This is a genomic window from Luteibacter sp. 22Crub2.1 (assembly GCF_900167995.1).
GTDB classification, from domain to species: Bacteria; Pseudomonadota; Gammaproteobacteria; order Xanthomonadales; family Rhodanobacteraceae; genus Luteibacter; species Luteibacter mycovicinus.
Map to the genome: position 1 here is coordinate 1 of NZ_FUYT01000001.1, position 57,671 is coordinate 57,671.

General features: G+C 63.5%; 46 protein-coding genes and 1 pseudogene. 21 read left to right on the top strand and 26 right to left on the bottom strand.

From position 1 onward, the window contains the following. Positions 1–730: IS3 family transposase (locus B5X73_RS00005; RefSeq protein ID WP_079519748.1), on the top strand; the 730-nt coding region annotated here is incomplete at its 5' end. Positions 731–1,144: 414 nt separating this feature from the next. Here the strand turns inward: B5X73_RS00005 and B5X73_RS00010 are convergent. The 3 genes from B5X73_RS00010 to B5X73_RS00020 form a co-directional block, all read right to left on the bottom strand. Next, complete coding sequence (locus tag B5X73_RS00010; protein ID WP_139382597.1) at positions 1,145–2,434, bottom strand: hypothetical protein; 1,290 nt, start codon at positions 2,432–2,434, stop codon at positions 1,145–1,147. A 293-nt stretch (positions 2,435–2,727) separates the two neighbouring features. Beyond that, positions 2,728–3,213 (bottom strand): toll/interleukin-1 receptor domain-containing protein, encoded by a 486-nt coding sequence (locus B5X73_RS00015; protein WP_254857179.1) that lies wholly within the window; start codon positions 3,211–3,213, stop codon positions 2,728–2,730. Between the two features lie 649 nt (positions 3,214–3,862). Beyond that, positions 3,863–5,206, bottom strand: a complete 1,344-nt coding sequence (locus B5X73_RS00020) for a hypothetical protein (protein ID WP_079519754.1) — start codon at positions 5,204–5,206, stop codon at positions 3,863–3,865. Positions 5,207–5,875: 669 nt separating this feature from the next. On the opposite strand from B5X73_RS00020, the gene B5X73_RS00025 reads away from it, so the two are divergent. From B5X73_RS00025 to B5X73_RS00040, 3 genes and pseudogenes are all read left to right on the top strand, one after another. Continuing rightward, positions 5,876–6,982, top strand: a complete 1,107-nt coding sequence (locus tag B5X73_RS00025) for a DUF3800 domain-containing protein (protein ID WP_079519756.1) — start codon at positions 5,876–5,878, stop codon at positions 6,980–6,982. A gap of 296 nt (positions 6,983–7,278) precedes the next feature. Next, positions 7,279–7,562: pseudogene (locus B5X73_RS00030) on the top strand (transposase); the annotation flags it as partial. 86 nt (positions 7,563–7,648) lie between these two features. Next, complete coding sequence (locus tag B5X73_RS00040) at positions 7,649–8,764, top strand: nuclear transport factor 2 family protein (RefSeq protein ID WP_176167663.1); 1,116 nt, start codon at positions 7,649–7,651, stop codon at positions 8,762–8,764. 22 nt (positions 8,765–8,786) lie between these two features. Here the strand turns inward: B5X73_RS00040 and B5X73_RS00045 are convergent, their stop codons facing one another. Next, positions 8,787–9,131: a MerR family transcriptional regulator gene (locus tag B5X73_RS00045; RefSeq protein WP_217699706.1), complete on the bottom strand. Its 345-nt coding sequence runs from the start codon at positions 9,129–9,131 to the stop codon at positions 8,787–8,789. 108 nt (positions 9,132–9,239) lie between these two features. Here B5X73_RS00045 and B5X73_RS00050 point away from each other — a divergent pair, with 108 nt between their 5' ends. Next, on the top strand, positions 9,240–10,172 hold the full coding sequence (locus B5X73_RS00050) for an alpha/beta fold hydrolase (RefSeq protein WP_079519764.1): 933 nt from the start codon (positions 9,240–9,242) through the stop codon (positions 10,170–10,172). A 55-nt stretch (positions 10,173–10,227) separates the two neighbouring features. On the opposite strand, the gene B5X73_RS00055 is transcribed toward B5X73_RS00050, so the two are convergent. Then, positions 10,228–11,805, bottom strand: a complete 1,578-nt coding sequence (locus B5X73_RS00055; protein WP_079519766.1) for a Gfo/Idh/MocA family protein — start codon at positions 11,803–11,805, stop codon at positions 10,228–10,230. A gap of 30 nt (positions 11,806–11,835) precedes the next feature. After that, positions 11,836–12,918, bottom strand: a complete 1,083-nt coding sequence (locus B5X73_RS00060; RefSeq protein WP_254857180.1) for a LacI family DNA-binding transcriptional regulator — start codon at positions 12,916–12,918, stop codon at positions 11,836–11,838. 313 nt (positions 12,919–13,231) lie between these two features. Here B5X73_RS00060 and B5X73_RS00065 point away from each other — a divergent pair, with 313 nt between their 5' ends. From B5X73_RS00065 to B5X73_RS00105, 9 genes are all read left to right on the top strand, one after another. Continuing rightward, a complete protein-coding gene (locus B5X73_RS00065) occupies positions 13,232–14,422 on the top strand; it encodes a Gfo/Idh/MocA family protein (RefSeq protein ID WP_254857181.1) in 1,191 nt (396 codons plus the stop codon). After that, positions 14,419–15,645: a nucleoside permease gene (locus B5X73_RS00070; RefSeq protein ID WP_043693994.1), complete on the top strand. Its 1,227-nt coding sequence runs from the start codon at positions 14,419–14,421 to the stop codon at positions 15,643–15,645. The genes B5X73_RS00065 and B5X73_RS00070 overlap by 4 nt, the downstream gene beginning before the upstream one ends. Continuing rightward, positions 15,642–16,517, top strand: coding sequence for a sugar phosphate isomerase/epimerase family protein (locus tag B5X73_RS00075; RefSeq protein ID WP_043693997.1), 876 nt, complete (start codon positions 15,642–15,644; stop codon positions 16,515–16,517). Before B5X73_RS00070 ends, B5X73_RS00075 begins: the two co-directional genes overlap by 4 nt. Positions 16,518–16,527: 10 nt before the next feature. Continuing rightward, on the top strand, positions 16,528–18,219 hold the full coding sequence (locus tag B5X73_RS00080) for a GMC oxidoreductase (protein ID WP_036113240.1): 1,692 nt from the start codon (positions 16,528–16,530) through the stop codon (positions 18,217–18,219). A gap of 9 nt (positions 18,220–18,228) precedes the next feature. Next, positions 18,229–18,819 carry a gluconate 2-dehydrogenase subunit 3 family protein gene (locus tag B5X73_RS00085; RefSeq protein WP_079519768.1) on the top strand — a complete coding sequence of 197 codons (591 nt, stop codon included), beginning with the start codon at positions 18,229–18,231 and terminating at the stop codon, positions 18,817–18,819. A 1-nt stretch (position 18,820) separates the two neighbouring features. Further along, positions 18,821–19,876 (top strand): sugar phosphate isomerase/epimerase family protein, encoded by a 1,056-nt coding sequence (locus tag B5X73_RS00090; protein ID WP_079519770.1) that lies wholly within the window; start codon positions 18,821–18,823, stop codon positions 19,874–19,876. A gap of 2 nt (positions 19,877–19,878) precedes the next feature. Further along, positions 19,879–20,784, top strand: a complete 906-nt coding sequence (locus B5X73_RS00095; RefSeq protein WP_079519772.1) for a hydroxypyruvate isomerase family protein — start codon at positions 19,879–19,881, stop codon at positions 20,782–20,784. Positions 20,785–20,804: 20 nt separating this feature from the next. Beyond that, positions 20,805–21,581: a 3-keto-disaccharide hydrolase gene (locus B5X73_RS00100; protein ID WP_079519774.1), complete on the top strand. Its 777-nt coding sequence runs from the start codon at positions 20,805–20,807 to the stop codon at positions 21,579–21,581. Positions 21,582–21,790: 209 nt separating this feature from the next. Then, positions 21,791–22,813: a hypothetical protein gene (locus B5X73_RS00105; protein WP_079519776.1), complete on the top strand. Its 1,023-nt coding sequence runs from the start codon at positions 21,791–21,793 to the stop codon at positions 22,811–22,813. A gap of 149 nt (positions 22,814–22,962) precedes the next feature. On the opposite strand, the gene B5X73_RS21460 is transcribed toward B5X73_RS00105, so the two are convergent. Both B5X73_RS21460 and B5X73_RS00110 read right to left on the bottom strand, forming a co-directional pair. Next, positions 22,963–23,097, bottom strand: a complete 135-nt coding sequence (locus tag B5X73_RS21460) for a hypothetical protein (RefSeq protein WP_255363945.1) — start codon at positions 23,095–23,097, stop codon at positions 22,963–22,965. 77 nt (positions 23,098–23,174) lie between these two features. Next, complete coding sequence (locus tag B5X73_RS00110) at positions 23,175–23,624, bottom strand: YybH family protein (RefSeq protein WP_079519778.1); 450 nt, start codon at positions 23,622–23,624, stop codon at positions 23,175–23,177. A gap of 165 nt (positions 23,625–23,789) precedes the next feature. On the opposite strand from B5X73_RS00110, the gene B5X73_RS00115 reads away from it, so the two are divergent. The 4 genes from B5X73_RS00115 to B5X73_RS21210 all read left to right on the top strand — a co-directional run bounded on the left by B5X73_RS00115 (position 23,790) and on the right by B5X73_RS21210 (position 26,681). Further along, positions 23,790–24,026 (top strand): hypothetical protein, encoded by a 237-nt coding sequence (locus tag B5X73_RS00115; RefSeq protein ID WP_079519780.1) that lies wholly within the window; start codon positions 23,790–23,792, stop codon positions 24,024–24,026. A gap of 99 nt (positions 24,027–24,125) precedes the next feature. Next, entirely contained in the window at positions 24,126–25,547 is a 1,422-nt protein-coding gene (locus tag B5X73_RS00120; protein WP_079519782.1) for a cytochrome ubiquinol oxidase subunit I, read from the top strand. A 7-nt stretch (positions 25,548–25,554) separates the two neighbouring features. Then, positions 25,555–26,562 (top strand): cytochrome d ubiquinol oxidase subunit II, encoded by a 1,008-nt coding sequence (gene cydB / locus B5X73_RS00125; protein WP_079519784.1) that lies wholly within the window; start codon positions 25,555–25,557, stop codon positions 26,560–26,562. Then, the gene (locus B5X73_RS21210) at positions 26,562–26,681 is read left to right on the top strand and encodes a DUF2474 family protein (RefSeq protein WP_139382598.1); all 120 of its coding nucleotides are present in this window, start codon (positions 26,562–26,564) and stop codon (positions 26,679–26,681) included. The genes cydB and B5X73_RS21210 overlap by 1 nt, the downstream gene beginning before the upstream one ends. A gap of 49 nt (positions 26,682–26,730) precedes the next feature. Here the strand turns inward: B5X73_RS21210 and B5X73_RS00130 are convergent, their stop codons facing one another. The 4 genes from B5X73_RS00130 to B5X73_RS00145 form a co-directional block, all read right to left on the bottom strand. Then, positions 26,731–28,341, bottom strand: coding sequence for a tryptophan halogenase family protein (locus B5X73_RS00130; RefSeq protein ID WP_079519786.1), 1,611 nt, complete (start codon positions 28,339–28,341; stop codon positions 26,731–26,733). Between the two features lie 24 nt (positions 28,342–28,365). Further along, positions 28,366–30,804 (bottom strand): TonB-dependent receptor, encoded by a 2,439-nt coding sequence (locus B5X73_RS00135; RefSeq protein ID WP_079519788.1) that lies wholly within the window; start codon positions 30,802–30,804, stop codon positions 28,366–28,368. Between the two features lie 192 nt (positions 30,805–30,996). Continuing rightward, a complete protein-coding gene (locus tag B5X73_RS00140; RefSeq protein ID WP_079519790.1) occupies positions 30,997–33,477 on the bottom strand; it encodes a glycoside hydrolase family 3 protein in 2,481 nt (826 codons plus the stop codon). A 210-nt stretch (positions 33,478–33,687) separates the two neighbouring features. Then, positions 33,688–34,701: a LacI family DNA-binding transcriptional regulator gene (locus B5X73_RS00145; protein ID WP_036113210.1), complete on the bottom strand. Its 1,014-nt coding sequence runs from the start codon at positions 34,699–34,701 to the stop codon at positions 33,688–33,690. A gap of 221 nt (positions 34,702–34,922) precedes the next feature. Between B5X73_RS00145 and B5X73_RS00150 the strand changes: the two genes are divergently transcribed. Further along, complete coding sequence (locus B5X73_RS00150; RefSeq protein WP_079519792.1) at positions 34,923–36,395, top strand: MFS transporter; 1,473 nt, start codon at positions 34,923–34,925, stop codon at positions 36,393–36,395. 59 nt (positions 36,396–36,454) lie between these two features. On the opposite strand, the gene B5X73_RS00155 is transcribed toward B5X73_RS00150, so the two are convergent. From B5X73_RS00155 to B5X73_RS20840, 3 genes are all read right to left on the bottom strand, one after another. Then, on the bottom strand, positions 36,455–41,656 hold the full coding sequence (locus B5X73_RS00155) for an autotransporter-associated beta strand repeat-containing protein (protein WP_176167664.1): 5,202 nt from the start codon (positions 41,654–41,656) through the stop codon (positions 36,455–36,457). Between the two features lie 124 nt (positions 41,657–41,780). Then, on the bottom strand, positions 41,781–43,397 hold the full coding sequence (locus B5X73_RS00160; protein ID WP_079519795.1) for an asparagine synthase-related protein: 1,617 nt from the start codon (positions 43,395–43,397) through the stop codon (positions 41,781–41,783). A gap of 84 nt (positions 43,398–43,481) precedes the next feature. Continuing rightward, positions 43,482–43,646 (bottom strand): hypothetical protein, encoded by a 165-nt coding sequence (locus tag B5X73_RS20840; RefSeq protein WP_176167665.1) that lies wholly within the window; start codon positions 43,644–43,646, stop codon positions 43,482–43,484. 296 nt (positions 43,647–43,942) lie between these two features. Between B5X73_RS20840 and B5X73_RS00165 the strand changes: the two genes are divergently transcribed. After that, positions 43,943–45,421 (top strand): SulP family inorganic anion transporter, encoded by a 1,479-nt coding sequence (locus B5X73_RS00165; RefSeq protein ID WP_079519796.1) that lies wholly within the window; start codon positions 43,943–43,945, stop codon positions 45,419–45,421. Here B5X73_RS00165 and B5X73_RS00170 read toward each other — a convergent pair. Genes B5X73_RS00170 through B5X73_RS00205 form a run of 8 tightly spaced genes read right to left on the bottom strand, consistent with a single transcriptional unit; the run spans position 45,418 to position 54,265 of the window. Then, positions 45,418–46,452, bottom strand: a complete 1,035-nt coding sequence (locus B5X73_RS00170) for an AAA family ATPase (RefSeq protein ID WP_079519798.1) — start codon at positions 46,450–46,452, stop codon at positions 45,418–45,420. The two genes, B5X73_RS00165 and B5X73_RS00170, sit on opposite strands and share 4 nt — an antisense overlap. After that, the gene (gene pnuC / locus B5X73_RS00175) at positions 46,449–47,018 is read right to left on the bottom strand and encodes a nicotinamide riboside transporter PnuC (RefSeq protein ID WP_079519800.1); all 570 of its coding nucleotides are present in this window, start codon (positions 47,016–47,018) and stop codon (positions 46,449–46,451) included. The genes B5X73_RS00170 and pnuC overlap by 4 nt, the downstream gene beginning before the upstream one ends. Further along, complete coding sequence (locus B5X73_RS00180) at positions 47,015–48,364, bottom strand: AMP-binding protein (RefSeq protein WP_079519802.1); 1,350 nt, start codon at positions 48,362–48,364, stop codon at positions 47,015–47,017. The genes pnuC and B5X73_RS00180 overlap by 4 nt, the downstream gene beginning before the upstream one ends. Continuing rightward, the gene (locus B5X73_RS00185; protein WP_217699707.1) at positions 48,361–48,942 is read right to left on the bottom strand and encodes a hypothetical protein; all 582 of its coding nucleotides are present in this window, start codon (positions 48,940–48,942) and stop codon (positions 48,361–48,363) included. The genes B5X73_RS00180 and B5X73_RS00185 overlap by 4 nt, the downstream gene beginning before the upstream one ends. 2 nt (positions 48,943–48,944) lie before the next feature. After that, positions 48,945–49,901: a radical SAM protein gene (locus tag B5X73_RS00190; protein WP_079519806.1), complete on the bottom strand. Its 957-nt coding sequence runs from the start codon at positions 49,899–49,901 to the stop codon at positions 48,945–48,947. Next, positions 49,898–51,697, bottom strand: a complete 1,800-nt coding sequence (locus tag B5X73_RS00195) for a VWA domain-containing protein (RefSeq protein WP_079519808.1) — start codon at positions 51,695–51,697, stop codon at positions 49,898–49,900. Before B5X73_RS00195 ends, B5X73_RS00190 begins: the two co-directional genes overlap by 4 nt. Continuing rightward, positions 51,694–52,683 (bottom strand): hypothetical protein, encoded by a 990-nt coding sequence (locus B5X73_RS00200; protein ID WP_079519810.1) that lies wholly within the window; start codon positions 52,681–52,683, stop codon positions 51,694–51,696. Before B5X73_RS00200 ends, B5X73_RS00195 begins: the two co-directional genes overlap by 4 nt. Before the next feature lies 1 nt (position 52,684). Next, positions 52,685–54,265 (bottom strand): MoxR family ATPase, encoded by a 1,581-nt coding sequence (locus B5X73_RS00205; RefSeq protein WP_036113170.1) that lies wholly within the window; start codon positions 54,263–54,265, stop codon positions 52,685–52,687. A 113-nt stretch (positions 54,266–54,378) separates the two neighbouring features. On the opposite strand from B5X73_RS00205, the gene B5X73_RS00210 reads away from it, so the two are divergent. Continuing rightward, the gene (locus B5X73_RS00210; protein ID WP_079519812.1) at positions 54,379–55,065 is read left to right on the top strand and encodes a membrane protein YczE; all 687 of its coding nucleotides are present in this window, start codon (positions 54,379–54,381) and stop codon (positions 55,063–55,065) included. A 9-nt stretch (positions 55,066–55,074) separates the two neighbouring features. Here B5X73_RS00210 and B5X73_RS00215 read toward each other — a convergent pair whose 3' ends face one another. From B5X73_RS00215 to B5X73_RS00225, 3 genes are all read right to left on the bottom strand, one after another. After that, entirely contained in the window at positions 55,075–55,341 is a 267-nt protein-coding gene (locus B5X73_RS00215) for a Txe/YoeB family addiction module toxin (protein WP_079519814.1), read from the bottom strand. Continuing rightward, positions 55,341–55,613, bottom strand: a complete 273-nt coding sequence (locus B5X73_RS00220; RefSeq protein WP_036113164.1) for a type II toxin-antitoxin system Phd/YefM family antitoxin — start codon at positions 55,611–55,613, stop codon at positions 55,341–55,343. Before B5X73_RS00220 ends, B5X73_RS00215 begins: the two co-directional genes overlap by 1 nt. 200 nt (positions 55,614–55,813) lie before the next feature. Beyond that, a complete protein-coding gene (locus B5X73_RS00225) occupies positions 55,814–57,376 on the bottom strand; it encodes an SDR family NAD(P)-dependent oxidoreductase (RefSeq protein WP_079519816.1) in 1,563 nt (520 codons plus the stop codon). Between the last annotated feature and the right edge of the window lie 295 nt (positions 57,377–57,671).

A 57,671-nucleotide genomic window follows, 5' to 3' on the forward strand; every position in this document is an offset into this window, starting at 1 on the left:
GGTCTATTACCGTTCGGTCAAGGCGCCTCCGAAGATCCAGGAGGCGATCGCCGCACCCGTGAAAGCCCTTATCGAAGCGGAGCCGTCGTTCGGCTATCGGACCGTCGCAGGCCTGCTTGGCATGAACAAGAACACGGTCCAGCGCATCTTTCAGCTCAAGGGCTGGCAGGTGCGCAAACGGCCGATTGGCCAGCGTCCACGTATCCAGGCACTGCCCTCGGTCGCCACCCGGCCGGACGAGCGCTGGTCGACGGATCTGTGCCGGGTCTGGGGTGGCAAGGACGGCTGGCTCAGCTTGGCGTTGGTCATCGATTGCCATACCCGCGAACTTCTTGGCTGGCATTTGTCGCGCAGTGGGAAGGCCAGCACGGCCGCCGGTGCGCTGGAGCAAGCCCTGATCAGCCGCTTCGGCACCTTGGGCAAGGTCAACGCGCCCTTCCTTCTTCGGTCGGACAACGGCTTGGTTTTTACCAGCCGAAAATACACCAACCTGGTCCGCAGCTATGGCTTGCAGCAAGAGTTCATCACGCCGCATTGCCCGCAGCAGAACGGCATGGTCGAGCGGGTCATCCGCACCTTGAAGGAGCAGTGCGTGCACCGACATCGCTTCGAAAGCCTGACCCATGCGATGCGCACGATTGGCGACTGGATCCACTTCTACAACCATCAGCGACCCCATCAGGCGCTGAAGATGAAAACACCCGCTGAGGCATATGCGTTAGCGGCGTGACCTGTGCAGGAAGTGGTGGGTCATTACATCCGACTATTTTTTGAAGCTGCGACAGACTCCGGAAAGCATCCAGGCTAAAGCGCTTCGAGCATTGCGCGCCGGTAATCGTGAACGCGTGCGAGGAAAACTTCTTGAGTCGAGTTGATGCTTTGGAGATGCGCGGCGGTGTCGGCACGAATCCAGACGAATGTATCGCTGCCCTACCCCCCGATAACACTCCCTAATCGCGAGGCCCCGAGGTTCAATACTGGTCAGAACCAGACGCTCAAGGTGTGGCCGGGCGGAGAGATACGATCCGCGAACAGGTCCTATTGATCGAATGTTGCTCTTTCAAGATGCCGGCGGGCCAAGACCAATTCAGTAGTGCTTGCCAGCAGTACACACCGGCACTCTGCTGTTGCGCATAGCTATTTTTTAACGAGGACTCGGATTGCCTTTGGCAAGAAACGATTTCGACGATTTCTTTCCGTTTACTCGGACGCGCTCGAGATTCTCGAATTTGACATTAAGGATCAGCCTTAGTTGCGCCCCAAGTTCGGTCTGCCCGAGCAGTAATAGGCCACGCAATAGCCTGTCTGGCCGCTGGCAAACTTTGCGAGACAGGTGCGACCATTCGCGCTCGTTTTCGAGCGCCGCGGCGCGGTCCTCATCAGCTTCCGCTGACAGAGGCCTCGCATGCCATGCAAAGTGCTCGGGATACTCAAAGTCTGAAATCAGTAGGAGCGCGCTAATCGCTGCGCATTCTTCTGGGGAAAAACCAGGGTTCGACCGAAACGCGTCTTCGGACGCCGACATAACTTTCTCGAAAGTCTCGCGCGTGATTTCGGTCAGCGGCTCCACAATACCAATTTTCACGGCTAGTGCGCGCGTCTCTTCAATCTTACTTACAGCGCGTTGAAAACCTCGGGATGTCAACCCATATCTTTCAATGAGATCCTTCTTTATCTTGTCGAAATCCTCTGAATTCCAGTGAGACCGATCTGGGAGGGATTCCGCTATCTCAGTCAGTTGTTCGCGATTGAGTTCCGCCGTAAAAGAACCCGTCGCGTACTCTTGCGTGAGAACGGACAGAAGAATATGAAGCGACTCGAGTTCACCGCACAGCTTCGCGTAGCGCTCCGCAAAGGTCTGCAGGTTGATGTGCGTGATGTCGTTCAGATGGAGCGAGTTGTCCAAACCGGTGGCGTAGCGGAAGACTTGGCCAGTCGGATCAACCTTGTTGAAATCGTCGATATATCTCTCGAGACCGCTGACCACCTTAGCTAGTCGCTGATCTGCCTTGTCGCTAACCTCGTTGAGCGTTTCCCAGATTGGGAGCAGCCCGTGTCGGTCATCCTGCTTGGGAGGCTCTTGTAGACCCTTATTCGAACTAGGGCTACGTCGCTTGAAGATGTTCCACGCTTGAGGTATCGCCAATTTGAGGGATAGCTCGACATGGTGTCTCGCGCAAAGGCAGACAGGGTAGACGAGGTAGTCAACATTGGGCATCCCCCAGCTTTCGCTCGCACCTCTTGGCCGCGATACTCCAGCCGCCGCGAGAAGCACCTCTGCACCTGCTTGGAACCCCCCGTGGTAGCCCTCCCACGGATTTGCCCCCGTATTTGTGCCAACGCAGGCATTCATAAACCAGTCTTTTCCAGGTCCGAACGTCGAGTTGTGGCCCTTCGGAACCTTCACAGGAAAAATTCCATCATTCTGTTCCATATGATCCCCGCATGACACCGTTACCAGCTCGTGATATGCCAACGGCGCACGGCTGCACCTCACGTGCGATGCCATTGTATGTGAATGCAATTAAGCGGCGCCTTTCGATTGCTGAGATGATTTTTTCTCGCGAGGCTGCCCCCTTTGCTTTCAATACTAGTGATAAGACCCGCGCGCGAATCGCCTCCTTGCCGGCGGGTGAATCGAAGTCTTCTGCATGTTTTGTGCGGCCTAACGTTTGAGTTAAGCGGCGGTGCAGCCGCCCCCTAAACAGTTGTTAGAGCGCGCCCTCTTTACGCTGCGACGAGCTCGGCAATTTTTGCAGCCACTTCCGACATGGAGTCCTCTGCGGTATCTAGGCCCGTTCTTGAGGCTAGCATTGGACTTACTTCGCGAAGCGCTTCATATGTTGTGTTGTGCACAATAGGCACAAGCCGATTCCCAGCAAGTAATGTTGAAAGTTCCTTGTCAGCGACGCTCTCTTTCGGAAGGCGTGCCAGAAGCGCTGGCGTTACAAGCACTAGGCCGACCTTAGAGTTGGCTAGCCCCCTATCAATTGCGCGCATCATGGGAACGCCGAGACCAAGATCTTTTTCACTGAACCAGACTTTGACACCAGCGCCTTCGAGTAGGTCGTGCAGTTCCTTTGCTGCTCCCTGTCGGTCATCCCACGCGTGACAAAGAAACACATCGCGCAGGTCCGGATATCGAATGGCCTGAGCCTCCACTGATTCACGGATTGGCGTTAGTGATTGCACCTCTTGAGGTGTGTAGAACACCGTAGATCCTGGGCTGGACCAGCGAGGTTTTGAACTCTTGCGGCCGCCGCCCCCGCGTGAACTACTGTGGTTGGAGCTACTCGCTGACGGATAGTACGAGTCGCTATAGCCACCGCCGTAACGTGAGCTGCTGCGATAACGGCAAGCCGGACACGCGGCTGCGGCAGCCGCCGAACTATGTCCACGTACTGGTGCTGTGCATCTCGTCATATATCAATCCTTCGATGTTAGCCTGAATGTTTATGTGCAGGAATTAGCGGTTGATGCGCTCTAACTATTGAATTACACGGAACCGCTGGCCCTGCTACATATACACGATCGCGCCGGGACATTCTGACGCACCCCCTTGTTCTGACGGGAGCTTATCCTTGTGATATCTGGCTGGCAACCATCTGTATAACCGGAGAGAGAGAGCCGGGTCCGTGAACATCAGCCTTGGGTCAGGGACGGACAAGCACCCAATCCCCGACAACGTGAGCTAATCGCCCTGCTCCATCCCTGAAAACCGATGCAGCGTTGACAAGGCCGCGTTTATGAGCAGCTTTTTGTCCCTCACCCTCCTCCTGTTGATCGCGACACCTGTACCACCACTAGTGCACCACGACGAAAGACCGGAGCGATAGGCGGCCATGGCCGTGGCGATGTCTGCTCAGGGCACGATTGGATCGACATCAATGATGTAGGGCGAGATGAACTCGATGATGCGCTCCCCGCTCTCGATGTATGCCTGACCGAGGACCGTCAACGTGGCAGGGGCCACTCCCAGTGCGTCGGCCACGCCGTCCATCCCGAGAGTCTCGCCCCTCGTCACTTCTGCGAGGGCGGCCGTGAGCCCTGCATCGAATTGCAACCCACCGTAGGGCAGACGCCGGAAGCAGCCATGGATGATCATGGCCTTTTTCGCCGGCAAGGCGGCGAACGCTGCGGTTGATACGGTATGGAACTCCGCACGGCCGAGCGCCCGATCGAGGGCAATACGGCAGATGTCCGCCTGACCCACAAGCCGATTGCTCGTCTGGTGAAGGCTTTCGAGAAAATCCGCATCACTCAGCCCGAGATCAAGCCATGCCCAGTACATCAGCAGCAGCGCCACCTTGTTGACGACACGCGGCAGGCGTTCCTGCTCCTCGACGGTCAACTCCAGTGCGTCCCCATGGGCAATCGCATTGCGTAGCTCCTTGATGAGCTCGAAGTCGTCCGCAGTTAGATTGATGGTGCGGACGATCCTCGGGTCGGAGACAGACACCGCATACCCGTAGCATCCCGCAAATGATTTCTCCCGCCGGGCGAGGTCCTTCTCTACTGCGCCTACAACGCGGGCGTACGCGGCTGAGCCAAGCGGTTCGGCCATCGCCTTGAGTTGCCTTTCAACGGCGCCCATGACCTTGGCGCTCGGTGCGACGGAGTCGACCCGCTTTCCCGTGGCCTTGGCCTTGGCCTTGACAACAGCCTGCAGAATGCTGGCATATCCAAAGAGGGCGAACTCCCAGAAGCCGTCGTGACGCGGCATGCCGGACAATCTTATCCATGCAACCTTCCGCAAGTCCGAGCGGCAGAAATGGTCCAGGAGTTTTTTCCAGCGGTCTTCAGCCATGTGTTGGCTGAGTAGGAAACGGTGCCACTCCCGGCTGTCGTCTTCCTTGGGTTCGTAATAGCCAAAGCAGGCGTAGTTAGGCCTGCCATCCGGCCCGGTTACAACAACGGTGAGGATGTCGACAGGCAAGACGAGGAGGGTGGTGAGAAAGATGGAGAGCTCTCGGCAGCGCTCCCGGACATCGACCATCGTCATTGGCGCAGGGCCTGTCATCGATACCCACACCTGATCACTGATGATGGTGTCATCGCCGGCTTGGTTGAGGTAGCTCTCGATACTCGACTGGATGGTCAGCAGCCCATTGTTGGTGTCGACCCCGACATTGAATTCATGGGGCCTTCCAAGCCAGGTCAGTCTCTCCCCAGCATTCCCTGCAGCCGTTGGCCGACCAGGAACCATTCTGTGAGCCTGGTGAACCGGACCCTGACGCTGGCGAACCGGTCCTCGACGTCCCCTCCACCACAAAATCGACGAAGGCGCGCCCGGTCTGGTGCTGGCACCCAAGCAGCGTGAACGACTTTCCGTTTTTAGTCCGTGCAACGAGCCGCTCGTAGGAGACACCGTCGGCGAGCTTGGACAAGTGCATGGGCGGAAACGTCAGCCAGGCCCCTTGCCGCCACCGACCTCAATACTCGCTGTGCCGATGCCGCCCAAAGCATCGTCGACGACCTCCACTTCGAAGTCGTGCGGTGTGGAAAAGGCGGTCGCGATGGTCATCCAATCTCCAGGGAGGGGCATGTGGTAGAGAGCGCAGCGGATGGCAGTGGGCAACAACGTCGCGCATTCGCCCTTGCGTCCAGCGCAACCCGTCGGGACGGGACGCCTATTCGCCTCCCGGAGTCGTGGAGGTACTAAAGTCGTGCGCCCGCGTTTCTTCCGAGCAGTCAGTGCCCGTGCCCCTGCCTGCCCGGCTTGGTCTGGCAGACTATCCAGCGTGCGTTCTTCGAGCACTTGCTTGAGAACACACCATAGCGTCGCGCAGAATGCAGGCCGCAGCAACATCGTCGCTCGCGCACTCGCAACAGGTAGTCAGGAAGCACCCCTAATCGTCGGAAATGGAAGAATCCAATGGCAGATGAAGCAGTTCAGGAAGAAGGCATCGAGGAAGAGGCACCCGCTGGCGAAACCAAGGAGCAAAAAAGGAAACGGATGAAGCAAACTGTTCTGAACCGGCTGGCCGGGGCGCGGGTCGATACGGTCCGTGACCGAGTGGTCTGGATCATGAACAGGGAGATCACGACGAGGGACAGCGATATCACCCTCATGCTCCGGTACTGGGAGCTCTTCGAGCCTGAGCTCTACGCGCGCGGAAACATCACGCCTGACAGCCTGTATCAGCTGACCCGCCTAACGGTCATCAGCCGCCATCGGGCGACCATCCAGAACGATTACAAGTTGTTCTTGGCCTCGGAGGAGGTGCAGGCCAAGCGTGGAAGACTCGACGGGGAGCACCGCGAAAGGCGTGTGGCAGAGAACCCCCACATGTCGTCCATCGTGGTCTACGCCGACGAGAGCGGAAAAACGGCAGACAACCTTCTCGTGGGGACGTTCTGGATTCTCGAAGACATCCAGACCCTTCGGCTCAAACAGGACATTGACGCTTGGCGGGTGGCCACGGGCTTCAAGCACGAGCTCCACTTTACAAACGCAAGCCAGGGCAACCTTCATCGCTACCTCGAAATCCTCGACCTGCTCGTCGCGAGGGGCAACAGCATCAGCTTCAAGGTAATCACCGTGCCGAGACGAGGCAACGCCAATGCCCCGGCAGTGCTCGACGACCTTCTTTTTCATGTTATCAACCGGGGAATCCAGCACGAGCACCAGAGCGGGCGGGCCCCACTGCCCCGCTCCCTCCAGGTCTGGAAGGACGCCGAAGAGGAAGCGCGCGACCGGGTGTCCGTGGCCAATCTCCGCGAACGGCTCGAGGCTGCGAGTGCCGCTGGCTTCGACCGTCAGCTCCACGTCCAGTCGGTGACGGCCGTCGATTCCTCAAAAAATGACTTCATCCAGATAGCCGACCTCTTCCTCGGAAGCGTCAACCGCTTCCTTCACAACAACCGCGCCGCCGGAGATCACGCCAAGGACCAGCTCGCACGGGCGTTCCTCGCCGCGTTCTGTGGTGACGGCGGCATCCACCGAATCGAAAACGACATGGTGACCTTCGAGCGCCTGTAGGGGCCAGGCGCTGGGGCGTGCCCATTCCACGCCATCCCGGCATGCCTTTCGGCCGGCAGGTGGTTGTGTCAGGGACCCCGATTAACCTGCGCAGGAGAAGGCAGCCCCCGTATCCTCGGCAACATGGGCTTAATCACTTATGGGCACCGGCGTGCGCTGACAACAGTCGCCCACGCTTTGCGTCGTGCATCAGGCGGTGCTCGGATCGAGCCCCCCCGTGGGATGTCGACCCCCCGTAAACTTACGCCAGACATAAACTGAGCTCTCCGGGCAAAATATCCCCAAGGAGACCTACGATGCGCAAGAGCAAATTCGTCGAGAGCCAGATCGTTGCGACGCTGAAGCAGGTCGAAGGCGGCAGGCAGGTCAAGGACATCTGCCGGGAGCTGGGCATTTCCGAGGCGACCTATTCCGCCTGGAAATCGAAGTACGGCGGCATGGAAGCGTCGGACGTTCATCGCCTGCACGACTTGGAAGCAGAGCACAACGAGCTCAAACGCATGTACGCGGATTTGGCGATGGAGAACCACGGGCTTAAGGATCTCATCGCGAAAAAGCTGTAGACCCGGCGCATAAGCGCCCGTGCGCTTCGTAGTCACCGCGCCGTCACTGGGACGGCTACGGTAGGCGTCCGAATAGATGCCATTCCCTGGTTGCTGAGGGCTCATGCCGCCTCTGTCAGGACGATGCTCGCATCGCTACGGGATCGGATCGCCCCGGCCTGCTCAGTTAAAAGTGCCCCGGAACTCGTCGGCGGCATCCGAGCGGGTGTTGAATTTGACCATCATCCCGCTCGGCGCGCGCGGGAAGAAGCGCGATCCGCGATCATTGTTGAAGATCTCGGTTTCGGCATCGAAACCATCAGCGGCCAGCTGGTCGCGTATCGTCGATGCCGCGGGGGAACGCGGCGAAACCGACGAAGTGCGTCTGCCATTAGTGCGATCAAAAACGAAGTCGCTCATCTTCAGCAAGGCTCGACCCTACTCCACGTTGTCACCGGCACACGCCGCACTTAATCTCCCGCCACGACCTCAACATCACGTGCGGAAAGCGATGAACCGTGGCTCCAGGAAGTCCCTTGCTCTCTGCATCGCGCTCACCAGCGCCGCTCACGCCCAGTCGCTTCCGCCGGATCCCCAGATTGTCAGGACATTGCGTCACAACGACGAGCTGCTTCTCGAAGCCGTCCACCGTGGCGATCGGGAGACATGGCGCCGGTTGACGACGTCCGACTTCATGTACGTCGAAGAGGGTCACGTCTTGCGTCGCGCCGAGTTCCTGAGTGAGCTCGCCGAAGATGGCTACGAGGCGCTGATCATCGTGGATTACGAAGCCCAGCAGATCGGCGATACGGTGCAGGTCTTCCATCGCGACGATGTTCCACAAAGGCCGGGCAAGCAGTCGACGAAGGACTCGCATCTGTTGATGACCGAGACCTGGCAACGCGTCGACGGAGAATGGCGTCTGCGCCTCGTGCATACCGATCGGATACGCCGGAATCCTCCGGCAATCGCGCTTAACCCGCAGGACATCGATCCATGGGTCGGGACGTATCGGAACGGCGACGCGACATACCGGATCAAACGGCATGGCCTGAAAATCTCAGGGCAACGCTCCGGCAAGCAACCCGAGATCCTCGAGGCCGAAGCCCGCGACGTGCTGTTCCAGCCGGACAACCTCTACGTCCGAAAGGTCTTGCAACGTGATGCAGGAGGTAAGGTCACCGGCTTCGTGGACCGTGACGAGAATTCCGATCGGCTCTGGACGCGCGTCGACCGGTAATCTTCGTGAGGCCTCCGGCGCGCTAGACACCTTCGGACAGCATCCCGCGCAGTTCGGCCCGTCGCCGCTCCAGTTCCGCGATCTGGCGCTCGACGGAAGCGAGCCGCCGGCGTTGCACGTCACTGGTTTCCGGACAGGCCGCGGCACCTTCGATCATGCGCATGCAGTCCGGAAATCCGCGAATCTCAGCCAGACTGAATCCCGCAGCGATCAGGCGCTGGATCTGCCGGACCTGGGTCACGGCAGCCCGGGAAAACAGCCGGTAGCCATTCAGCGCACGAGCGGAGGTCAGGAGCCCGTTGTCATCGTAATGTCGGATCGAACGCAAGCTTGCGCCGCTTTCCTTCGCGAGCGCGCCGATGGTCATTTCTGCCTGTGACTTAGACATGGAAGGCGACACCGTTTTTCGCTTGACAGTCACATCAGTGTGAGGGTTCAGACTGGGCTTGTCCAACCGACCCAGGAGTCATCATTTATGTGTCTGTCGAGGTTCTATCGCGCGTTCGGTGCGCTGCTGATCGTCTTTGCGATGCTGGCGGGATCGCCGGCGGCGCATGCGGAAAACAAGGCGTACACCGTCACCGCCTCCGATGGCGTCGTCCTCGCCGTGCAGGAAACCGGCGATCCCGCCGGTCCTCCGGTCATCCTGATCCATGGCCTCCTCGGAAGCCGGCTCAACTGGGAAAAGCAGCTGCGGGATCCTCGCATGCGCCATTACCGGCTGATCACGTATGACCTGCGTGGGCATGGCCTGTCCGGCAAGCCCACGGATCCCGACGCCTACCGCGATGGACGGCGCTGGGCCGATGATTTGGCTGCGGTCATCGAAACGACAGGAGCACATAAGCCCGTGCTCGTAGGATGGTCGTTAGGCGGTGCGGTCATCTCGAATTATCTGGCGACCCATGGCGACGGCGACGTCGCCGGCGCGGTCTATGTCGACGGCGTGATCGAGTTGAAGCCCGACCAGATCACGGCCCACCCGGAGGTTTATCGCGACATGACCTCCACCGACCTGAAGACCCACCTGGACGGGGAACGCGCATTCCTCAGGTTGTGCTTCCATGACGAACCGGACGCGACCACGTTCTCGCGCCTGTTGGCGAATGCGGCGCTCGCTTCCTGGGAGATGCAGCGCGCCGTGCCATCGATGACGGTCGATGCGGCCGAAGGACTGAGCAAGGCAAGGATCCCGCTGCTGCTGATTTACGGCGAACACGATGCCCTGGTCATGCCGGGGCCGAGCATCGCGAGGGCGAAAGCCATCAACCCGCGGATCCAGAGCAAGCTCTACGCCGCATCCGGCCACGCCCCGTTCCTGGAGGAACCTGAGCGCTTCAATCGCGACCTGTCAGCCTTTGTTCGTGCGGTCACATTGCCTCGCGCACAGACCCAGGGGGACAACTGATGCCGGGCCGCGGCTCTTGCATCACCAGCCCGGCAGATCAGAAAAACGAACCCCTTTACAACGACCACCCTGCCCGGTAGTCCCGCCGCAGGAACTGATTCGCCTCCGCCATGTTAGTGACGCGCATATTCTGCGCATCGTATTCGATGCGCCCACCCGCTCGCAGCGACACGACGCCCAGCAACATCACCTCCGTCAGCCGCGCGGCGTATTCAAAGGGCGACGTCGTCTGCCCCTTGCCCTTGCAGGCGTCCACCCAGTTCATTTCATGCGAGGTTTCGATGCGAGCGAACTTCCGCGGCGGCGTACCCACCGACTCCTGCAGCGAGTGCGGTAGCAGGCGCGGGTTGTCGCCATAGGTTTCGTGCACCAGCTTGCCCTTGTCACCCACGTACAGCACGCCACCATCGTGCATCTGCCCTGCCCCCAGCGCCTCGAGCCCAGGCGGCAGCAGCGCGCCGTCGTACCACGTGAGCCGGACGGGCGGCTTGTCGCCGCGAGCCGGGAAGTCGTAGTACGTCATCGTCGCGGTGGGGTACGACTCGTGGTTGAAAGGAGTCGAGACCGTTTCCACCGAGGTCGGGAAGCCGAGGTCGAGCGACCAGAACGGCGAATCGATCAGGTGCGCGCCCATGTCGCCGATCGCACCCACGCCCCAGTCCGTCCAGCCGCGCCAGTTGAACGGGTGATAGAGCGGGTGGTACTCGATGACGGGGCCCGGGCCGAGGAACAGGTCCCACTCCAGACCCTTCGGCATGGGATAGTTGCCGGCCATGGCATTGGCGAGGCGGCTGTTCACCGCATCCATGTCCCAGCTTGCGTCGTCGGGCTTCGGTACCGCGCGCGGACGTGGCACGCCCTGAGGCCAGTAGCCGAGCGGCCGGTTCGTCCATGCGTGCACCTCGCGCACCTCGCCGATCGCGCCGGCGTCGATGTATTCGTGGATCAGGCGGGTGTCGTCGGTGGAATGGCCCTGATTGCCCATCTGCGTGACGATCTTCGGGTTTTCCCGTGCTTTGCGTGCCATTTCACGGGCTTCGAAGATGGACCAGGTGAGCGGCTTCTGTACGTAGACGTGTTTGCCCAGGCTCATGGCCGCGCTGGCGATCACCGCGTGCAGGTGATCGGGTGTGGCGATGACCACCGCGTCGATATCCTTCTGCTGCTCGAGCATCTTGCGGTAATCGGTGTAGCGCTTGATGGAATCGAACTTGCCGGACAGCAGCTTCGTCTGCGCGATCCGGTCCTCCAGTTCCTTGCGCCTGGCAGCGGTCGGCGCCCTGGCAAGCCGGGCCTGGAGTTCGCCCACCCCGGCGAACATCTTGCGGAAGGATGCATCCGTATAGCCCCAGTCGACGTCGCACAGGGCGACGATGTTTTCGCCGGCCAGGGCGCGCATGTTGGCGGCGCCCATGCCACCGACGCCGATGCCTGCGATATTCAGCCGGTCGCTGGGTGCGGTATGACGAGGACCGCCGAGGACATGGCGGGGCAGGATCAGCAGCCCGGTGGCCGCCATGGCGGTGCCGGCGATGAAGCTGCGGCGTGAACTGTTGACGCTGCCCGGATGGCCCCCGCTAGTCTCGGCGGTGCGGGTGGGCTGCGCTTTCTCGATCTTCGGTTCGTCAGTCATGGAGAATGATCGCCTCTTGCAGTGCAACGATTACCGGTCCCGACGAGGACCCGTGGAGCCACGGACAACCAGATCGGCTGACAGCACGCGCTTGCGCGGAGGCACCTGGGGATCGTTGAGGATTTCGATAAGCATGGTCATGGCTTCGCGGCCCAACGCGTTCTTCGGCTGGGACACGGTGGTCAGCGGGGGTGACGTGTAGCGGGAGAAACGTATGTCGTCGAAACCGACGACCGAGACGTCCTCCGGAATGCGCAGGCCTGCGGCGGTCAGCGCGCGCATCGCGCCGATGGCCATTTCGTCATTCGAGCAGAACACGGCGCTGAAGGACCGACCCTGCGACAGGAACATCTCGACGGCGCGCTCCCCCGCTTCGATGGAGAAATCACCGATGGCGGTCAGCGCCGGATCCGCAACGATCTTCGCCCGCTTAAGAGCGAGGTGGTAGCCCTCTTCGCGGTCGACGCAGATGGGGCTGGAGCCGGGGCCGGCGATGAACGCGATATCGCGATGGCCCAGTGTCACGAGGTACTCGACGGCCGCGGCGGCCGCGCCGACGTTGTCGACATAGACGCTGGAAATAGCGCTGTCCTTGACGTACTCGCACGCGTTGACGAGCGGCAGACGGCCGTCCATCGGAATGGCCGGAACGCGATGGAACATGGTGATGATGCCGTCCGCCTGGCGCGCCGCGACCATGTCGGCATACGTCTGTTCCCGCACCAGGCTGCTCTGCGTCTCACCGAGGAGGACGGAATAGCCCTTCTCGTACGCCACCTGCTCGATACCTCGGATCACTTCCGAGAAGAACGGGTTGGCGATGTCCGGGAGCAACGCGATGATCAGGCGTGTCCGGGCCGTGCGCAGATTGCGCGCAAGAGCGTTCGGTGTATAGCCGAGCCGCCTGACCACCTCGTGGATGCGCAGCCTCGTCTCTTCGCTGACCAACTCGGGACGCTGCAGCGCTCGAGAGACAGTTGCAACGGAAACCTCCGCGATGGCCGCGATCTCCTTCACCGTACGCACGCGTGCAGGACGCGGCGCAACATCGGCGAGCGCCTCCTTGTCCGGAGCGGCCCGTTTCCCTTTCCGCTTTGTTTCGTCGGCACTCACGCGCTGATCATCCTTTTGCACAGCCTTTTCGAACTGGCCAGCAAGCGCTGGCCGCAATGAAAATATGCTGCGCCGCAATGTAATGGATTACATAAAATCGTTGCAGGTCGCTTCGTACGTCTGATACATATCTTGGCATGTTCAGGGCGCGGTGCCATCACCCGACGCGGTGAATATGGGAAATCCATGCAGGTCGCACTTATTTCGCACCGCATGGCATCGAATGTAATCGAATACATTTCGGCGGCATAAGTCCGTCGGGGGGAAACATGGCAAGCCAGTCGCTATCGACAAGCGCCAGGACGACCGATCGATGAGTCTCGGCATGGGGCTCGTCGGCCCAGGCTTCATCGCAGCCCATCACCTGGACGCCGTGCGTCGGCTGGGAGATGTCGACATCGTCGGCATTGCCGGCTCCCGTCTCGAATCCACGACGAAACGGGCGCGTGAGTTGAATGCCGGCAAGGCGTATGCGGATTACCGCGAACTGCTTGCCGACCCTGCCGTTCAGGTCGTGCACAACACCACGCCGAACCATCTGCACCGCGAGGTTTCTCTGGCGGCGTTGCGCGCCGGCAAGCACGTCATTTCCGACAAGCCACTCGCCGCGACCATGCAGGAGGCACGGGAGCTTTACGAAGCCGCGCGCGAGGCGAACCTCGCCCACGTCGTCACCTTCAACTATCGCGGCTATCCCCTCGTGCAGCAGGCGCGCGCCATGGTCTCCGATAAGAAGATCGGCAAGCCAGTCTTCGTGCATGGGTGCTACCTGCAGGACTGGCTCACCGACGAGCGCGCATATAGCTGGCGGCTGGACCCAAGGCTCGGCGGGGCCAGTTCCGCGCTCGGCGATATCGGCTCGCACTGGTGCGACCTGGCCGAACACGTGACCGGCGCGCGGATCATCGCCGTGCTGGCCGACCTGCACACGGTCGTGCCGGTACGCGAGGCGCCGGATGCTTCGGCGAAAGCCTTCTCCGGCTCGGCGACGCGATCCGGCAAGCGACGCAAGATCACCAGCGAAGACCTCGCCACCGTGCTGCTGCGCTTCGATAACGGCGCACGCGGCTGCGTCACCGTGGGCCAGGTGCTGCCCGGTCATAAGAACGATCTGCGCCTCGAGGTGAACGGGCGCGAAGGCTCGCTGGCGTGGCGGCAGGAACAGCCCAACGAACTCTGGCTGGGTCATCACGACAAGGCCAACCAGGTGCTCACGCGCGATCCTGCCTTGATGGAGCCCGGCGCCCGTGCGTACGCCCACTTGCCGGCGGGCCATCCGGAAGCCTGGGCGGATGCGTTCCGCAATGTGATCGCGGATGCCTACGCATGGATCCGCGCCGGCGCCACGGCCAAGGGGAAACCCCTTGCGCTGCCGACGTTCGCCGACGGCTACCGCAACAGCCTCGTCGTGGACGCCATGCTCAGAAGCCATGCCGCCGGCGGCGCGTGGCAGCCCGTTGAAGATCCACTCGCCCCCACACGACCCACGAGGAAACGCGGATGAAATGGCGCCTTAGAGTGATGATGCTTTTCGAGTTCGGAATCTGGGGTGCGTGGTACGTCACCGTCGGCACCTGGCTCGGTAAGACGTTGCATTTCACCGGCACGGAAATCGGTGCTGTCGCCGGGACCACCGCCGTCGGCGCGATCATTTCACCGCTGTTCGTCGGTCTGCTCGCCGATCGCCTGTTCGATACGCGGCGGGTTCTGACACTGCTGCATCTGCTCGGTGCCGTCCTGTTGGTGGTTGCCGCGCAGCAGACGACGTTCGCGATGGTCTACGCGCCGCTGCTTGCCTACAGCCTGTGCTACATGCCGACGCTGGCCCTCACGGCGTCGCTGGCCATGCGCCACATCGCGAGTCCGCAGGAAGAATTCGGCGCCATTCGCGTGTTCGGCAGTATCGGCTGGATCGTGGTCGGCCTGGTGGTCGGCGCATGGGGTGTGGAAGCCACGGCATCTCCCCTGCTCCTGGCTGCCGGCCTCTCGGTGGTGATGGCCGGTTACTGCTTCACCCTCCCGCCGACACCGCCGCTGGCTCGCCATACCCGTTTCGAACTGCGCCATGCCCTGCCGCTGGAATCGCTGCACCTGCTGCGCGAGCGTTCCATGTTCGTGTTCGCCCTCGCCTCGTTCCTGATCTGTATCCCCCTGCAGTTCTATTACGCCTTCACCAACCTGTTCCTCAACGAGGTCGGTGTGGTGAATGCCGCCGGCAAGATGACCGGCGGGCAGATGTCCGAGCTGTTCTTCATGTTGCTCATTCCCTGGTTCTTCCGCCGCCTCGGGGTGAAGTGGATGCTCGCCGTCGGCATGCTCGCCTGGGTGGTGCGCTACGGCATGTTCGCCTTCGGCGGCAGCGGCGAGCTGATGTGGATGCTCTGGCTGGGCATCGTCCTGCACGGCGTCTGCTTCGATTTCTTCTTCGTCGTCGGCCAGATCTACATCGACCGCGAGGCACCGCCAGCGCTGCGCGCGGCCACGCAGGGCCTGATTACCTTCCTCACGTACGGCCTGGGCATGTTCGTGGGCTCGTGGCTGTCGGGCATCGTGGTCCAGACCTATACCCGCGCCGATGGCAGCCATGACTGGCATGGCATCTGGATCATCGCCGGCGCCTTCGCCGCCGCCGTCTTCGCCCTGTTCGTCCTGCTGTTCAAGGATCGCAAGGCGGTCGCCGCCAGTGGCGTCGTCGGCGCCCACTCACCCGGAACTCGTACGACATGATGAATCGCAGGCAATTCCTCGCGCGCTCCGCGGTGTTCGGCACCGCGCTGGGCCTCGGCCTCGCTGCGCCAGGCAAACTCCTCGCCGCCGCATCGACGGGCAAGGGCCTCGGCATCCAGCTGTACATGGTGCTCGACGCCTATCAGGCCGATCCCGCCGGCACGCTGAGGACGCTCAAGGCGATCGGGTATACGGAGATCGAAGCCATCGTGACCAGCACGGCCGAGACGCTTCGCGACCAGTTGAAGCTCGCCGGTCTGGGCTGCCCGAGCCTGCACTTCGACAGCCTCGGCTTCGAGCCGGGCATAAAGGCCGCGCATACGCTCGGCGCGCAGTACATCGTCAGCAGCTCGCTGCCATCGATCCTGCAAAAAGAAAGCGGGAAGCCGGGCGAGCCGGCCTACACCCTGGATGACGCAAGGCGCATCGCCGCACGTGCGAATACGCTGGGCAAGAGAGCCCACGAAGCCGGCCTGCGCTACGCGTACCACAACCACCACGCGGAGTTCACCGACGTGGGCGACGGGAAGACGTTTTACGACATCCTGCTCGCGGAGACCGACCCCACGTTCGTGCACTTCGAGCTGGACTGCGGCTGGGCGCATGCGGGTGGCAAGGATCCGGCCGCGTATTTCAAGGCCAACCCGGGCCGCATCGCGCTGATGCACGCCAAGGATTTCCTTCCCGGCCATGCGGGTGATTATCCGGGCGCCGAGCTTGGACGCGGCACGCTGGATTACAAACCCATCATGGCGGCGGCCGATGCCAACGGACTGAAGCACTGCTTCGTCGAGCAGGAAGGCCCATACACCCGCATGAACTCGCTTGACGCCGCACGCGTCGATTTCAACTACCTGCATCCGCTGCGCTGAAGGCTTGAGCATGGAAAAGAACACATATGACGCGATCGTTGTCGGAACCGGCGTCAGCGGGGGCTGGGCGGCGAAGGAACTCACCGAGAAAGGGCTGAAGACGCTCGTGCTCGACCGCGGCCCGATGGTGAAACACCTGGATTACCCCACCGCCATGAAGGCGCCGTGGGAATTGCCATATGGTGACGAGCCGACGCAGGAGGACCTCGCCCGCTGGCCCAAGCACACGCGACCGTCGTTTTACGGCATCACCCAATCGACCAAGCACTGGTTTGCCGACGACATCGACAACCCGTACGAAGAAACCAAGCCGTTCGACTGGTTCCGCGGCTACCACGTCGGCGGACGCTCGCTGATGTGGGGCCGGCAGAGCTACCGCCTCAGCCCGATGGACTTCGAGGCCAACGGCAAGGAAGGCGTGGGCGTGGACTGGCCCATCCGATACGACGATATCGCCCCGTGGTACGACCACGTCGAGCATTTCATCGGCGTCAGTGGCAACAACGATCATCTGGCGCAGTTGCCGGACGGCAATTACCTGCCGCCCATGGACCTCAACTGCGTCGAGAAGGATTTTCAGGCCAAGCTGGACAGCAAGTTCAGGCGCAAGCTGATCATCGGCCGTACGGCGAACCTCTCCGCCCCGCTCAAGCATGACCAGAGCCCGCAGCGTGGCACCTGCCAGTACCGCAACATGTGCATGCGCGGTTGTCCCTTCGGCGGTTACTTCAGCAGCAACTCGTCCACCCTGCCCTCCGCCGAGCGCACGGGCAACATGACGATGGTGACCGACGCCATCGTGTACGAGCTGATCTACGACAACGACAAGGGCAAGGCCACCGGCGTGCGCGTGCTCGATGCCAACACCGGGCACCAGACCGAATACTTCGCCAAAGTGATCTTCATGTGCGCCTCCACGTTCGGCACCGCACACATCCTGATGAACTCCACCTCCACCCGCTTCCCGAACGGCTTCGGCAACGACAGCGGCGAGCTCGGCCACAACATCATGGATCACCTCTTCGGGACCGGTGCGCGCGCCATGGTGGAGGGTCATGAAGACCGCTACTACGCCGGCCGCCGGCCCACGGGCTTCTACATCCCGCGCTATCGCAACATCGGCAGCGACCGGCAGAAGTACCTGCGCGGGTTCGGCTTCCAGGGAGGCGCGGGCCGCCAGGACTGGACCCGCCTCGTCGACCAGGCCGCGCTGGGTGAAGACCTGAAGCGCGCCGCCCAGGAGCCCGGCCCGTGGTACGTCTCGATGATGGGCTTCGGCGAGATGCTGCCCTCGCACAAGAACTTCGTGACGCTGGATCGCAGCCACAAGGACAAGTACGGCATGCCGGTCCTCAACTTCGACGCGGCCCACCAGGAAAACGAGATCGCGATGGGCAAGGCGATCATCGACGACGCGGTGGAGATGCTCACCGGTGCGGGTTACCGCGACGTGAGCCACTTCACGATGAAGGCGAACGTCGGCGCCGGCATCCATGAAATGGGTACCGCACGCATGGGCCGCGATCCGAAGACCTCGGTGCTCAACGGATGGAACCAGATGCACGCCTGCAAGAACGTCTACGTGACCGATGGCTCGGCCATGACCTCATCCGGCTGCCAGAACCCGTCCCTCACTTACATGGCGCTGACCGCACGCGCGGCCAACCACGCCGTGGAAGAACTCAAGCGCGGCAATCTCTGAGGACCGCCCATGAATCGTCGCGAATGGTTGAAAAGCATGTCCGCGCTGGCCATCGGCGCCATCGCAGGACCGTCCCTCCTGGCGGTGTTCGACGCGCACGCCGCGTCGCAAGCACCGGCCGCCAGGCCCGAATTCTTCGACCCGGCGCAGTACAGCCTCGTTGGCGCGGTGTCGGACATCATCATCCCGCGCACCGATACGCCGGGCGCGGTCGACGCCGGCGTCCCTTTATTCATGGACCAGCTGTTCAAGGCGGTCTATGCAAAAGATGACCAGGCGCGCTACCTCGACGCCGCGGCCGCCTTCGACAAGGCCGGTGGCAAGCCCTTTCTCCAGCTGAGCGACGCGCAGCGCAAAGCGCTGGTAAACAAGCTTCACGCCGAGGCGCTCGCCGCACCGAAGGGGGGCAAGCTGCCCCCTGCCAGCGACTTCGTGCTCATGACCAAGAAGCTCACCATGCTGGGCTTCTTTCTCTCCCAGCCCGGTTGCACGCAAGTGCTTCAGTACGACCCGGTACCCGCCCGCTGGCAGCCCGATATCCCGCTATCGCAGGCCGGCAACGGACATGCCTGGGCGGTCGAAGCCTCACTGAAGATCTGATATGAAGACACTCAAGGGTCCCGGCATCTTCCTCGCCCAGTTCGCATCGGACGAGGCGCCCTTCAACTCGCTGCCCGAGATCGCGCGCTGGGCCTCGTCGCTTGGTTTTGTCGGCGTGCAGATCCCTTCCAACGACCGACGCCTGTTCGATCTCGAGCAGGCCGCCGCTAGCACGGCGTACTGCGACGACATCATCGGTATGCTGGCCGGGCACGGCCTTCAGGTCACGGAACTTTCCACTCACCTGCAAGGGCAGCTGGTGGCGTCGCACCCTGCCTACGATCGCCTGTTCGACGGCTTCGCTCCCGCGGAGCTGCGTGGCAAGCCGCAGGAACGTCAGGCATGGGCCGTGCAGCAACTCAAGCTCGCGGCAACCGCAAGCAGGAACCTCGGCCTCACGGCGCACGCCACGTTCTCCGGTGCCCTTGCCTGGCAGCTGTTCTATCCGTGGCCCCAGCGCCCTGCCGGGCTTGTCGACGAAGCCTTTGCGGAGCTGGCCCGGCGCTGGAAGCCGATCCTGGATGCCTTCGACGAGGCGGGCGTCGATGTCTGTTACGAACTGCACCCGGGTGAAGACCTGCACGACGGCGCCACCTTCGAGCGCTTCCTCCACGCCGTGGACCACCATCCGCGGGCGAACATCCTGTTCGACCCGAGCCACATGGTGTTGCAGCAGATGGACTACCTGCGGTTCATCGACCACTACCACGAGCGTATCCGCGCGTTTCACGTGAAGGACGCCGAGTTCCGGCCCGACGGACGCTCAGGCGTCTACGGTGGCTACCAGAACTGGATCGACCGGCCGGGACGTTTCCGTTCCCTGGGCGATGGCCAGATCGATTTCGGTGCGATCTTCAGCAAGCTCGCGCAATACGACTACCCTGGCTGGGCGGTGCTCGAATGGGAATGCTGCATCAAGGACGCGCAGCAGGGCGCGCAGGAAGGTGCTCCCTTCATTCGCGACCACATCATCAAGGTCACCGAACGCGCCTTCGACGATTTCGCTTCGTCGGGTAGCGAGCGTACGTTCAATCGCCAGATACTGGGGCTCGAATGAGCATGCGTGGCGACACCACCGATATCGGGCGCCGTAACGCGCTGGGCCGTATCGCCACGGCCGCGGCGATGGCGGGCGCAGCGCCCCTGCTCGCCTCCGCCGCGACAACCGGCCCCAGGGTGGGAGCCCCGGCTATCGGCCGTGGCCGGCTCAGGCAATCGCTGAGCCGCTGGACCTCCAGGGCTCCGCTTCCCGAGCTGTGCACGCGGCTGAAGGCCCTCGGCTTCGCAGGCGTCGATCTGCTCTACGCGGATGAGTGGTCGGTGGTGACGGATCACGGCCTGGCCGTATCGATGGGTTATCCCGCCAGGCGGGATAACTTCATCGAGATGGGCTTCAACGATCCGGCGAACCATGCCGTTCTGATCCGGGAGATCGAGACCACGATCCCGCTTGCCAAACGCGCGGGCGTCACCAACATCATCACCATGTTCGGCAACCGCAAGGACGGCATCGACGACCAGCGGGCCATCGACAACTGCATCGCCGGACTGGGAAAGATCGCGCCGTACGCCGCGGAAAACGGCATCACGCTGTGCCTCGAGCTGCTGAACAGCAAGGTGGACCATCATGGCTATCAGGGCGACCGCACCGCGTTCGGCGTAGCCGTGACCAAGGGCCTCGGTTCGCCCAGCGTGAAGCTGCTTTACGACATCTACCACATGCAGATCATGGAGGGTGACGTGATTCGCACCATCCGCGACAACATCCAGTGGATCGGTCACTTCCATACGGGCGGCGTACCTGGTCGCCACGATATCGACGGCACGCAGGAGCTCAACTACCACGCCGTCGCCCGGGCCATCGCCGATCTGAACTACCAGGGATTCATCGCTCACGAATTTTCGCCATCGCGCCCGAATCCCTTCGATTCGTTCGCCGAGGCTTACAGGATCTGCACCGTATGACATCTTCCCGAGGAATGCCGATGAAGCGCATCGGCGCCGCCACGTTCACCCTCTTTACCGTCGCGAGCCTGGGCTCGTCCTGCGCCCTGGCACAAGACGATCCGAAAGCCACGGAACGATGGGAGCCGGTACCGAAGGTGGTGACTCCAGGTGCGAAGGAGAACGCGCCGCCGTCCGATGCGGTCGTGCTGTTCGACGGCCACGACCTCAGTGGCTGGGAGGCATCGAAAGACCAGTCGCCGGCGGCCTGGAAGGTGCACGACGGCATCGTCACCGTCGACAAGACCACGGGCAATATCCAGACCCGGCAGCGCTTTCACAGCTATCAGCTGCACCTGGAATGGCAGATTCCCAGGGACATCACCGGCGAGGGCCAGGGCCGCGGCAACAGCGGCGTGTTCCTTGCCTCCACCGGCCCTGGCGACGAGGGTTACGAAGTCCAGATCATGGATTCGTTCGAAAACGCGACCTATGTCAACGGACAGGCCGCAAGCATCTACAAGCAGGCGGCCCCGTTGGTCAACGCCGCGCGCCATCCTGGCGACTGGCAGACCTACGACATCGTGTGGACCGCGCCGGTGTTCGCCGCGGACGGCTCGGTGAAGTCACCAGCCTACCTCACGCTGTTCCACAACGGCGTACTGGTGCAAAACCACACCGAACTGACCGGCGAGACCTTCTACATTGGCAAGCCGAAATACAAGCCGTACACGACGGCGGCGATCAAGCTGCAGGCCCATGGCGACCATTCGCAGCCGATCAGCTTCCGTAATATCTGGGTGCGTCCGCTGGACTAAAGGCGCCCCCAGCCCCGGACGTCACATCCCTGTAGCCGGTGAGCCACCGGGCACCGGTAAGGTCGAATCAGTCGGAATAGTTGACGACACGTCCCGCGCACGCTTCGATCACGTCGCACCAGACACTGTCCGCGCTTCTTCCTCGGTATGCGTGAGCGTACCGGTTTCATCGGGCGTTTCTTGCCGGTCAGCGGCTACAGGGCTTTTCTATGAACACCATTCACACCGAATCGGGTTACTCCTCACCAGGCAGCGATGCCTACGCTCCATTGCTCCGGCGCATTTCCTGGGGATCCATCTTCGCCGGCGTCATCATCGCTGTCGTCATCCAGCTCGTGCTGAGCCTCATCGGTGCTGGCGTTGGCCTGAGTGTTGCCGATCCGGTGCATCACGATTCGCCGGATGCGTCCGCCTATGGCTTTGGCGCGGCAGCATGGTGGGGCATCAGCAGCGTGCTTGCTCTCATGGCCGGCGGCTGGGTGGCAGGGCATCTGGCGGCCGCACCTGGCCGGACGGATGCGATGCTGCACGGGCTGGTGACCTGGGGGCTGGCCAGCCTGATCGGCGCTTACCTGGTGGCGTCGACGTTCGCATCCGTCGTAAAGGGCGGCGCCACGGCGGTCGGTGCGACCGCGGCGGCAGCGGGAAGCGGCCTTGCGGCAGCGGCGGGTCCGGCGGCGGACGAAGCGAAGAAACAGCTGGCGGCAAACGGCATCACAATGGATTCGCTGAAGGCTCAGGCTCAGGAGCTGATGGCCCAGACCGGCAAGCCGGCGTTGCAGCCGGAGGCCGTCAAACAGCAGACCGAGGGTGCGGTCAATCAGCTGAATAACGCAAGCCAGAATGGCACGGGCGAAGATGTGCAGGCGGTAGCGCAGCGCATCATTACGTCCGGAAGCGACACGGTTCAGCAGGCCGACCGTCAGGCCCTGGTGAATGTGGTCATGGCACGGACCGGTGCCAGCGAGCAGGACGCCGAGCAGCGAGTCGACGCGTGGGTTACGCAGTATCAGCAGACCAGGGCCAAGATCGCGCAGGCGACCGCTGAAGCCGAAGCCAAAGCCCGCGAAGCTGCAGATGCCGCCGCGAAGGCCGCCGCCAAAGCCGCTCTGGGTAGCGCCGTCGCCTTGATCCTGGGTGCCATGGCTGCGGCGCTCGGTGGCGCCCTCGCCGGCCGACGCTATGTTGTCGTTCACAACGCGGCTGGGACGACTGGCGTATATGGCCGCTAAATGCAACATTGCCTGAGCGTCGTTTGTTATCGGGATACTCCCTGGCTTCGGTCGGGGAGGATTCTCGACATCCCGGATGGATCCAGCGCACATCGATTGCGCGTGTAACCGCGAAAGAACGGCTCGTAGAGGCCGCGACCCGCCGTGTATCAGCCGTGAGTCTCGTCGTCGTGCGTTTGCTGAGGAGATTCTTTTTCTTTCGGCTTCTTTTCGACACGTTCCGCCGCGGATTCATCGAACTCTTTCGGCGTGGGCGACCTGCTGCTCTTGTCACTTTCTGACATGACTATTTCCTCGGATGGTGAGGCACCACAGTGCTCTCAATGCCGTCATGCTCGCAGTAAGGTGGCGTGAAGGGAGCTCAGGAACTATGGTCGCTGTTGATCAGCCAGCGACCGTCCACCTTGTGCATCAGCAGGGTCGAGAGCCCTGACGCCTCGGCGCCCGTGTCGGGCTTGAGATGGTAGCGGACGACCGCAAAGGCATACTGGGACCCGAGTTCCTTGACGTCGATCACGTCCAGCTTCAGCTTGCCCAGACCGGCGCCAGGCTTCTTATAGGTCGATGCGTACATGGCCTCGATCGCGTCGTAACCAACGACAGTGCCACTCGCGCTGACGAAGCGGGTGCCCGGTGAGCGCTCGTAGCACCCCATAAAGGTCTTCAGATCGCCCGCCGACCAGGCGGCTGCGCTGGTGTCGAGCGTCTGTTCGATGGCTTTGGCGGTCGGGACCGCCGCTGTCTCGGCCGATACGCTGGCGACCATCGCCACGGCGCTGGCGGCGCAGAAAAGAACGGACATGGTTTTCATGGCACCCCCTTTTGATTCCGCATGATAGGCATGCTGAGACAATTTGTCCCGAATGTATGGAGATTGTTCGTAGGTAGCATGCGTTGGAGGACGGCATCATCGGCGTTTTGAGGGCGATTTCCTCATGACAGACAGTGGCAAGTCACAGCTCGGAACGAAGAAAGCATGGATTGGGTCCCTATCGCCTTTATCATCTTCAAGGTCGTCGTTTTCGGCACAGGCATGTTCCTGGCCATCAAGTGGCATTACGAGCAAGGGAAAAAGGACCGCCCGATCGAGCGGCGTGCGGTACTACGCGTGGCCGGCAAAGTGGCGTTAGCCGTCGGGGTCTTCGTGATACTGCTCGTGGGACTGCTCTACGCCACCTTCGCCGTGAGCCGGAGACTCGGTCTGGCGATGTGAGCCAGTACCGGGCGGGTAATGACCGCAGCGACATTTTGACCAATACCGCCGTCGCGAAACAGGCATACGCTTACCCTATCTTTCGCTGGAGCTTGACGCGTGTCGATACCTACCGACCAGGCACTCCTTCTCGCGCGATGGCAATTCGCCTTCACCGTCTCCTTCCACATCATCTTCCCCGCCATCAGCATCGGCCTCGCCAGTTACCTGGCGGTGCTCGAAGGTCTGTGGTTGAGGACGAAGAATACGGTTTACCGTGACCTGTTTTTTTTCTGGTCGAAAGTATTCGCCGTCGGCTTTGCGATGGGTGTCGTCTCCGGCGTGGTGATGAGTTACGAATTCGGTACGAACTGGTCCGGGTTCTCCTCCATAGCCGGCTCAGTGACGGGTCCCCTGCTGACTTACGAGGTGCTTACCGCATTCTTCCTGGAGGCGGGGTTCCTGGGGATCATGCTGTTCGGCTGGCATAAGGTAGGGCCACGAGCTCACTTCTTCGCCACGCTGATGGTGGCCACAGGCACGTTGATCTCGACGTTCTGGATCCTGGCCTCCAACAGCTGGATGCACACCCCACAGGGATACGCCTGGCAGGACGGCCGGATCGTTCCGGTCGACTGGCTCAAGATCGTGTTCAATCCGTCGTTCCCTTACCGCCTGATGCACATGGCGCTCGCGGCGTTCATCGTGGCCGCGACGCTGGTCGCCGCCTGCTCGGCCTGGCACCTGCTTCGTGGACGGAAGGATGCCGCCATCCGCAAGGCCTTCTCCATGGCATTGTGGCTCCTGCTGGTCGTGGTTCCCATCCAGATCGTCGTCGGCGATGCGCACGGCATCAACACGCGCGAGTATCAGCCCGCCAAAATCGCCGCCATCGAGGGTCTCTGGGAGACGGAGATGGGCGGCACGTCATTGAATCTTGTGGGCTGGCCGGACATGGACAAGGAAGAGACGCGTTTCGCGGTGAAAGTCCCGCACCTGGGCAGTGTGATCCTGACTCATTCGTGGGACGGTGAGATTCGGGGGCTGAAGAGCTTTCCCAAAGAGGACCGGCCCAACTCCACCATCGTGTTCTGGTCATTCCGCGTGATGGTCGGCATGGGCATGCTTCTCCTGCTCATGGCACTTGCGGGCCTCGTTTTACGCCGCGGTGGACGGCTTTACGAACAGCGGGCGTTTCAGCGCTTTGTCCTGCTCATGGCGCCGTCCGGGCTGATCGCCTTGCTGGCCGGGTGGATCACGACCGAATCCGGACGGCAGCCCTGGGTCGTCTACGGCGTATTGCGCACCCGCGACGCGGTTTCGGCGATCTCCGCTCAGCAGGTCGGCACCTCACTGATGATCCTGATCCTGGTGTACTTCGCGGTGTTCGGCACGGGTATCTATTACATGCTGAAGCTCATGCGCAATGGTCCGGACCTGCCACGCGACGCCGCGGAAGAAGATGCTTCCGACACTGGCAAGGGGCAGCCGCGTTTCGACCACCGGCCGCTTTCGCGACCGACCGACCCTATCGACGAGTGAGGTTGCCATGTCCTTCGATCTACCGATGGTCTGGGCGGCCATTATCGCCTTCGGTGTTTTCCTGTACGTGCTGCTCGATGGCTTCGACCTCGGCATCGGGCTGCTGTTTCCCTTCTTCGATCGCGAGCACGACCGCCAGGTGATGTTGAACACCGTCGCCCCGGTATGGGACGGCAACGAAACCTGGATGGTCCTTGGCGGTGCCAGCCTGTATGCGGCCTTCCCTGTCGCCTATTCCGTACTGCTACCGGCGACTTACCTGCCGATCATCGGCATGGTCTGTGGATTGATTTTTCGAGGCGTCGCCTTCGAGATACGCGCCAAAGCGAGGCGTTCGCAGCGGCTCTGGGATCTTGCCTTCATGCTTGGCTCGGCCACGGCGATTTTCTGCCAGGGTCTCGTGCTCGGTACGTTGCTTCAGGGCATCCCCGTCATGAACAGACAGTTTGCCGGTGGACCGTTCGACTGGCTCTCACCGTTCGGACTTCTCGCCGGGCTGGGTCTGCTCGTCACCTACGCGACTCTCGCATGCGGCTGGTTGATCATGAAGACCGACGGCGACCTCCAGCGGCGCATCTACGTCGCGATGAAGCCGCTGGTATGGGCCCTGCTCGCGATCATCGCCGTGGTCAGCGCATGGACCGTCCTCGGTCAGGATGCCGTGGCCCGGCGCTGGTTCGCGATGCCCGATCTCTTCTTCTTCCTGCCCGTTCCGGTTCTGGTCCTGGCTTGCGTCTTCGGCATCCAGCGCGCCATCCGGCAGAAGCGTGACCGACAACCGTTCGTGCTCACGGCGGCGATTCTCTTTCTCGGCTACACCGGGCTGATCATCAGCATCTTCCCGAACATCATCCCGCCTTCGCTGAACATCTGGGCGGCATCGTCGCCCCCCTCGAGTCAGAAATTCACGCTGGTCGGCGCGGCCATCATCGTGCCGATCATCATCGTCTACTCGGCCATGTCGTACTGGGTTTTCCGCGGCAAGGTGCGCCACGACGACCCCGGTTATCACTGATGGGCACGCGCAGGCAAGGGTGGCTGGGGCGTGCGGGCTGGTTCGTCGCGCTTTACGTGGGAGGTGTCCTGGCGGTGGCCCTGATCGCCCTGGCGTTCCGGCTGCTGGTGCCACATTGACGCCGAGACGCTGGCTTGAGATCGGTCGCTCTACTTATCCCTGACCTCGTCATACACGGCTACGCTCCGCGATGCGGTCACGGTGACCGGCATGTGTGGCCGGGCTGCGCGGCCTGTGCTCGGCGCAAAGCTGCTCGACCAGCCCCCGATGATCCGGCAAATCATCCAGCGCCCTCACCGCCGCCTGCTGAATCATCCCAAATTCCCGCCGCGCCACCTCCACATCCGGATAGGCGCTGCGCATCGGCTCCAGATCGGTTCTGAACTCCATCCCGTACAAGATGTACTGCCAGCTGGAGGTCATGAACATCTCCAGGTCGCTGACGAAATCCAGCCGATGCGGCGGCCTCGTCTTCCACTTCTCCAGCTTCTCCCGCAGCGTCTGCGGGATGCTCGAAGGGTCGGCATTCTCAAGCCAGAAGGCCGAGTCGCGCCTCTGGCTCAGGCAGTAATGCATCTTGATGAAGTCGATGATCCGGTCATATCGCGCCACCATCATCTCGTTGTAGTGCCGTGCCGCGCTCTCCATGTCGTCGGTGTCGCCGGGCAACAAATGCGTGAGCAAATACGTCGCCAGCTCGATCAGCGCAATGCCGGTCGACTCCAGCGGCTCAACGAAGCCCCCGGCCAGGCCCACCGCGACGCAGTTCTTCCGCCAGTGCTCAGGCCGATACCCCGTCTCGAACTTGATCTGCATGGCCCTTCCGCCCTTCCCTGCTTCACCCAGGTACTTCCGGAAGACCGCTTCGGCTCGCTCGTCATCGGTATGCCGCGACGAATACACATACCCCACGCCACGCCGCTTCTGTAACCCGATATCCCAGATCCACCCCGCTTCCTGGGCGGTCGAGATGGTGTAGGAAGGAATCGGCGTATCGGGCGCGTCGTAAGGCACCTGCATCGCCACCGCCCGGTCCGCGAACAACACATCCGCCCGACTACGGAACGGCGACTGCATCGCCCCGCCGATCAGCATCCCACGCAGCCCGGTGCAGTCCACATACAGGTCTGCGGTCAGCTCGCCTTCTTCCTTCGTCACCACGCGCGCGATGGCACCGTGCTCGTCGAGCTCCGCACGCTCCACCGTCGCCGTATGCCGAACCACACCAAGCGTCTCCTGACCATGCTCGGCCAGCACCCGCGCAAAGCACGCCGCATCGAAGTGGAAGGCGTGGTTCATCGGCCCTTGATAGTCCGCATCCTTCACGCGCTTAGGGGCACGCGAGTGATCGACCAGCGCGGTCTGCATCGACACCGCATCGGCGAACGGCATCCCCGCCGGCGCGGCGCCGAGCAGCCAGTACGGCAACAACTCGGGACCGCCCGGCCGCTGACTGGGCGCATTGAACGGATGAAAGAAATGATCCGCACCCGGCGCACCCGGCGGCCGTACCCAGTGCCGGTAGTGGATGCCTTGCTTGTACGTCGCGGTGGCGCCGACCAGAAAACGTCGCTCGTCGAGGCCGATGGCGGCCAGCGTTCCGCGTATGGACGGGAACGTGGCCTCCCCTACCCCGAGCAGGCCGATGTCCGGCGATTCCACGAGGTGCACCTGCACACTTCGCGGATCGACCGCGTTGACCGCCCTGGCCAGGTAGCACGCGGTCAGCCAACCCGCGGTGCCACCTCCAACGACCAGCACCTTCTTCAGACGCGCCATGCTGTCTCCCTGCCTTTCAGCCCGTCAGAGCCAGACGCCAAGCTGCAAGCCGTACGTGCGCGGCGCGAGGTACTGCGACACGTACTGCAACGAGCCGTCGGCCATGGTGAAGCGGCCTGCGCTGGTCCTGATACGCCCATCGGACACGTTCTGCACGTATGCGTTGACCCACCATTTGTCACCCGGCTCGCTGTAACGCAGGGACACATCGCCGCGCGTATACGCCTTTTGCTTGTCGCCCGCGCCCAGGTTGAAGTAGCTCAACCACTGTGCGCTCTGGTACTGCGCGCTCAGGCGTGGCGTGAGGCGCCCGCCATTGCCGAGCTGAAAGTCGTGCTCGTAGATGGCGGTGAGCGACACCTTCGGCGCGTGAGGCAGATCGTTACCGGTAACGTCCGCGCAGTTCGCGAGGTTCGACTCGGGCGGGCACGCCGGCAGACCCTGATAGTCGTTGGAACCGGCGTAGATCAGCTTGCCGAGCTCTTTCTTGGTAATGGACGAGAAGATCAGATTGAAGCGATCGCCCTTCTGCTGGTACGCCAGCTCCGACTCGAAGCCGATGACCTTGGTGCTGCCGCCCACGTTGGAGAAGCCCAGGCCGTGGTTGCCGTCCGGATAGACGATGGGCGCGGACAGCTGGAAGTTCTTGAAGTCTTCGTAATAGACCGCCGAATTCCAGGTCATGTGGCCGTCGAGGAAGACGAACTTGGCACCGACTTCGTAGTTGGTCAGCGTCTCGGGTTTGTACAGCGTGCCCGCGTCCTGCGTGCCGCCGGATTTATAGCCGGTGGACACGCTGGCGTAAGCCAGGCCGTTCTCGCTCACGTCGGTATCCAGGCGAACCAGCCACGTCGGCTTGCCCTTGCTGTACTTGGCCGTGTTCCGCTGCGAGACGCTGAAACCGTTCGACGGATCCGGATACACGTCCGGCGAGATCGGCACCTGCGGCACGGTCGGATCGTATGCCCAGCCCCAGTTGACGCCGCCCTTGTTCTCCTTGTCGTCATGTGACCAGCGCGCGCCGCCGGTGAGGCGCCAGTGGTCGCTGAGATGCCAGGTAGCCTGACCGAACAGCGCATACGACTCCACGGTTTCCTTCGGCTGGATGAAGGACCCCTGCCAGCTCACCGTGCCGTAGCGCGTGCCATTCATGATGGGGATGTCGAAGCGGATGTCGTTGTCTTCGTAGCCGTAGTACGCACCGAGAATCCAGTCCACGGTCTGTGGACCGGTGGACTTCAGGTTGATTTCCTGACTCCAGTTCTTGTAGCCCGAGCTGTTGGTGCGGTCGTCCTGGTAGACGCCGTTGGTGGTGAAGCTGGTGGGCACGCTGACACCGACGTCCTGATCGAAGTCGCTCTTGCCGGAGTAATGGTTGTAGCCGGCGATGTAGCTGAGCTGCATGCCGTCGCTGATGTTCCAGTCCATGCGGCTGCGCACCGTGTTGGACGTGCGATGCAGGTATGGTGCGGTATCGATCAGCGCCGACCAGAAGTCCTGACCCTGACGTGGTGTCTGCATCAGGCTCATGCTGGGGGTACCGCGGTCGACGAAGTACTCGTACGACAGGTTCCACTTGAACGTATCGCTGGGTTGCCACAGCGCGCTGACGCGTGCCGCGGACTGATCCTGTGCGTTGTACTTGTCGCCGCCCTGGACGTACTGGCCCGGATCGATCGGCTTGAACCCGGCCAGCGTGCCGCCCGAGGCGGACGAAGCCAGATACGCCTGTTGCTGGTCCGCGACGCTTGGCAGCTGACCCGACGGCTTCTGATAATCGACGTAGCCGTCGTGCTGCTCGTGCACCACGGCGACACGCATCGCGAAGGTGTCGCTGATCGGCAGATTGAAGGCGGCACGCGAGCCGAACTGGTGGAAATTGCCCCCGCCCACCTGTGCATTGCCGTAGAAGCCCGCACCGATCTCCGGTTTGGCCGTCTGGAAGCTGATGGCACCGGCGGTGGAATTGCGACCCCAAAGGGTGCCCTGGGGACCGCGCAGCACTTCCACGCCATCCATATCCAGCAGCAGGCCCGAGGCGGCTTCGGCACGCGGCGCGTATACGCCGTCGACGAAGGTGGCGACTTCGGGGTCGGCATACTCGGTCTTGGCGCTGTCGTTGCCGATGCCGCGCAAGGTGAGTGTCACGACACCATGGTCACCCTGCGAGGTGCCTTGCAGGCCGGGCACGAGCTTGGTCAGGTCCTGGACCGTCATGACCCGCTCGCGATCAAGCGTGTCGACGGCGATCGCGGTCACGGCCACCGGCGTTTTCTGCAACGGCGTATCGCGCTTGGTTGCGGATACCGAGACGGCATCCAGGTTCTGGATCTTCTTGTCCGCGGCCTCGGGATTTCTGGGCGGTGGGTTCTGTGCCGTGGCGTCCTGATCCGCCGCTAGCAGCGTACCCGGCGCGAACGCGAGTGACATGGCGACATACATCAACTTGTGACGCAGGTTCATCTGACTCTCCCTCGATGATTCGAATCTGTGTGGTCCGTCTCGGACGACGGCCATGACACGATTTCCCCACTCCCCTTGCGCGCCGCCATTTAGGATGACAGCGCTGTCATTGCTGGATAGTAGAACTCTCTCGCAATGAATGCTTGCTGCGTGGCAGCAAGCCGACAAGGCACTTAAGAACGTCTTGCAGGGTCACGGCGCGGCGCCATGACCCGGACACGTCAACGTACGGTCCGCTACGGTGCCCAGCGACACCTCGGCGATAGCGATCCGCCCCGCGCTGTGGCTGGACCATTCAAAGGGACGGTCCACCTTGCTCATGTTGGCGCCGGCATCGCGGAAGCATTTCAACGGAATGCCGACTCGAAGCCATTCCCCCTTGGGCAGCGCGGCCAGCTGACTCCCGACGGGCACCGAGCCCTCGCATCCGGTACCGCAGCCGATGGCGACGCGCGACGTATCGTCCGCTGAGACGGCATCGATCTTGAGCATCGTCACCAGCAGCACGTCACCATTGGTTTCACGATCCACATCGAGTGGCGTCGGCGCCACCAAAGCGACGCTCGCGTCACCTGACCCCTTACCGGACCAGCTGAGGCTTCGCGCGTCTTCCTGTGCCTTGAAGTCGAGCGCAGCGACATGCAGGCTGTCGTCCGCCGTGGCGGCGGGTGTGGCTTTGACATTGGAGGTAACGCCATCCGCACCGGTCAGACGCACCACGAAATCCTGGGCCGGCTTGCCTCGAGTGAAGTAGACGCCGGCTTGTGCCGAGCTGAGGACGAGCCCCGGGTTCTCGGGCAGCTTTCCGGTGGTGCCACCAGCGGCATACGTCAGTCCGAAGCCGTAAGGGAACTGCGGACGGTCACCCTTTGCGATCGCGCCGGGAATCTGCAGCGCATTACGCGGCCAGGCATAGGCAAGCTTGCCGTGAAAGTCATGGGCGACAGATCCTTCGCGGGTGCGCAGCAGCACATCGGCGATACCCTCGCCTTCGCTGCCCGGTAGCCACGCGACCACGAACGCGTCGGCGGCATTGATTTCGCGGTTCATCCAGAGCGGGCGGCCGGTGAGGAACACGGCGACCACCGGCACACTTTGCCCGCGCAGTTTCCGAAGCAGATCCAGGTCGCGATCGTTGCCGGGACGGTACGCGAGGTTCGGCAGATCGCCCTGAAACTCGGCATAGGGGTCCTCGCCGAATACCATGATGGCGACGTCCGGCTTCTGCGTGTAGTTACCGTCGACGGACAGTTCGGCGCTGCCGCCGGCCGCTTCCACCTGTGCGCGAAGGCCGGCCCATACGGATGTGGCGCCCGGGAAATTGGCATTCGTCAGACCCGTTCCCTGCCAGGTGAGTGTCCAGCCACCGTTTTGCCGGGAGATGTTGTCGGCGCCTTCGCCAGCGACCAGGACCCGCTTGCGCGGGTCGATCGGCAGCACGCCATCGTTCTTCAGCAACACCAGCGACTCGCGCACGGCACGGCGTGCCACGGCGCGGTGCGCCGGGCTTCCGACTACCTCGGCCGACTTTGCCGCCAACGCGTTGGTGGACGGCAGCCCAGCCTCGAACATGCCGAGGCGCATCTTCACCCGCAGGATGCGAGTCACCGCGTCGTCGATGCGGCTCATTGGAATCACACCGGCCCTGGCCTCAGCCAGCGTATTTTTGTAGATACCTTTCCACGAGTCGGGCGCCTCGAGCATATCCAGCCCGGCGTTATACGCGGCGGCGCAATCCTCGTTGGTGCAGCCGGGTACCTGGCCGTGCGCGTTCCAGTCGCCGAGAACGATCCCATCGAAGCCCATGCGCTCCTTCAGCACGCCGGTGATCAGTGCCTTGTTGCCGGCCATCTTGATGCCGTTCCAGCTCGAGAACGAAACCATCACCACCTGAACGCCCGCCTTGATCGCAGGCGGATAGCCTGCGCCGTGAATGTCACGCAGCGTCGCCTCGCTGATCCGTGCGTCGCCCTGATCTCTGCCATCGTGCGTGCCGCCGTCGCCGAGGAAGTGCTTGGCGGTGGCGATGACATGCCCGGCATCCAGGAACGACGGCGTACCTGGCTTGCCTTCCAGCCCTTCAACGACCGCCGCGGCGTATGCCGCGACTATCTCGGGGTTCTGCGAATAGCCTTCGTACGAGCGCCCCCAGCGCACATCCTGCGGCACGGTGAGTGTGGGCGCGAACGTCCAGCCGATGCCGCTGGCACGCAGCTCCTGCGCCGTGACCTCACCGATGTCGTGAATCAGTTGCGGATCGCGGGTGGCGCCGAGGCCGGAATTCTGTGGAAACAGCGTGCTGCCGACGAGATTGTTGTGCCCGTGCACGGCGTCGATGCCGAACAGCACCGGGATGGCCTTGCCTCCCCGCGACGTGTCCATCGACGCACGGTAGAACGAATCGGCCAGCGCCTGCCATTGCGTGGCCACGGGAAACGGCTGCCCCGGTGGCTTGGAATTACCGCCTGCCAGGACCGAGCCCAGTCGATACTCGCGTACATCGTCCGGCGTGACGTACTTGATGTCGGCCTGGATCATCTGGCCGACCTTTTCTTCCACCGTCATCGTCCGCAGCAGCGCACGGATGCGGGCTTCAAGCGCGGGATCGGGCGCGAGCGGCGAAGCACCCTTCGGCCACTGTTCGGGATGGACGGCGGCGGCGTCGCCCGCCATGGCGGGAATGGCAGACAGCAAGGCCCCGGCAAGGGAAAGCGCTACGGGCAAGCGTCGCGATAACAGACCCAACGGTTGCAGCAATGGCACAAGCAGGCTCCATCCACGCGCACCGGCGGTACGCTTCCGAGGCGCATCGTGGCAGGAATGACAGCGCTGTCAATTTGCGATGCAGCATGGGCCCGGCGCGGGCGGGCGCCACGGGTCCGCTCAGGGAGCGAGGGCGGTCGAGCCTCGGATCTGCAGGGAAAACGGCATCTGGACCAGCTTGCCCGTACCACGGCCTCGCAATTCGGCCAGCAACTGCTCGGCCGCGATCCTGCCCATCTCGCGGCTCGGTTGCAGCACGGTGGTAAGGGCCGGCCACAGCTGACGCGACAGAGGCGTATCGTCGAAGCCGCAGACCGAGACGTCGTCAGGCACCTTGAGGCCGAACTCGCCCGCCGCCCACATCACACCGGTCGCCATATCGTCGTTGGCCGCGAACACCGCGGTCGGTCGGTCGGCGAGCGAGAACAGGTGGCGCGCCGCCTCCACGCCCGAGGCGAAGGTAAAGGCGCCCTGCACCACCAGCGCCGGATCTTCGGGTAATCCGGCCGCCGCCATGGCATCACGGTAGCCTGCCAGGCGCCATCGACTGGCGCCGTGATTCGCGATGCCGATCACATGGGCGATCCGCGTGTGCCCGAGTTCGAGCAGATGGCCGACCATCGCACGCGCGGCGCTCTGCTCGTCCATCATCACGCCGAGGGTCTTGCTTCGCTTCACCGGCGACACCGCGGAAAAAGGAACGTCCGCCTCGCGCAGGCGTTTCAACAGCGGCGCGTATTCGGTAATGGGCGGCGTCAGCACCACCCCATCGGGGTGATGGTCGGAGATGAGTGTATCGAGGCGGCGGATGAAGTCGCTGTCGCGCATGCGCAGCGGTCGCACCATCATGCTGTAGCGATGCGCATCGCAGGCCTCGAGCACGCCGTCCTGGATCTCGGCCAGATACGTCGATGCCGGATTGTCGTTGTTGTCGTACAGCATCGCGACCAGGAACGAGCGGTTACCTGCCAGACTGCGCGCCGACGGATGGGGGCGATAATCCATTTCCTCCATGGCGGCACGCACGCGCTCACGCGTGGCGTCAGTCACGTTGGCCTCGTCGTTGAGCACACGCGACACCGTCTTGGGCGATACGCCGGCTTTGCGCGCCACATCTTCGAGGCGTACCCGCATGGATTCTCCGCTGTCGTCACACTGTTCAACGACTATGCCGTCAGATCCCTCCGGTTTACAAGCGCAACATCCCGTGGCGATGCTGCGCCCGCAACATGCGGCCTGGCCCGGTCCATGACATAACGGTGACTGGAGAGAGGGACCCATGACCCGGAACGACAATGCAGACCCGCTACGTGCGCGCTGAGCATATCCCTGACGGATGTGCCGGCTACGTACGGATGACGAAACGCTCCGCGCTTTCGTTCTGGCAGATCTGGAACATGTGCTTCGGCTTCCTCGGTCTCCAGTTCGGCCTCGCATTGCAGAATGCGAATGTCAGCCGGATATTCCAGACGCTGGGCGCGGACGTCAACGACATCCCCGCGCTGTGGATCGCCGCGCCGCTGACGGGTCTGATCGTCCAACCCATCGTAGGTCACTACTCCGATCGCACCTGGAACCGGCTGGGCCGGCGTCGGCCATACTTCCTGGCGGGCGCGGTATTCGCTTCTCTGGGCCTGCTCTGGATGCCGAACGCCCCGGCCTTGTGGATCGCCGCCGGGCTGCTATGGATCCTGGATGCGTCGATCAACGTCTCGATGGAGCCGTTCCGTGCCCTGGTCGGGGACCAGCTGCCGACGAGGCAGGGTCCCGCGGGCTTTGCCATGCAGAGCTTCTTCATCGGTGCGGGGGCGGTGGTCGCTTCGCTGTTGCCCTGGGTGCTCGCGCGCTTCGGCGTCGCCAACGTGGCGCCGCAGGGAGGCATTCCCGACACGGTGAAGTACGCCTTTTACGTCGGCGGCGCCGTGCTGCTCGGCGCTGTGCTCTGGACGATGCTGACCACCCGCGAGTACTCACCTGCGCAGCTGCGCTCGTTCGCCGATGCCGTGCCTGAGCGGCCGCCGGTCGACGTGTCGCGCGCCGGCAGACCCGGTGCGCTCTTGCTGCTGGCAGGTGGCGTTGTCCTGGTCGCGATCAGGCACTTCTCGCTGGAGAAGGAGGTCTACCTCCTGGCGGGCGGACTGATCGTTTTCGGACTTCTGCTCAGCTGGCTCAGCCGGACGGGTAGCCGGGGCATGCTGCGTGAAATCACCGGCGATCTCTACGGCATGCCGGAGTCCATGCGGCGGCTGGCGGGTGTGCAGTTGTTTTCGTGGTTCGCGCTGTTCGCGATGTGGATCTACGCCACGGCGGGCGTGACCCAGACGATGTACGGCACGGGCGACACCAGCTCGGCCGCGTACAACGAAGGCGCGAACTGGGTGGGTGTTCTGTTCGCCGCCTATAACGGTTTCGGCGCCCTTGCGGCGGTCATCATCCCGCTGATGGTGCGCCGGTGGGGGCTACGCATGAGTCACGTGGTGAACCTCTGCCTTGGCGGTGCGGGACTCCTGTCGTTCCTCTATATCCGCGATCCCCGTTGGCTGCTCGCTTCCATGGTCGGTGTCGGCTTCGCATGGGCATCGATTCTGTCGCTGCCTTATGCGCTGCTGTCCGACCATTTGCCTACCGCGAAGATGGGCGTGTACATGGGCATCTTCAATTTCTTCATCGTGATCCCGCAGGTGCTGGCGGCAAGCATCCTGGGGATGTTGCTGCGGCTGTGCTTTCACAACCAGCCGATCTGGGCACTGGGCATCGGCGGGATCAGTCTGGTGATGGCGGCGTTGTGCACGCTCCATGTTCCGGAGCCGGAAGGGCGGGTTCAGTGAAGAGCCGCCTGTAGGAACGATCCCGCCTTCCGGTCCGTATGCTTCGCAACGCGTGGCGGTCAGAACGCCTTGATCAATCGCGCCGATACCATCTGCGCCTGATCTCGCTGCCCTCGCTGATAATCATAGCCAAAGTCCAGCGACGTAAGCTCCGACAACGCCGCCTTCAGGCCGACATTGAACACGCCGCTGTAGCGCGACAGGCCGATGCCCACCAAAGGCTGATATTGCTGAAGGCCGACGAAGCTTGCCTCGAACACGTCCCCTCGCGAGGCGACGGTTCGCTGAAACTGCGCACTCATCCGGAAATCCAGTGAGCGTCCGCCACCAAAATCCCAGCGTCGACTGGCGCGCAAGCCGACACCGGCCTGCCACCGGTCCACCGTCTGTGCATTCGCCTGCAGACCGAATCCACCGGCACCCTGCTCCGCGAACCCGTCGCGTCGGATGTTCGCGTACTCGACATTGACGAACGGCAAGACCCGCGTGCCCGCCCAGTCCAGGTTCAGACCGCTTTCGCCGTAGGCGACGTTGTAATCGCCGCCGTACCGTGTCCCGACGCCCTGGGCGCTCGTCCCAAGCAGCAGCTGACGATTCACGTCCTGCTGGAAGTGGCCAAACCCGATACGCCCCTGCGTGTACCAGTTGCCGTTGAACGCTCCCGCGTAAAACATGCCTTCGGTGTTCCGGCTGCGATTGCGGTCGGAACTCCGGTCGAGCTGTTGACGCGCCTGGCTCTGCCCGAACGCGAAGCCCGCGACCCCCGAGCTTCCGATCTGCTGATCGCCACCGAACATCCAGCCGTTCAACTGGTACCCAACGCCGTCGAAGCCTGACCGCCCCATGTCGCCGCTGGTGCTGAGGTTGTGCGTCCACATCCCATAACCTGCCTTCTTGTCGAGCAGGTCGTCGAAATGATCGGACATGGCACGGCCCGACGCATCGATCGCCTCGAACGTCATGGCGGCGCTGGCCGCATGCAGCTCGCCTGACAGACTCTCCAGCGAGAACTGTGCCGCCTGCACCGTGGGCGCTTGTTGGAACTGCCCTGCCGCCTCGACGAAGTTCGAGGGAACCGCCGGGACGGTCCCACTGGCGATGCGCGTGTCCAGCTGCGTAAATGCGCTCTGCACGCGCTGGGCGCTGGCCAGCGAGGCGCGGGTCAGCACCGCTCCCCTGCTCTGCATGGCGGCCGTGATGTTGAGGCCCGTCGTGTCGAGCCACACGCTGTTCGGGCCGTAGTTGATCGTGCTGGAGGTGAAAACGACACCGGAATCCTTGACCAGCGCACCGAACGTCCCGGTGACACCGCCCGTTGCGGTAAGTACATCCGTGTGCGTATTGCTGACATACCCGTTGTCGGCACCGGTGACCTCGAGCGTACCGTCGAGCGCGGCCGAACCGGTAACGGCGAGTTTGCTGCCGAGACTCACGGCAAGCCTGCCGCCGGACGCCTGGCCGAAATTGCCGCCGACCGATGTATCGCCGCCATGCAAGGCGACCCTGCCCGCGTTGATGAGGTTGCCATGGACCCCGGGAACGCCGTCGAGCGTGCCTCCCGCATTGACGGTCACGTTACCCGCGATCGCCTGCGAGGCACGCAGCGAACCCGCGTTGATCGATGTGTTCGTCACGCCCTGCAACTGATTGTTATCGAGCGTCCAGGTACCGGCGCCGTTCTTGATCAGGCTTCCGCCAAATGTCGTGCCGCCTGTCACCGCTGTCGAATACAGCTGGCTGCTGCCGGCGCCGCCATCGAGCGTCAGGGTGGATGCCGTATTGCTGCCGATCTTCAGTGCGCCGTGAATGTAGCCGCCGGCGATCAGCGTGATGTCGTTGACGCGAGCCGGGTCCATCTGCACGTCGCCCAGGATGAAACCCGCATTGGACAGGGTGAGTGTGCCCACGGAACCGTAGTTGCCGACGCCACCGTAGACCGGCACGTAAATGGCACAGGCCGGCGTCCCCGAACAATCGCCCGATGTCGGTGCGGTCGTCTCGATCGTCGAGCCTGCGCCATTGTTCACGACACCGCCGAACTCGAGCCTGATGCCCGTCTGCGCACCGGTGATCCGGGCGCCGTTCGTATTGTTGACGGTGGCGATCGTCAGGTCCTGGTTGTAGGTGGATACACCGGTACTGCCCGAGATGAGGCTGCCACCGTCATTGAATACCGTGCCGCCATCATTCAGGGCGACGCCAACGCGCTTGCCAAGAATCGAACTGGCGCTCAGATTGCTGATCGTTGCGTCGTGGCCGTACGAGAATATGCCGGCGCTGATGGGAGCGGTGGGCATCCGCGAGTCGCTCCCCGAGGTGATCTGACCGCCATTCGTATTCGTGACCGCGGTCATATGGCCATTGATGCCGTCATCGGTCATACCGGTGATAGTCCCGCCGTCGTTGGTGACCACGCCCGACGATTCCACACCGATGGCTCCGCGAATGACGGCGCCCGAGGCGTTGATCAACGTGCTGTTCGCGCCGAGATTGACGGCGCCACCGACGTAACCCACCTGGGGTACCGTCTCGATCACCCCACCGTCGTGGTTGAGCACGGTGGCGGCACGGGTCCCACCCACCGCCGTGAACGCATCGTTCGTATGCACGAGGCCGGCGTTGTCCAACGTGGCCCCGTCGGCAAGCGTCGTGTACGCGATGGTCGCGCCGTGGTCCACTTGCAGGACCGCATGGGCGAGGTTGCCGCCCACGGTGGTCGAGTACTTCAGCGCCGCTCCGCTCGCGATCCTCAGGGTGCCATCGACCACATCGGTGCCGAACCATGGACCGCCACCACCGCTGGACGCGTTGCCGCGGGTGAGCGTGAGCGTGTTACCGCCGAGCTTCACTACCTGGCCATCCCCGCTGATGTTCCCGCTGAAGGTCTGGTCGTCACTGCGGTTGAACGCCAGCGTGCCGCTGACAAAGACATCGCCTGCAAGCGTGCCCGACGTTCCACCATTGCCGATCTGGAGCGTGCCGAGCGCGACGTTCGTTCCGCCCGTGCTTGCCACATCGCCGGTGAGGGTGAGCGTGTTGAAGCCGTCCTTCCGCAGCGCGCCGGTACCCGTGACCTGATTGGCAAAGGTCACATTGTCCGACCGGTCGAACCCCAGGACGCCATTGTTAATAATGGCGCCGGTCACCGACCCGGTGGTGCCGCCCGCACCAAGTCGCAGCGTACCGCCGCTGATCAGCGTGCCGCCGGTGTAGGTGTTGTCACCGCTGAGGACGAACAGGTCGGATCCCTGCTTGATCAGGTTACCGCTGCCACTGATCACCGCATCGGTGCCGCCACCGACGCCACTCGGATAACCGAAGTTGAAGATCAGGGTGCCGTTGTTCGCGATGCTTCCGGTGCGCCACGAATTGCCGCCGCCGTTACCGATCTGCAGGGTACCTCTGCTGATGGTGATATCGCTGAAGATGGCGGTGTTGGCCAGGATCAACGTGCCCGTGCCCGCCTGGGTCAGTGAGCCCGTGCCGCTGACGATGCCGCAAACGGTCACCGTGTCGCTCCGGTCGAAGACCAGCGCGCTGTTGTTCGTGATGTCACCGGCGATCGAGCCGGTGGTTCCGCCGTTGCCAATTTGCAGCGTGCCGGCGGTGATCACGGTCGGGCGTGTCGAGGTGGTGGCGCTGTCCTCGGTGATGGAACCCGTGACGATCAACTTGCCGGCACCATCCTTCAACAGCGAACCGGTACCGCTTATGTTTCCGCCGAAGACGACATCGTCGCTTCGGTTGAACCTGACGTACTTGTTGTTGACGATGTCACCGACCAGCCAGCCGGTGGCACCTCCGTTACCGATCTGCAGGATGCCATTGTCGACCGTGGTCCCGCCGGTATAGGTGTTGTTGCCAGTGAGCACGAGCGTGCCGCTGCCGATCTGCCGCAGGGAGCCGGCGCCGCTGACGATGCCGTTGAAGCTGCTGGTGTCGCTACGGTTGAAGGCGAGCACGGCGTTGTCGGTCACGTCGCCCGCAAGGCTGCCGGTGGTGCCGCCGTTGCCCAGCTGCAGCACGCCGCCACTGATCGTCGTACCGCCTGTGTAGGTATTGCTGCCGCTGAGCACCAGGGTGCCCGCATCCGTCTTGACCAGGCCCGACGCTCCGGTCAGGACGCTGTCGATCGTTGCCATATAGCCCGATCCAGCTGCGCTGCCGTCGCCCACGCGGATGATCGACTGCCCCGGATCGGTCGCGCTACCGGTCAGATGAATCGCATCACCCCTAACGATATAGCCGTTGCTCGCAAACTGCATACCGGCAACGCTGACGTCGCCCTGGCTGGCGTCGACAGTGACCGTGCCGGGTGTGCTCTGGAATACGGCGAACGATCCATCGGCGAACCCGGTGTTGGTCACGCCGTTGGCGTCCGTCCAGTTCGCTCTGGACGCGGCATTGCCGCTTTGCCACGTGCCATTGCCGCCATTGACCACGTTGTCACTCGCCGGGCCGGCATCGCCATCCCAGAAGCTGAGACGCGTGCCCTGGGCATTCACCAGATTCACCTGGTGCGCCACGCCGGTCTGCACGAGCCAGCCGGCCGGTGCGTCCAGCCCGTTGTTCACCAGGCTGCCGCCGTAACTCATGAGTCGATAGACGCCGGGCCCCGTCGCGGAACCGGACGCCGGGCTTCCACCGAGCGTGCCATCCAGCGTCAGGTTGCCTTTGACGTCGACAAAATCGCCCAGACCGTAGTCCAGCCGGGAACCCGACGACAGACTGAGGTTGCCATTGACGGTGAGCGTACCGATCGCGCCGCCGCTGCCCGGCGCCAGGGTGGCGCCATCGGATACCGTGACACTTCCGCCGATGATGCCCTTGCCGCCGAGCGTCGCGCCGCTGGCCACGGTCGCTGCGCCTGTGGCGGCCGACTGATCGCCATCGACATAGAGACTGCCCGCCTGCACGAGCGTCGTCCCGGTGTAGCTATTGGTGCCGGTGAGCGTGAGCGTGCCCGCGCCGCCTTTTACCAGATCGGTCGACCCGGTCAGGTTGTCAGCTCGCACGACGACGTCGTTCGCGGCGACGTCGATTTCGCCCGAGGGCGTCGTGCCGCTTCCGCCCGAGGGTGGCGACGTGGGCTGGACGGGCTGCGTGGGCTGTGTGGGTCGGACGTTGCCGCCGCCCCCACCGCCGCCGCCGCACGCTGAAAGCCCCAGTGCCAATGCCACAGCCAGCGCCATGGCGCCCAGCTTCATCCCCACGCCGGACGGCAGGTTGCCGTGGGCGCTCACCCCTTGCGATGCTTCCATGTATCCCCCTTGTTGCGAAATATCTTGCAACAAGAATCGACGGGGCGCCATGTGCGCTGCGGCATAGGATGGCCGGCCGCCAACCTCGTCGCTCCTTAGGTCGATGTCCCGCCCGTTATGTACCTTAGGTAGCGGCTCCCGGACCCGCCCCGCTATGGAAACCGGCGGCGCTCGCCTGTCGCGCGCATCGTTCCAGCCAGAGGAACGAGGCGAGCGCGGACGTTGCCGGGTGAGACAGCGTCGCAGCGACATGCCGGACCAGGCGCGCGACAGCGTCCCGGTCGACCAGCCCTAGGTCCGCCAGTGCGCACTCCCGCAGCTGCGCAAGAAGGCGGTCGGCATGCCGCGCGACCAGGGCCGGCAATACATGGGCGAACGTTTCCTTGAGATAACCCTTCGGAAAGACATCGCCCCCCAGTCGGCTCTCGAGGTAGCGCCGCATGACTTCCCTGCCCTCGCGGCTGCTCCGCGGCAGCCGGTGACACAGATACGCCAGCTGTGGATCGCTCAACGGATGAACCGGCCACTGCCCGTGCTTCAACAGATCCGGAGAGCGGCACGCATTGGCCAGCAACGATGTCACGGGTACCGGACTGGCGGGCGCGTCGAAGAGCGGCCGGCTGCGTGCGATCGCCTGCGCACACGGCGTCAGCAGTCCTTCCGCATAGCTGCGGGCGTCGCGGCCCCAGAGGGGGCCCTTCGCCGCCTCGACGGAGATCTCGTCGAGGTAGGCGGGAAACAGCTCGTCGCCGCCGACACCGGTAAACAGGGTATGGCGTCCTTTGTCGCGGGCCGAGGACCAGAGCGCCGAACACGCTTCCAGATAGAACTCACGGCAGAAGCCGTAAGTCTCCCGCGGTGTGTCCAGATCGAGACTGGGCGGATAATCGCTGATGTCGACGGTGTGATCGGCCAGCCCGAGGCGATCCGCGATCTGCCGGCGTCGCCTTACCTGCGGAGCACGTACCCCGCCGTCGAGCAGGATGCCCTTGCTGTCGATGTTCCGGTGCAGGCTCGCGAGTGCTGCCGCGACCGTCGCCGAGTCCATTCCGCCACTGAGCTCGAGGGACACGCTCCCTTCGAGCCAGGGACGCAGCGAGACGGCTCGTTCCAGGGCGGCGGCGAATGTCGGCAGCGTGTCCTCCCCGTCGTCATCGACGGGCGCCGTATCCTCGACAGCCTCCGGATAGCGATACCGCGCGCCGCCCGGCTCGACAAACAGCGACGCGCGCTCGGTCAGCAGCACCACGCCCGTATACAGCTGCCGTGCCGCATAAGTCGTACGGAGGACCAGCTGATGAATCGCCACTTCCGTATCGATCACCGCGGGTCCGCGGGCGAAATCCGCCGAGTCCCAGGAGACGCTGACCCGGTCGTCGGTCACCCTGCAATACACGGGGGCCGTGCCGAGCACGCCCGCACGGATACGCAGACGGTGTCCCGCCTGTGCCGCCTCGATCAGCACGTAGTCGAGCGGCCAGAGCAGACAGTCCCGATGCAGGGCGTCATACGTCGCGTCATCCTGTGCGTCGACGACAGTGGCGGGTTCTGGCTCGTCGCTGCCTGACGTGGCCATGCGCTCTCTGACAACCAGAAACCATCGACCCGGCATCCGCACCAGGCGTGTCTCCAGCATGGGATGGCTATGAGGAACGAGGTAGCTCGAGCCCAGAGTAAGGCGTGCCTCATGCATGACAGGGGCGAACGACAGGTCGGCCAGCGCCATCTCAGCCTTGATCACTGGCAAGCTCCTTCACGAAAAAAGCCGCCTCGGTGACGAGACGGCTTCGGTGATATACGGCGGATCGAAATAACGCCCGGACACTCAGCCCCAATCGCCACCGCTGTGCGTGGAGCCGATCCGGCCGATATCGCCGACATCGTCGATCTTCGGTGCCCACTTCTTAGACGTGATGCCAGCAGGCATCGCGGCATCCATCTGGACACCGAAGGGATTGACGTTTTGCGTCGGCTGGTCGCGCTTATCCATGATAACGCTCCGAAGTTGAGGGGCCGCCTGATGCGGCCCGAACGAAGCTAGCACAGCCATTCGTAGTCGCCACCGGTCACGACTACGCGGTATCGGCAGGAATCGCGCCTTGATTGATGCGACGCAACATGGCAAGGTTGCGGGTTGAGCCGTCTTTTCGAGTCCGCCAGCCGTGTATTCCCTCGTGTCGCTTACGCCACCCTGACCTGACGCCCATGCTTCAGCGATGTGCCGTGCCGCAGGCATGGCCGGGATGATTCGCGCCGCCTCAGGCGTGTGCCACACAGGAAAACCGCATGACCCGCTCTTTGCCTTCCGTCCGCCAGAACGTTCTGGCCGGACTCACCACCGCGTTCGCGCTCGTGCCCGAAGCCATGGCGTTCGCGCTGGTGGCGCACCTCAATCCCCTCATGGGTCTGTACGGCGCGGCGATCATCGCGGCGCTGACGGCGGCCTTCGGTGGCCGTCCCGGCATGATCTCCGGCGCGGCCGGCTCGATGGCGGTCGTGATCATCGCCCTCGTCGTTCAGCACGGCAGCGAGTACTTCCTGCTCACCGTCCTTCTCGGTGGCCTGATCCAGCTTCTGTTCGGCCTGCTCCGCCTGGGCAAGCTGGTACGCATGATCCCGCATCCCGTCATGCTGGGCTTCGTCAACGGACTGGCCATCGTGATCGCCAGCTCGCAGCTGGAGCACCTGCATGCGCCCGGCGGCGGCTGGCTCAGCGGCAGCGCGCTCTATCTGATGCTGGGACTGGCGCTGGTCGCCATGCTTGTCGTCTATGTCCTGCCGAAGCTGACGCGGGTCCTGCCCTCGGCGCTGGCATCGATCGTGATCGTCAGCCTGCTCGTGCAGGTGTTCGGTCTGCACACGCGCGACGTGGGCGACATCGCCTCCATCAAGGGTGGGCTGCCCGTCCTTCACTGGCCGCAGGTACCGCTGACGCTGGACACCCTCAGAATCGTCTTTCCCTATGCGCTCGTGATGGCCATGGTCGGCCTGCTCGAAACGCTGCTGACGCTGAATCTGGTCGATGAGATCACGGCGACCGAAGGCCAGCCCAATCGCGAATGCATCGCGCTCGGCGCCGCAAACGTCGTCTCCGGCCTGTTCGGAGGCATGGGCGGCTGCGCCATGATCGGCCAGACCATGATCAACCTGACCTCGGGCGGGCGCACCCGCTTGTCCGGCATCACCGCGGGCGTGCTGGTGATGTGCTTCGTCCTGTTTCTGTCGCCGCTGATCGAGCGCATTCCGCTGGCCGCTCTGCTGGGTGTCATGCTGGTGGTGGCGCAGAAGACCTTCGCCTGGGGCAGCCTGCCCCTGCTGCGCCGGCTGCCGGTGGCCGATGCGCTGACGATCGTCGCGGTGACCGTCATCACAGTGCTGGCAAACCTCGCCACGGCCGTTCTCTGCGGCGTGCTGATCGCCGCGATCGCCTTCGCTTGGAAACATGCGGATCGCCTCAGCGTGACGCGCGAGGCCTTGCCCCATGGAGGTCGTCGTTACCGGCTTCATGGCACGTTGTATTTTGCGGCCACGGCACGACTGCAGACCATGTTCGACGTGGAAAACGATCCGGCCTATGTCGAGCTGGATTGTTCCGGGGCGCATCTGGACGATCACTCCGCCGTCGAGGCCATCGAAGCGCTGCGGCGCCGGTATGCGCAGCAGGGCAAGCAACTGCGCGTCACGCGGATGAACGACGCCTGCGAGGCCTTGCTGATGCGTGTGGGCGGTGCCGAGGCACACGGAACCCCGGATGACGCCCGTTAAAGCAGGGCTCGCGCCATGGACAGGCGCGCTTCCCACGATCCGGTCAGAAGCCGGTAAGCCACGTTACGAGCCTTGAGTTCGCGCACGTACCATTCGTGCTGCCATTGTCGGAAGGCTTCATCCCGCCGCGTGCCGTCCTGTACGAACGGCACATCCGGCGAGCAAAGGAAGACGAGGTCATACGCGCGTCGCGACAACGCGTCGAGTTCATCAGCCACCGCATCGAACATGACCTCCGCGTATAGCGCCGTCGTCAGCGGCGTCGTATCGCAGATCAGATAGCGGTTCGCCTGGGCCACCAGCGATTCCTCACGAGCGATCTGGGTGCGCGCGATGTGCAGCATGTCGTCGTGCACCAGCGCGCCGTGCTTCGCTTCCCATAACTCTCGCCCATATTCCGCGGCGTGGACGGTGCCCATGGCTGCCGCCAGCTGTGCCGCGAGCGTCGACTTTCCGGTGGACTCGCCGCCGATAATCGCCACGCGACGCACGAAGTCCCTGTAGACCACGGGGGACAGATAGTGGCGTGCCGCATGCACATCGTCACGGATCATCGTACCGGACACGGGCACAGCCACGCGCTGCGGGTCGACCATGACATGAGCGACGGCAGGTCCGCCGTGCGCACGCTGCTCCGCCGAAAGCGCCGAGGCGAACCCGTCGCCATAGTCCTCGCTGGTGAAAACGGCATCGACCACCGTGTCCATCAGGTGCCGCAGGACCCAGGCAACGAACCGGCGCTGCACGGCATCCGCCGCATCGTTGTCGGGAAGCGAGACCGCAGGTAGCCCGCGCTGGCGGCACGCTTCCGCAAGCCGGACGTCGTCCAGCACACAGCGGATCGCATCCGGGTACAGGTCGGCCAGCCAGCGCTCACGCCGGGCGGGCTCGCAGCCTGGAAATTCGGGCCGGGTGTAGCTCAGAATCACCAGCTGCTCGCACAGGGAGCGCGCCCGCTCGATCAGATATTGATGGCCGTGATGCAGCGGGCAGAATTTGCCCACGATCAGTCCCCGCGCATACCGGGTCACGCGGGCGAGGCCTCCGTCCGGGAAAGGCGTACCCAGTGTCGCCACGCGACCAGGGCATTGACCCAGTACGCGGCGTAAAGCACCGCGGTGACGGTCAGACCACGCGAGGCGTAAAGCGGCACCGCGACGGTGTTCACCAATAGCCAGACCGGCCAGGTCTCGATACGCCGGCGCATGAGCAGCAGCTGGGCGAGCACCGACGCAGCCAGCACGAAGGAGTCGGCAAACGGCGCGTATGCGTCGGTGAACCGATGCAGCAACGTGCCGTAACCCACCGTAGCGATCGCCGCCGCAAGCGTCATCCACGCCAGAGCGCTCGCTCCGGTCCGGTGCACGTTACCGTCACCCTCGGCACCCCGACGGCTCCAGTGCCACCACCCCACGATGCTGGCGACGACGAAGAACACCTGCAGCAGGACGTCGGCGTAAAGCCTCGTCTGCCAGAACAACACGGCGAACAACGAACAGCCCGCCATGCCGGTCCACCACGTATGTACGCTGTTCCTGCCGGCAAGAAGAATCGACAAGGTGGCCAGTGTGTTGGCCGCCCCTTCCAGTAACGTCATCGTGTCAGTCCTTCCCGCACATCGGTGGTGTATTGCAGCACTTTGTCGTCGCCGTCGAGCGGGACGACCGTCACCTCGACACCGTGCAATGCGCTGGCGAGGCTCGCGGAAGCTTCATCCGCATGCACGATGTCACCGGGTGCCAGTCGCAGCAGAACGCGTCGATCGGCGTACTGATGCACCGTATAACGCGACAGCGGATACGCCAGCAGCGCATGGGTCAGGTCGATGTTGTTCACCCATGACCCGCTGGCGGTCTGGTAACGCACGGGCTGGCGTCCGTGCAGCCGGGCGATCACGGGGCCCTCGTCGCTCGCCACGAGTGCGCCGTGATCGCCCGTACGGTAACGCAGGAGCGGGAGGCAGAAATTGAAGCCGCCGGTAAGCGTGATTTCACCGGTCTCACCGGGCGCCACAGGTCGACCGGACGCGTCGACGACCTCGACGAACATCCCGGGCTGCAGAAGAAGATGCCCGCCAAGCGCCTCGTCGAAGACCGCGAGTGGCCCGGCCTCGTTCATCGAGTAGATGTCCAGCACGGGGCAGGCAAAGCGCTCCTGAAGTGCGGCAGCGAGCGACGGCGACAAGGCCATCGAGACCGATAGCAACGCTGTCGGCCGGTGCCGCACAGGCAGTCGAAGCAGCTCGGCGAAAGAAATGGGATCCCCGGCGATGACTTCGGGCCGCATGGCGTCGATGTACCGCGCACGATCGCCCGCGTCACGCCAGTCATCCGGGTGCAGATTGATCTTGGCCAGCCCGGACTCGTCCATCGACGGTGTGACGGACACATAGGTGAAGCACGTGCGTTGCATGCCGAGCAGCATCACCCCGACGTCGCCGCGACCATGCCGCAGGGTGATTCCCGCACGTCGCAGCGCTCGCTTGTGATAGGCCAGGTAGCGCCCGGCCACCACCGGATGCGATGGGAGGACCAGCGGGTGTCCCGTCGTCCCGGTCGTTCGAAAGTTGATGAGTCGGTCCAGCGAAACGGAATCGGGCACGAAACGGGCGACGTCGGCAGCGAGATCGCCGCGATCCACGGTGGCGATGCGATCGAACGAAAGCGGCAGGCCCCGGCTGCGGTAGTACGGTACCTCGGCGTGGACGTGGGCGACGAAAGCGCCCAGCCAGGGTGGCGTCACACCCGGCGACCACGCGAACGGCGCATGACCTTCATTGCGCTCATAGTCGCGCAATCCCGCGACTTCTTCGTGTAACAGGCGATTGCCACTCCGGTTGCGGAACACCGGTGCATGCGGATGCTCGGTCATATGCCTCAGCACGGCGCGCCCCGCGTCGGACAACGTCGGATACCGGTCCGCATCGGTGGGTTCACGACTCACTCGCGAGTCCACTTGTCCGCGGATTCGGCGGCCGCTTTCGCGGCCAGTGCCTCACGAATGGCTCGTGCCCGCTCTTCGGCGGCACGGCTTGCCTCCAGCAGGCGGCGGCGTTCGACGCCACTGACGCTGGCGAGCCGGTCCGCCGCCTGATGGGCCGTCTCGCCCTCGGGCAGCAACGCCAGCCGTGCCAAGACGGTGCGTGCAAGCTCTTCGCGACGGTCGGCCTCGAAGACGTAGCGAGCCGCATCCGCCTCGGCCGCCAACGCGGGAATGGCGTCGGTGAACAGGGCCGGCATGGAAGAAGGCACGGCGCCGGCCGCCAGCCAGCGCTCGTCGGCCAGAAGCCAGGCCAGTACCGCGGAAAGCGTGAGCTGCGCCGCGCTGACCCCCAACAGATCCCCCGAGAGGGTCGCAAGCAAGGCGGGTGGCGTCGTCTCACCGTGGCGCGTCAGCATGTCGTTGACGACGGCAGCCACATGCACGCGCCCTTCCCTGCCTCGCCGCGGCGGATCGAGAAAGTCAGACGGCACGTCGATCAGGCGCCGCAGAAGCCATTCGAGGGGGAGACCGTTGCTCATACTCATGTACCGAACTTGGCGAACACCTGGGTGGACGGGCAATCCGCGCATACCGCGGCGGCGCGAGCCCGCCGTCCCGTGGCGAGGCGTGCGCGGAGGTGGCTCACGTCGTCCACGGTGAGCACATCGCGCGTGGGAATACCGTACGTGTCGAGCGTGAAACTGCAGGGAGCGATGCGGCCGTGCTCGTCGATGAACAACGTGGGGCGAAGTGACTCGCAATCCGTCACCGGCACCGCGCGCCCCGACGCCGTCGCCGCGAAGCGATCGAGGTAGGCGTCGCTCGCGCACAGCCGCACACCACGCTCGCTCATGCGCTGCACCAGCTCCGGCAGCCGATGCCGCAGGGTCGTGACATCGTCGACGCCGAGCGAATGGTGAGGAAAGAACTCCGGCCGGTCGCGTCCGCCAAGCTGATTGAAGGTGATTTCATCGATACCCCAGTCCGCCAGTCGCTCACAGAGCGCCGGAAACGAAGCCAGGTTGTCACGCATCAACACGACGTTCGCGCGGAGCCGCGGTGAGCCGTTCGCGTCCCGCAAGCGGCGAATACCGTCCGCCAGCTTCAGCCAGCCGCCGGGCCATCCACGTAAGCGTTCGTGATCGCCCTCGAGGGCGTCCACGCTGACCGTGATTTCGTCGAATGCCGCCGCCAGCGCCCGCGCAGCGTCCTCGCGCCCCAGTGTCGTACCGTTGGTGGTGACGCTCACACGAATACCGTGTGCTTCGCGCAGGCGTCGCGATAGATCCAGGACACCCGGCCAGAGCAATGGCTCACCGCCGAGCCAGCTCAGCAAGACGTCCTCCCCGCTGATCGCCCCCCACTGGCCAAGAAGCGAAGCCAGGCGTTCCACCTCGGCGGCATCGACGTGGATCCGGGGGACGGAAACGCGCCGGTCGTAGGCGCAGAAGCCGCAGGCAAGGTTGCAAAGGGTGGTCACCCGCCAGAGCACGATCATGCGCCCATCCGTCCGTAGTGGCGCTGGCTGAAGTCGCGCGCGAAGGTCAGCAACTGCGCCATGTCGCGTACCACATGAATGCTCCAGCCTTCCGATCGCGCCCGCAGCAGGTCGGCCGTCCAGCCCGTGGCGGCCTTGTCGGCGACATGGTCGGGTAGCGGACTGTAGAGATTCAGTGCCATGGTTCCGCCGGCGCGGGCTGCGCTGAGCGCGTGGGCCGCGATGTGCCAACCGCTGTTGCCCCGCTCGTCGTTGGCGAACATCGTGGTGATGCCATCGTCGGACAAGTGGAGTATGTGCACGGCGCGATCGCGTGGGGTACGCGTTTCGTAGGTGCCACGAAGCCGGTGGATCGGAAAGGCGGTGGCGCCGCCGAAAAAACCGGTGAGCACGCGAAGGATCGCGTCCTCCGAGCGGACGAATCCCTCGGTATGCATCTCCTGTTGCGTGCCGCTCCACAGGGTAACCTGCACGCGCGACCCCGCTCGCAGCGCGGATAGCGCGATGACGGCACCGGCGAGCGCAAGGTACGAGGTATGCGTCTGAGGATTGGGCATCGAACCGGAACTGTCGACGTACAGGTCCAGGTCGACAGGCTCACTGCCTTGTTCGCGTCCGGGAGCGAGTCCGTAGGTCCGCTGTACCGTGGTGAGCCCCGGGATGACCCGGGGCGATTGCATCACGGTCTGCATCCAGTCGATCGTGTCGAACGGATCGCCGAGATCCCAGGGCTCGAGACCCTCGGGCTGCGGCTCCATCGACTCGGGCTGTGGCCGCACCGGGAAGCGGATCAGGTGAGGCAACGCACGTTCCCGGTAATATCGCACCGCGATGTCGTGGTCGGTGAGCTGGAGGCCCGCCGCACGCAATATCTCACCATACTCGAACGGCTCGCGTGCTTGCGCACCGTCACCGGCATGTTCGGCCGCGGTCGACACCGTAGCGGCCTGGCCTTCGTGCGGAGGCCCCAATGCCGGAGGCGCGTCTCCCGTCACGCGCGGATCCAGTGCCGGATGCATGACGGGCGCGAGTTCGTCGCTGTCCAGACGATCCAGGCCGGACGGCTGGCTGCCGAGGCCGGCATGCCGTGTGTCCATCAGTGCTTCGATCCGTGTATCGCTCGTGGATTCGACGAGGTACGGCAGCAGCAGGGCGGCGAATCGCGTGGACCCGTCGAGCCAGTCACCGGCGTAGTTACGTACCACGCGCGCGCCGAGCCACGCGTCGCCTTTCATGGCATCGTCGTCGACCGGACCGCCGAGCGAGCCCGCGCTCAGCTGCCAGAGCTGTTCATAGATGCCCATGTACAGCATCCATACGGACGACCGCCCTCCTTCCGTGTCGCTCGCCGCGAGGCGTCGGTAGATATCCGCCATGCGCAGCCCTTCCTGCCGCTGCAAGCGGTCGTTGATGAGCAGGTCGGCATAGAGATTGGCCACCATCGGCGCCTGCGCTTCGAGCGTCGGCAGTGCGCGCCGGATGCGGGCCAGGAGGCGCGCGTGGTCGGTCGCCGTGGCCGGAGACAACACATGGTGCCCAATTTCATGGGCGAGAATTTCGAGAGCGTAGTCGTGAAGGCTCAGCCGGGAGACTTCTTCCAGATCGATCACCACGCGCTGATCGACCAGCCGGATCATGGCGAAGCTGCCTTGCAGGCCTTCCTTCGACGCCTCGGCACGCGTGCCACAGAGACGTGGGTCCTGCAGCCGGGTGAAGCGACTCCAGACAGCCAGCGCCCGGGGCCACGCCGCTCGCCAGACGGCCAGCGGATCGTCGGCCGGCAAGGGGGCGCTCACGCGGACACCGGCAGCACGTGGAGATAATGCGTCAACGGCGAGAACAAGGCGGCGCTGTGCCGGCCCAGCGCCGCCGAGGCGCTTTCGCCGGGTATCCGCACCGCTACGTCGCGCCCCGTGACGTTGACCCCGCGTGGCGTGATCGGAAGCGTTTTCACGGACCCAACGTCCGCCTGCGTGAACTCCGCCGCGGTCGCCGGAAGAACCACAGCACCGAAGGCGTCGCATACCACGAGAAACCAGCGCTCACCACTTTGCACGACGAAGCCGTCAGCGGTGGCGCGTGCGACCGGCGGCTCGGCGAACGGTCCGCCAAAACCCGTAAACCCGCCCACCGTTCGTCCCTGAGAGGCCACGCCGTGTTCCGGGTGCCACCATCGATCGGCGCGCAAACGCGGTTCGAGGTCGGTCCAGGCCTGATCGGGCGCGCCCACGGCTGCCGCCGCGAGCGACGGATCGATGCGGCCGGCCTGATCCAGCGCCGCAACCCGCAGGTGTGCCATGCCGGCTCGCCAGGCGCAAAGGGCACCGACCGTGCGCAGTGCCTCCAGCGTCGCGCAGCGCGGCGCGAGCGTGGCCAGGTCCGAAATCCATCGGCCGACGTCGATACCCGGCACGCCGCCGAGTCGCACCACCGCATTGCTCACCGTACCGAGTGTGTCCGCCGGTGCCGTCGTCAGCAGGTGTCGCATCGGCAAGGCGAGCTCCCGCCAGGCGCGGTCGATCCACGGCTGCCTCGCGCCGGGTCCGGCCAGACCCTGTGCCACCAGGTCCAGGCCGATGCCGAAGGCAGCCTCGATGATGGCTACCGTCGCCTGCTCATCGACGCTGCCCAGGTCGACGCACATGGGATCGAGCGTGTCCGAAACGAACGCGCGGAAGGCCGAAAGGTCCATCCCCGGTGTCCGGTGCCGGGCCTCGGCGACCCGTTGATTGAGCAACGGGCGGCGCGCGGCCAGCACGTTGGCCAGAAGAGCCGAGACCACCTCAGCGCGCCTGCTGCCAGTGCAGGTAATTGGTGTATCGCTGATGCAGGTACTTCAGCTTCAACAAGTCGTCATAGAGGTGGCCGTAGAGTTTGCGCCCCTTGACGCGCTCTTCCACGAGCCGTTCGATACGTACGATGCGTGAGCGCGTATCGCGCTCGCTCAGGCCGTCGAGTCCCCTGGCAAACTCCGCGGACAAGTCCCCCACCGGATCGTTGCGATCGAGATCGAGGCGATCGTACTCGGCGTTGGAGGCGTCCAGCAGCCAGCGCAGCCAGCTCACACGGTCGGTCCGGTAGGCCGCGTTCTCGGGCAGCGCGAAGAATGGCGCATCCGGATCGGGCTGCAGTTTGTCGTTGAGCACGAACGGCAACACCTGTCGCACGTCGTCCAGGGCCACAACCGTCTGCCCCCTGAAATAGGCCAGTGCCTTGGCGAACACCAGGATCGTCATGAGGTTCCGCACGGACAGACCGTTGAGCGTCTGGCAGCCGAGATCCTTCAGCCGGTCGCGTCCACTGTCCGCGGCCACCACCTGGGCCCAGTCGATGCCGGCCAGGCGAACCGTGTCCTTGGTCAGGTACTCGAACTGCGCGCCCGCGCCTTCCATCAGCTCGAACTGGCTGCAGAAGAATTCGATGCGCCGACGCACGTCGTGCGGAACGTCGATCCCGCGAATCTCTTCCACCATGCGGTCCGCTTCCGCCTCGGTGAAGATGATGTCGCGCGGCATCACTTCCTCGGGGTGGATGTTCTCCTCGATGCGCAAGAGCATCTCGTCGAGAAAGCGCGGATTGAACGCCAGTGCCTGGACGACCACGTCGATACGATCGCGCAGCGCCTCGATGACCTGGTACGTACCGCCGCCGCGATCGTCATTGGCCGTGAGGTACCAGGCCGAGTCCGGGCACTCGTAGACGTGGTTGAGCACCTCCGCGTAGTTGTCCCCCATGACCGTGAGCAGGGCACTCTGGGTGCGGGTGGGAATGCGGTTGTACTCATCGATGATCTTCACGCGCATCGAGAGCCACTTTCGCCATGCGATGCGGATGTCGCCCATGTCCTGCGCGGCAACCAGGTCGGCCGGCAGCGGATTGCCCAGCAGGTCGGCGATGGTCATCTGCGGATGCCCGTGCTGCATGGCCCGGCGGACCTCGCGCACCGGGTAGCCCGCCAGAACGCCCATGAGGATGGCGCTGGCGGTCTTTCCGCGTCCCGGCCCTCCGATGAAGAGGCATTTTCGCCGGGTGGCGAACGTCAGCAGCGGCAGCAGTACATAGCTCGAATAGCTCTGAGCCGATGGAAGGACCAAGGGGCGCCGGGTGTCGCCCACCGGAAACGATGCCGAGGGGCCGTCGTGGTATTCGATATCGTAGTGCGGGCTGATGATCGCGTTGTTGACGATCCAGAAATATGCCTGGCGCAGCTTTTCATCGAGGCGGACCGCCGACTCCGCAGTATCCGTCGTGAGTTGCACCGGTCCCTCGTACAACTCGGCCACGTCGAACGCCCGTGGCGCCTGCTCCGCGCGGGGGTTGGTCGGTGCCCGCGAAACCCTTTGGAATAAGTTGAACGGCGACACGCGATCCTCCGGTCGTCAAGGTCGCGATCATAACCCATTGTCTGCGACGGCCGCATCGCCGGTGCGCGGAAGCGGCTATTTCCAGCGATGCCAATCACGGGCACGATGAACGCATGAAGACCATCGCCCCGCTCAACCAGCAAGGCCCCGTGGAACAGCTACGCGCCGGGAAACTCGTTCGACGCCTCGTGCAGCTGATGGTCGGGCTGTCGCTGTACGGTCTGTCGACGGCCATGATGATTCGCGGCAACCTCGGCCAGGCCCCGTGGGATGCACTCCACATCGGCATTACCCAGCATCTTCCGGTGAGCTTCGGCTGGGTCGTCGTGGGTGTGTCATTCGTCGTGTTGCTGTTCTGGATCCCGCTACGCGAAATACCTGGCCTGGGCACGCTCGCCAATTCGGTGACGATTGGAACGGTGGCGGGCATCGCGCTGGATCTGCTCAGGTCGCCAGACGCATTGTGGGCGCGCTTCGCCCTCACGGTCGGCGGAATTTTCCTGTGCGGGCTGGGTTCCGCGTTGTACATCGGCGCCCAGCTGGGGCGTGGCCCGCGCGATGGCCTGATGACAGGTCTGCATCGTGTGACCGGGCTGTCGCTTCGACTGGTCCGTACCGGACTCGAGGTCACCGTACTGTTCGCCGGCCTGCTGCTGGGCGGCGTCGGCCTGTTCGGTATCGGGACCGTGCTGTTCGCGCTGTGCATCGGTCCGCTGACGCAGGCGATGTTGCCGTGGGCACTGGTGCCCTTGCCGGTCAAGGGAACCGAGGAGATGCCACCAGTGGACGACGCGATCTGATTCGCCGAGTCAGTGGTCGCCGTAATGGAACTTACAGCTGACGACATTGATGCAAAGGTCGTCGAAGGCGTATACGAGACGATCCTTCTTGTTGATCGACCTGGACCAGAAGCCTGCAAGGTCGCCGCTCAACTCATGTGGGTTACCCAGTCCTTCATTGGGCGTTCTCTGCGCATCCTTGATAAGCGAATTAATCTTTTTCAGAGTCTTCTTGTCTTCAGCCCAGTCCTGGTAATCCTTCCAGGCTTCATCCGTGAACTTGACACTTCGCGCCATCAGGCGGTCTCCTGGTGATCCTCTTCAATCAGCTCTCGTTTTTTCGACCTGCCCGCCTTGAACTGGGCGATTGATTTGGCAAGGTGATCGCGGTTTGCTTTGTTACTAAGCAAGTGAATGGTGTCTGCCATCGAGTTGTAGTCAGCGAGAGACATGACTACGGCGTCCTCATGGTCACGACGATGAATGACCGTAATAGAGCAGTCGCTTGCTACGGTGTCCAATACGTCCTTGAGGTTGTTACGGGCGTCCGAAAAACTGACCACGCGCATTGGGTTCTCCTGTCCTTCTAAACCTTTCTATTTGTCTTCGGCCCCAACAAAGACTTGTACAGGACCTTGCACATGTTAAGTCTAGACGATAACCCCAGACGTAGCAAGCTTCTGGAGTCTGAATCGCAGGGTTGAATCGTGCTTATTATCAATGAATTACGATCCGTTTTTGAGCTGAATTGAACCCGGCTGGCCGCAGGTCACCAGTCGGTCGGGCGGTAGTCCTTCAGGAACTGCCCCCACACATGCTCGCCCGTGTTGATCCCGCTGATGATCGGATCGACGATCCGCGCGGCACCATCGACGATATCCAGTGGCGGATGGAACCGCTCTTCCAGTACCTTCTTCGCCGCGAGACCCGCCGGATCCTCATCCGTCACCCAGCCGGTATCCACGCTATTCATGTGAATACCGTCGTTGTGGTAATCGGTCGCCGAGGTGCGCGTCATCATGTTGAGCGCGGCCTTCGCCATATTCGTATGCGGATGGCGGGTGGTCTTGAAGTTCCGGTAGAACTGCCCCTCCATCGCCGACACGTTGACGATGTGCTTATCGCGTTCCGGCGTGCGCATCATCAGCGGCTTGAGGCGAGCGTTGATGATGAAGGGCGCGATGGCGTTGACCAGCTGCACCTCCAGCAACTCCACCGACGAGACCTCGGCCATCAGCAACCGCCACGAATTGCGCTCGCGCAGATCGATCTGCTGCAGGTCCTGGTCGAGTCTGCCTTCCGGGAACAGATGGCTCTGGGCCAGCAGCTCTTCGGGCAGCAGCGGAAGCTGGGATAGCTCGGCGGCGCGGGTCAGCCCGGAGAGGCCGCCGTTCCGATCCGCCAGCGCATTCGCCGCCACACCGGCCTCAGGCAGGATGTGGGTGCCGCGCAGGCCTTCGTAATGACCGACCAGCTTGCGTACGTGCTCGGGCGTGTCGTGCAGGGCGGCGCGCTCGCCGTCCATCATGTGCGCATAGAAGTCCGGCGGGCGACGCACGGTCTGGCACGCGTTATTGATGATGAAGTCCAGCCGTGGGCGCGTCGCGACGAGTTCCTGGCAGAAAGCTTCCACGCTGGGCGTGTGGCGCAGGTCGAGGCCATATACCTGCAGGCGATGACCCCACTCGGCAAAGTCCGGCTCTTCGGCATAGCGAGCCGCCGAATCGCGTGGGAAACGCGTAGTCACGATCAGCTCCGCACCGGCGCGCAGCAGCTTGAGGCCCGCCTGATAGCCGATTTTGACACGGCCACCGGTCAGCAACGCGACGCGACCGCGGAGGTCGACCAGCTCGGTGCGCTTGGTGTAATTGAAGGCGGCGCAATCCGGGCAAAGCTGATCGTAAAAGAAATGGATCGACGAGTACTTCTTCTTGCAGACGTAGCAATGTTTCGGCTCGATCGACTCGCGCGGCTGCGCGGCATCGACATCGGGTGGGATGTCATTGGCCTCGAAGCCCTCGGGCGCGAAGACGTTCGGCGTCGTGAACACCGGCTTCCGGCGCAGCGCGCGGATGCCCGTATTGTTGAGCACCGCATCCTCGGCCTGGATCTTCGACGCGTGCCGGGCTTTCTGGGCCGCCTTCAGCCGGACCCGGCGCTCGGCGGGGTCGGGATGATAGACCTGCGCCACAGCCTGCAACAGGCGCTGACGATCGTCGGCGGGGAGTCCTTCCAGCAGCAGACGGTCGGCGGCAATCGACTCAAGCAGTTGCGCGGCGGCGCGCAAACGCTCCAGCAGCGCGCTGTCGGCCTCACCGGCCGAGGGTGTCATAGTGGTCAAGATCTTGTTCCGTAACGAATAAATCCGCGCGAGGTGGCGTGCTTCAGGAGGCATCGCAGGCGGCGGGGCGCCTATTTTGACGGTTTCCGGTCCTGTTGTGGGAATTCTGCCGTGAGAATCCCCTGCTCCGCCCTGCGCGTCAGGCTCCATGCACTGTAGAGCTCGTCAATAGCTCGACTTGAAGAAGCAACCACGCGCGGCAGCGCAAGTCCCGCAACGAGCACCGCGTAGTTTCTGCGTTTGGAAGCACTCGAGAAAGCGATGTAGCGAAGCATCGCCCAGGAGA

Bases quoted from the DNA above. Each gene is read 5' to 3' on its own strand.
- B5X73_RS00080 (WP_036113240.1), top strand. From the start codon at position 16,528: ATGGAAAAGAACACATATGACGCGATCGTTGTCGGAACCGGCGTCAGC.
- B5X73_RS00085 (WP_079519768.1), top strand. From the start codon at position 18,229: ATGAATCGTCGCGAATGGTTGAAAAGCATGTCCGCGCTGGCCATCGGC.
- B5X73_RS00215 (WP_079519814.1), bottom strand. From the start codon at position 55,341: ATGGCGCGAAGTGTCAAGTTCACGGATGAAGCCTGGAAGGATTACCAG.
- cydB (WP_079519784.1), top strand. From the start codon at position 25,555: ATGTCCTTCGATCTACCGATGGTCTGGGCGGCCATTATCGCCTTCGGT.
- B5X73_RS00165 (WP_079519796.1), top strand. From the start codon at position 43,943: ATGACCCGCTCTTTGCCTTCCGTCCGCCAGAACGTTCTGGCCGGACTC.
- B5X73_RS00010 (WP_139382597.1), bottom strand. From the start codon at position 2,434: ATGGAACAGAATGATGGAATTTTTCCTGTGAAGGTTCCGAAGGGCCAC.
- B5X73_RS00065 (WP_254857181.1), top strand. From the start codon at position 13,232: ATGAGTCTCGGCATGGGGCTCGTCGGCCCAGGCTTCATCGCAGCCCAT.
- B5X73_RS00185 (WP_217699707.1), bottom strand. From the start codon at position 48,942: ATGAGCAACGGTCTCCCCCTCGAATGGCTTCTGCGGCGCCTGATCGAC.
- B5X73_RS00090 (WP_079519770.1), top strand. From the start codon at position 18,821: ATGAAGACACTCAAGGGTCCCGGCATCTTCCTCGCCCAGTTCGCATCG.
- B5X73_RS00105 (WP_079519776.1), top strand. From the start codon at position 21,791: ATGAACACCATTCACACCGAATCGGGTTACTCCTCACCAGGCAGCGAT.
- B5X73_RS00155 (WP_176167664.1), bottom strand. From the start codon at position 41,656: ATGGAAGCATCGCAAGGGGTGAGCGCCCACGGCAACCTGCCGTCCGGC.
- B5X73_RS00070 (WP_043693994.1), top strand. From the start codon at position 14,419: ATGAAATGGCGCCTTAGAGTGATGATGCTTTTCGAGTTCGGAATCTGG.
- B5X73_RS00045 (WP_217699706.1), bottom strand. From the start codon at position 9,131: ATGACCATCGGCGCGCTCGCGAAGGAAAGCGGCGCAAGCTTGCGTTCG.
- B5X73_RS00225 (WP_079519816.1), bottom strand. From the start codon at position 57,376: ATGACACCCTCGGCCGGTGAGGCCGACAGCGCGCTGCTGGAGCGTTTG.
- B5X73_RS21210 (WP_139382598.1), top strand. From the start codon at position 26,562: ATGGGCACGCGCAGGCAAGGGTGGCTGGGGCGTGCGGGCTGGTTCGTC.
- B5X73_RS00140 (WP_079519790.1), bottom strand. From the start codon at position 33,477: ATGGCGGGCGACGCCGCCGCCGTCCATCCCGAACAGTGGCCGAAGGGT.
- B5X73_RS00220 (WP_036113164.1), bottom strand. From the start codon at position 55,613: ATGCGCGTGGTCAGTTTTTCGGACGCCCGTAACAACCTCAAGGACGTA.
- B5X73_RS00095 (WP_079519772.1), top strand. From the start codon at position 19,879: ATGCGTGGCGACACCACCGATATCGGGCGCCGTAACGCGCTGGGCCGT.
- B5X73_RS00115 (WP_079519780.1), top strand. From the start codon at position 23,790: ATGGATTGGGTCCCTATCGCCTTTATCATCTTCAAGGTCGTCGTTTTC.
- B5X73_RS00145 (WP_036113210.1), bottom strand. From the start codon at position 34,701: ATGCGGGTACGCCTCGAAGATGTGGCGCGCAAAGCCGGCGTATCGCCC.
- B5X73_RS00135 (WP_079519788.1), bottom strand. From the start codon at position 30,804: ATGAACCTGCGTCACAAGTTGATGTATGTCGCCATGTCACTCGCGTTC.
- B5X73_RS00075 (WP_043693997.1), top strand. From the start codon at position 15,642: ATGATGAATCGCAGGCAATTCCTCGCGCGCTCCGCGGTGTTCGGCACC.
- B5X73_RS21460 (WP_255363945.1), bottom strand. From the start codon at position 23,097: ATGTCAGAAAGTGACAAGAGCAGCAGGTCGCCCACGCCGAAAGAGTTC.
- pnuC (WP_079519800.1), bottom strand. From the start codon at position 47,018: ATGACGTTACTGGAAGGGGCGGCCAACACACTGGCCACCTTGTCGATT.
- B5X73_RS00130 (WP_079519786.1), bottom strand. From the start codon at position 28,341: ATGGCGCGTCTGAAGAAGGTGCTGGTCGTTGGAGGTGGCACCGCGGGT.
- B5X73_RS20840 (WP_176167665.1), bottom strand. From the start codon at position 43,646: ATGGATAAGCGCGACCAGCCGACGCAAAACGTCAATCCCTTCGGTGTC.
- B5X73_RS00040 (WP_176167663.1), top strand. From the start codon at position 7,649: ATGCCGCCTCTGTCAGGACGATGCTCGCATCGCTACGGGATCGGATCG.
- B5X73_RS00020 (WP_079519754.1), bottom strand. From the start codon at position 5,206: ATGGTTCCTGGTCGGCCAACGGCTGCAGGGAATGCTGGGGAGAGACTG.
- B5X73_RS00025 (WP_079519756.1), top strand. From the start codon at position 5,876: ATGGCAGATGAAGCAGTTCAGGAAGAAGGCATCGAGGAAGAGGCACCC.
- B5X73_RS00150 (WP_079519792.1), top strand. From the start codon at position 34,923: ATGACGAAACGCTCCGCGCTTTCGTTCTGGCAGATCTGGAACATGTGC.
- B5X73_RS00210 (WP_079519812.1), top strand. From the start codon at position 54,379: ATGAAGACCATCGCCCCGCTCAACCAGCAAGGCCCCGTGGAACAGCTA.
- B5X73_RS00050 (WP_079519764.1), top strand. From the start codon at position 9,240: ATGTGTCTGTCGAGGTTCTATCGCGCGTTCGGTGCGCTGCTGATCGTC.
- B5X73_RS00100 (WP_079519774.1), top strand. From the start codon at position 20,805: ATGAAGCGCATCGGCGCCGCCACGTTCACCCTCTTTACCGTCGCGAGC.
- B5X73_RS00110 (WP_079519778.1), bottom strand. From the start codon at position 23,624: ATGAAAACCATGTCCGTTCTTTTCTGCGCCGCCAGCGCCGTGGCGATG.
- B5X73_RS00055 (WP_079519766.1), bottom strand. From the start codon at position 11,805: ATGACTGACGAACCGAAGATCGAGAAAGCGCAGCCCACCCGCACCGCC.
- B5X73_RS00190 (WP_079519806.1), bottom strand. From the start codon at position 49,901: ATGATCGTGCTCTGGCGGGTGACCACCCTTTGCAACCTTGCCTGCGGC.